Source organism: Azospirillum argentinense (assembly GCF_000632475.1).
GTDB lineage: Bacteria > Pseudomonadota > Alphaproteobacteria > Azospirillales > Azospirillaceae > Azospirillum > Azospirillum baldaniorum.
Window position 1 is genome coordinate 1630172 of sequence record NZ_CP007794.1, and the last position, 55932, is coordinate 1686103.

The window sequence follows — 55932 nt, forward strand, 5'->3', positions numbered from 1 at the left end:
TCGGCGGTGATGGACAAAGGAAGAAACTTTCGCTGCGATCCCCCACTCTACCCCCTTCCCCCACAGAATGGAGAAAGACGGTAAGGGCCTTCAGAATAGCCGCTTGCCTTCGCTGAACACACCATGCTTCGCAACGAACTCATCATAAGCGTTCAGCGCTGGGCGGTTTTCCTCCACCCAGCGCCGCTGCTCATCGATCAAATCACGGACTCCAGGGGCCACATCGGCCCCTGGCTGGGAAGCGCGGGGGAAGGACACCCCCTCGCCCATCATCACGCCACAGCCTTCTGCTTGCGCAGGATGGCCAGGATGTCGGAGGCGGCCTTCGGGATGTTGGTGCCGGGGCCGTAGATGGCGGCGGCGCCCGCCTTGTAGAGGTAGTCGTAGTCCTGGGGCGGGATCACGCCGCCGCAGACAACCAGGATGTCCCCGGCGCCTTGGCGGCGCAGTTCCTCGACCAGCTGCGGGACCAGCGTCTTGTGGCCCGCCGCCTGGGACGACACACCGATGACGTGCACGTCGTTCTCCACCGCCTGACGGGCGGCCTCCTCCGGGGTCTGGAACAGCGGCCCGATGTCCACGTCAAAGCCGATGTCGGCGAAGCTGGTGGCGATCACCTTGGCGCCGCGGTCGTGACCGTCCTGGCCCATCTTCACGACGAGGATGCGCGGGCGGCGGCCCTCCTCGGCGGCGAAGGCAGACACCTCCTCCTGAATCCTCTTGAAGCCCTCGTCGCCCTCGTAGGCGGCGCCATAGACGCCGGAGACGGAGCGGATGACCGCGACATGGCGGGTGAAGGCCTTCTCCAGCGCGTCGGAAATCTCGCCGACCGTGGCGCGGGCACGGGTGGCCTCGACGGCCAGAGCCAGCAGGTTGCCGGACTTTTCCGTGGCGGCCTTGGTCAGCGCCTCCAGGGTGGCGCGGCACTTGGCGTCGTCGCGATTGGCGCGCACGCTGTTCAGGCGGGCGATCTGGGACTCGCGGACCGCCGTGTTGTCGATGTCCAGCACGTCGACCATCTCGGGGTTCTCCGGACGGTACTTGTTGACGCCGACGATCACCTCCTCGGCGCGGTCGACGCGGGCCTGACGGCGGGCGGCGGCCTCCTCGATCAGCAGCTTGGGCATGCCGCTGTCCACCGCCTTGGTCATGCCGCCGAGATCCTCGACCTTGTTGATGAGATCGAGCGCGGCGTTGGCGAGGCTGTGGGTCAGGTTCTCGATGTAGTAGGAGCCGCCCAGCGGATCGACCACGTTGGTGACGCCCGACTCCTCGGCGATGATGAGCTGGGTGTTGCGGGCGATGCGGGCGGAGAATTTCGTCGGCAGGCCCAGCGCCTCGTCGAAGGCGTTGGTGTGCAGCGACTGGGTGCCGCCCAGCACCGCGGCCATCGCCTCGATGGTGGTGCGGATGACGTTGTTGTAGGGGTCCTGCTCGGTCAGGCTGACGCCGGAGGTCTGGCAGTGGGTGCGCAGCGCCAGCGAGCGGGCGTCCTTCGGGTCGAACTTCTGCTTCATCAGGGTCGACCACAGCAGGCGCGCGGCGCGCAGCTTGGCGATCTCCATGAAGAAGTTCATGCCGATGGAGAAGAAGAAGGACAGGCGCGGCGCGAACTTGTCGACCGGCAGCCCCTTGGACATGGCGGCGCGGACGTATTCGAGGCCGTCGGCGATGGTGAAGGCCAGCTCCTGCACGGCCGTCGCCCCGGCCTCCTGCATGTGGTAGCCGGAAATCGAGATCGAGTTGAACTTCGGCATGTTCAGCGCCGTGTACTCGATGATGTCCGCGATGATCCGCATCGAGGGTTCGGGCGGGTAGATGTAGGTGTTGCGGACCATGAACTCCTTGAGGATGTCGTTCTGGATGGTCCCGCTCAGCTTGTCTTGGGCGACCCCCTGCTCCTCCGCCGCGACGATGTAGCCGGCGAGGATCGGCAGCACCGCGCCGTTCATGGTCATCGACACCGACATCTTGTCGAGCGGGATGCCGTCGAAGAGGATCTTCATGTCCTCGACGCTGTCGATGGCGACGCCGGCCTTGCCCACGTCGCCGACCACGCGCGGGTGGTCGCTGTCATAGCCGCGGTGGGTGGCGAGGTCGAAGGCGACCGACAGGCCCATCTGTCCGGCCTTCAGGTTCGCCTTGTAGAAGGCGTTGGAGTCCTCGGCGGTCGAGAAGCCGGCGTACTGGCGGATGGTCCAGGGCTTCACCGCGTACATCGTGGCGCGCGGGCCGCGGGTGAAGGGCGGGAAGCCGGGCAGGCTGTCCAGTTCCAGCCCTTCCAGGTCGGCGGCGGTGTAGAGCGCCTTGACGTCCAGCCCCTCCGGAGTCTTCCAGACGAGATCTTCGAGCGTCCCGTTGGCGCCCAGGTCCTTGGTGGCCAGGGTCTGCCAGTCGGCCTGGGTCTTCTTCGGGAACTCGCTCATGGGACGTCTCCTCGACACGGCTTCTTGGTTCGAATGATTTGAAACGATCAATGAATGGGAGGGTCTTGCCCCCACCCCGGCCCTCCCCCGCTTCGCAAGGGAGGGAGACCAGTCCCCTCCCCTGCGAGAGCGGGGGAGGGTTAGGGTGGGGGCAAACGCCCCCCTTACCCTCAGCCCTGCGACCGGCGGGCGACGACCTTCCAGGCGGCCTGCATGATCGCGGCACCCAGCGCGGTCTTCAGGACCGTGGCGGCCAGGAACGGCGTCAGGCCCAGAGCGACGGCCTTCTCGCCGCCGAACAGGACGGCCATCCAGGCCACGCCCGGAACGAACAGCAGGGCGTGGCCGATCGCCAGGGCGCCGACGGCCTTGAGCGGGCTGCGGTCCCAGCCGCGCTCGGCCAGCCAGCCGGTGACGCCGGCGGCCAGGACGAAGCCCAGCAGGTAGCCGGCGGTCGGGCCGGCCATGTAGGCCGGGCCGGCGGCCGGACCGGCGAAGACCGGCAGGCCGGCGAGGCCTTCCAGCAGGTACAGCAGGACCGTCGCCGTGGCGAGGCGGCTGCCGTAGGCCATGCCGAGCAGGATGACGACCATGCTCTGCATCGTCATCGGCACCGGCCAGAACGGGACCTGGACCTTGGCCGAGGCGGCCAGGAGCAGGCTGCCCAGAACCGCCGCCGTGGCGGCGGTGAGCAGGCCGCCCCGCGGGGCGACCGTCTCGAGAAGCGAAGCGGCACGCTGCGAAAGCGTGTTTGCGAAAGCCATCGTCCTTACCTTTCCCTATATGTCGGAGCCCGCTTGGCTCACGCGAACTCCAGGATCTTCTGATCGACCGCCAGGCTGGAGCCGGGCGTCGCGTGCACCTTGGACACCGTGCCATCCTGCGCCGCGCGCAGGATGTTTTCCATCTTCATCGCCTCGACCACGGCCAGCACCTCGCCGGCCTTGACCTCCTGCCCCTCGGTCACGGCGACCGAGACGAGCAGGCCGGGCATCGGCGACAGCAGGAACTTCGACATGTCCGGCGGCGCCTTCACCGGCATCAGCGCGTCGAGCCGCGCCGCGTTCGGGGTCAGCACCTTGACCAGCGCCTGGCTGCCGGAGTGGGACAGGCGGTAGCCGACGCCGACGCGGTCCACCTGGACGCAGACATGGGCGCCGTTCACCGTGCCGCGGAACAGCGGCTCGCCCAGGTTCCAGTCGCTCCACACCACATGGTGCTTGCCCTCGAAATCGACGGTGTAGCCGATGCGCTGCGGGCTGCCGTCCGTCGGGTGGACATGGACCGGATGCTGCGCGCCGTCCATCACGACGACCCAGTCGTCGCGCACCCGGACCTTGTTGCCCGGCATCTTGCCGGAGATCTGGATGTCGCGGTCATTCAGGCAGCGGTGGATCACCGCGGCGACGGCGATCAGGATCGCCGGATCGTCCGGCGGCAGGTCGGAGGCATGGAAGCCGCTCGGGTATTCCTCGGCGATGAAGTTGGTGGTCAGCCGGCCGTCGACGAAGCGCTGGTTGGCCATCAGCGAGGCGAGGAACGGGATGTTGTGGCTGACGCCGCGGATGTAATACTGGTCCAGCGCCTCGCGCATGCGGGCGATGGCGGCGTCGCGCGTCGACCCCCAGCTGCACAGCTTGGCGATCATGGGGTCGTAGTACATGGAGATCTCGCCGCCCTCGTAGACGCCGGTGTCGACGCGGACATGCGGGTCCTCCGACGGCGGACGGTAGTGGGTCAGCCGGCCGGTCGAGGGCAGGAAGTTGCGGAACGGGTCTTCGGCGTAGACGCGGGACTCGATGGCCCAGCCGTGCAGGTGGATGTCTTCCTGGCGAAGCGTCAGCTTCTCGCCCGCCGCGACGCGGATCATCAGTTCGACGAGGTCGAGGCCGGTGACCAGCTCGGTGACCGGATGCTCCACCTGGAGGCGGGTGTTCATCTCCAGGAAGTAGAAGTTGCGCTCGGCGTCGACGATGAACTCGACCGTGCCGGCGGACTTGTAGTCCACGGCGCGGGCCAGGGCCACGGCCTGCTCGCCCATCGCCTTGCGGGTGGCGGCGTCGAGGAAGGGCGACGGCGCCTCCTCGATGACCTTCTGGTGGCGGCGCTGGATCGAGCATTCGCGCTCGCCCAGATAGAGCGCCGTGCCCTGCCCGTCCGCCAGCACCTGGATCTCGATGTGGCGCGGCTGCTGGATGTACTTCTCGACGAAGACGCGGTCGTCGGCGAAGGAGGAGCGCGCCTCGTTCTGGGCCGAGCGGAAGCCTTCGCGGGCCTCCTCGTCGTTCCAGGCCACGCGCATGCCCTTGCCGCCGCCGCCGGCCGACGCCTTGATCATCACCGGGTAGCCGATGTCGCGGGCGATGGTCACCGCCTCGCTGTCGTCGGCGATCACGCCCAGATAGCCGGGCACCGTGCTGACGCCCGCGGCCTTGGCCAGCTTCTTGGACTCGATCTTGTCGCCCATGGCCTGGATGGCGTGGGCGTCCGGGCCGATGAAGGCGATTCCGGCCGCGGCCAGCGCTTCCTGGAACTCGCGCTTTTCCGACAGGAAGCCGTAGCCGGGATGGACGGCCTGGGCGCCGGTCTTCTTGCAGGCGTCGACGATGCGGTCGATCAGCAGGTAGCTCTGCGCCGAGGGTGCGGCGCCGATGTGCACGGCCTCATCGGCCATCTCGACGTGCAGGGCGTTCTTGTCGGCGTCCGAATAGACGGCGACCGTCTTGATGCCCAGGCGGCGCGCCGTGCGGATGACGCGGCAGGCGATCTCGCCGCGGTTCGCGATCAGGATCTTTGAGAACAGGGTCGTCATGGGGCGGCGCGCCTTCAGAGCGGGATGTTGTCGTGCTTGCGCCAGGGGTTCTGGAGCTGCTTGTTCTTCAGCATGGACAGCGCCTTGATGACGCGCCGGCGGGTGCCGTGCGGCATGATGACGTCGTCGATGTAGCCGCGCGACGCCGCGACGAACGGGTTGGCGAACTTCTGCCGGTACTCTTCGGTGCGCGCCTCGATCTTCGCGGTGTCGCCGATGTCGCCGCGGAAGATGATCTCCACCGCGCCCTTCGGCCCCATCACCGCGATCTCCGCCGTCGGCCAGGCATAGTTGATATCGCCGCGCAGATGCTTGGACGCCATCACGTCGTAGGCGCCGCCGTAGGCCTTGCGGGTGATGACGGTGATCTTCGGCACGGTGGCCTCGGCGTAGGCGAACAGCAGCTTGGCGCCGTGCTTGATGATGCCGCCGTATTCCTGCGAGGTGCCGGGCATGAAGCCGGGGACGTCCACCAGGGTCAGGATCGGAATCTCGAAGGCGTCGCAGAAGCGCACGAAGCGCGCGGCCTTCTTGGAGCTGTCGATGTCCAGGCAGCCGGCCAGAACCATCGGCTGGTTGGCGACGATGCCGACCGTGCTGCCGTTCATGCGGCCGAAGCCGATGATGATGTTCTTGGCGTAATCGGGCTGAAGCTCGAAGAAGTCGCCCTCGTCGACCGTCTTGAGGATCAGCTCCTTCATGTCGTAGGGCTTGTTCGGGTTCTCCGGCACCAGCGTGTCGAGCGACAGGTCGTCGCGGTCGATCGGGTCGGTGCAGGGACGCTCCGGCGCCCGCTCTCGGTTGGAGGCCGGCAGGAAGTCGATGAAGCGGCGGAGCTGGAGCAGCGCCTCCACGTCGTTCTCGAAGGCCATGTCGGCGACGCCGGACTTGCTGGAATGGGTGATCGCCCCGCCCAGCTCCTCCGCCGTCACCACCTCGTGGGTGACCGTCTTCACCACGTCCGGGCCGGTCACGAACATGTAGGAGCTGTCCTTCACCATGAAGATGAAGTCGGTCATGGCCGGCGAATACACCGCGCCGCCGGCGCACGGCCCCATGATGAGGGAGATCTGCGGGATGACGCCCGAGGCGTTGACGTTGCGCTGGAACACCTCGGCGTAGCCGCCGAGCGAGGCCACGCCCTCCTGGATGCGGGCGCCGCCCGAATCATTCAGGCCGATGACCGGCGCGCCGACCTTCATCGCCTGATCCATGATCTTGCAGATCTTCTCGGCGTGGGCTTCCGACAGCGAGCCGCCGAAGACGGTGAAGTCCTGGCTGAAGACGAAGACGAGGCGCCCGTTCACCGTGCCGTGACCGGTGACCACGCCGTCGCCGGGTACCTTCTGGCCTTCCATGCCGAAGTCGTTGCAGCGGTGCTGCACGAACATGTCGAACTCCTCGAACGAGCCTTCGTCGAGGAAGAGTTCGATGCGCTCCCGCGCGGTCAGCTTGCCCTTGGCGTGCTGCCCGGCGACGCGCTTTTCGCCGCCGCCCAGCCGCGCACCGGAGCGCATGGCGTCCAACTTGGCCAGAATTTCTTGCATCAGGCGTTTCCCACTTTGGCGAGCGGCGGAGGACCTTGCGAACCTTGTGGCAGCGGTCCCCTCACCGGAACGCCTGGATTATTCACAAGATTTGCAACAGGGCAATTGGCCGGGCGGGAAAAATGTGCGAAGTTGCGAACATCTTTGCAAACGCAGCGCGCGGTTTGCCAAGATTGCAAATATGCACTTCGACATAATCTTTGGGTGATAGGCGGGTCCATGCAGAAGCTCTTCCTCGGCTACAAGCTCCGCCGCCTGCGCGAGCAGCGCGGACTGACCCAGGCGGCGCTGGCCAAGACGCTGGACCTGTCGCCGAGCTACCTGAACCAGATCGAGAACAACCAGCGCCCGCTGACCCTGCCGGTGCTGCTGAAGATTTCGGCCGTCTTCGAGGTGGACCTGTCCAACTTCGTCGAGGACGAGGACAGCCGTCTCGTCGCCGACCTGCGCGAGGCCCTGGCCGACCCTCTGTTCGCCGGGGCACCGCTGACCAACGCGGAGTTGCGCAGCGCCGTCGGCTCCAGCCCGGAGCTGGCCCGCCGCGTGCTGAGCCTGCACCAAGCCTACCAGAAACTGCACGAGCGGGTGCAGTCGCTGGCCGACAGCCTGTCCAACCAGGAACCGAGCGACGCCTTCGCCGGACCGCAATTCCCCTATGAGGAGGTCCGCGACTATTTCCACTACTGCAACAACTACATCGGTCCGCTGGACGAGGCGGCGGAAACGCTGTGGGACACCGAGAAGATCCACTCCGGCGCCCTGCTGAACGAGCTGGCCGCCTACCTGAAGCGGCGGCACGACGTGCGGGTCAAGATCGTCGCCGACGACGGCGAGACGGCCATGCGCAGCTACGACGGCAGCACCGGCACGCTGCGCCTGTCCGCCCTGCTGAACGGCCCCAGTCGTGCCTTCCACATGGCGCACCAGATCGCCCTGCTCGGCTTCGGCGACGTGATCGAGGAACGGGTCGCCCAGGCGAAATTCTCCAGCGAGGACGCGCGGTCGATCTGCCGGGTCGGGCTCGCCAACTATTTCGCGGGGGCTCTCGTCCTGCCCTACCGCGCCTTCGCCGCCCAGGCCCGCGCGCTGCGCCACGACGTCGAGCAGTTGCAGAGCCGCTTCGGCGCCAGCTTCGAGCAGGTCTGCCACCGGCTGTCCACCCTCCAGCGGCCGGGGGCGCGGGGGTTGCCCTTCTACTTCGTGCGGGTGGACATGGCCGGCAACATCACCAAACGCCATTCGGCCACGCGCTTCCACTTCGCGCGCTTCGGCGGCGCCTGCCCGCTGTGGAACGTGCACGAGGCCTTCGCCCAGCCCGGCAAGATCCTGGTGCAGTTCGCCACCATGCCCGACCGCACCACCTACATCGGCATCGCCCGCACGGTGACCAAGCGCGGCGGCGCCTATCTGAAGCCGTCGCGCCAGTTCGCCGTCGGGCTGGGCTGCGAGGCGACCCACGCCAACGAGATCGTCTACGCCGCCGGCATCGACACCTCCAACGAGGCCGCCGCCGTGCCCATCGGCGTGAACTGCCGCATCTGCGAGCGCACCGACTGCCAGCAGCGCGCCTTCCCGCCCATCGGCAGCCAACTGTCGGTGGACGAGCACCACCGCAGCTTCGTCCCCTACCTGTTCACCCAGGAGGGGCGGACCGTGGAAAAGGCCTGAACGGTTGGCGATTCCGCTACGGCCGCTCTATCATCCGCGGCCCAACCGATAGGATCACGACATGACGACGCCCACCGCCCGGCCCCTGCCCCAGAAGACCATCGGCGTCCTCGGCGGCATGAGCAACCAGGCCACCGCCGAATATTACCGCCTGCTGAACGAGGGGCTGAACGCCCGCTTCGGCGGCTGGGACAACGGCGAGATCGTCATCGTCAGCGTGAACTTCGGCAACATCGAGCATTTCGTGCGCCAGAACGAATGGGACGCCGCGCAGCGCTATCTGTCCGGCAAGGTCGACGCGCTGGAGCGCGCCGGGGCCGACGTGATCCTGTGCGTGTCGAACACCATGCACCGCGTGGTCGAGCCGATCATGGCGGAGCGCACCACCCCCTTCATCCACATCGCCGACCCGACCGGTGCGGCGATGCGGGCCGCCGGCCTGTCGCGGGTCGCGCTGCTCGGCACGATGGCGACGATGCTCTCCGAGGATCTGCGCCGCCGCTACGAGGAGCGCTTCGGGGTCGAGATCATGGTGCCGTCCGACGCCGACAAGGCGACGGTCGACCGCATCATCTTCGACGAGCTGGTGCGGCGCGACCTGCGCCCGGAGTCCAAGGCCCAATACCTGGAGATCATCGACCGGATGGCCGCCGACGGGGCTCAGGGGGTGATCCTCGGCTGCACCGAGATCTTCCTGCTGGTCGATCAGGCCGACCGGCCGGATGTCCCGATGTTCAACACGACGGCGCTCCACACCGACGCCGCGGTGGCCTTCGCGCTGGGCGAATAGGCCACCTCCGCCCCGCCAGGGACGCGGCGCCTCAGGACGGCGCCCGTCCGGCGGCGGGCGTCGCCTTCAGGCGGCGGATCATGGCGAGCGCCTCCGGCGGCGGCCGGCGCTCGACGCGCTGGTAGACACTCCCGTCGCGCGTCCGGTCGAGCAGACCGAAGTCGCACAGCTCCCGGCGCAGCAGGACATGGTCGCCGAACCGGTGGGCGGCGCGCAGGACGTCGTTCACCTCGCCCTCGCTCATCGCCCGGCCGGCGAAAATCCGCGACCACAGGACCCACAGGCACAGGTCCCGCTCGCTCCGCTTCGGCGGCCAGCGCAACAGCGCGCCGGCGGCGTCGAAGCAGCGGGCCACCTTCAGGACCTTGACCGGATCGGCCGACGACAGTGCCTCGACCGTTGCGTCAGGATGATCCTGCGCCGCGGTCTGAACCATCGTCTGCGCCATCGCCTGTTCCGCCGTCTGCGCCCGGAAATGCTGGAAGTTTCGGCATCCGACCGCCTTGGCCAGCATGTTGAGCCATTCGACATGGCCGGGCGGCTCGGCCCGGCCGGCGAGTTGCGCGCGCAACGAGCGCGCAAGCGCGGAAATATCGTCCGCGCTGTAGGGCAGCGGTGTTCTGGACATGGAGTCATCCTCACGACGCGCCAATCCGCGAAGGGATGCCGGTGGTCGCCGACTTCCGACGCGGCACGCGATGAGGTGTCGGTCGAGAGGGTGTCGTGGCAGGTTTAGCTCCCCTGAACGGGGCGGCGACGCCTTGGTGAACTGCCGACCAGACCTTTTTCTAACGCAAGACGGCGGTGGCGGCAACCGGCAAAACCCACGACGACCCCCACGACGTCCGACGGCGATGGGTCGCCCCGGCCAGGGTTCGATCATCGGTCGCTGCAACGATATTTCTTATGAACGAGTCAGGCGCTCCGGAGCATAGAATGCCATGACTGGGATCTGAGCCTCCTCCATCGTTCCGAGGAAAGCTCACGTTGCGAAAAAGGCATATCGCGTCCGGGAAGGCATCCCGTTCGCGCCTCCCCCGCCCGCTTGCTTCACGTTCGAGCGGCCCCCCTACCCCACCAGCAGCTTGGCCACGGCCATGGCGAGCTGCTGTTGCGTGTACGGCTTGGCGAGCCGCGGCACGTCGATCACGGTGCCGTCGGGGAGATCCGCGTAGCCGGTCACCAGCAGCACCGGCAGGTCGGGGCGGATCCTGCGCGCCTCGCACGCGAGTTCAGCCCCCGTCATGCCGGGCATCGCGTAGTCGGTGACGAGCAAGTCGATGTCCTGGTTCTCTCTCAGCACATCGAGCGCCAGCGGACCGGCGTTCGCCTCGAGAACGGTGTGGCCGAGATCGGTGAGCATGTCGACGGTGCTCATGGCGATCAACGCGTCGTCATCGACAACGAGGATCGTGGCCGAGGCCGCTTCCACGGCCGCCTCCACAGCAGGTTCCGTGGTCGGCTCCGCGGCTTCGGCCGGCGTGGCGGCCACCGGCAGCCACAGCTCCGCGAGGGTTCCTCGACCGGGCGCGCTGGACAGCCGAAACGCCCCGCCGGACTGCACCGCCAACCCATGCACCATCGAAAGCCCGAGCCCCGTCCCCTTGCCCACGCCCTTGGTCGAGAAGAACGGCTCGACGGCCCGCGCGAGCGTGTCCGCATCCATGCCCGCGCCGGTGTCCTGAACGCTCAGGCGCAGAAAGGGCCCGGATGCGCGCTCGCCCGCTGCGGTTCCGGCTGTTTCGGTGACGTCGAAGGTAATCGTGCCGCCGTCCGGCATGGCGTCGCGGGCGTTGACCGCCAGGTTTAGGATCGCCAGTTCGAGTTGGTTGGGATCGACCAGGGCCGGCGGCAGTGCGGCGGGCACCTTCAGGCGAACCACGATGCGCGGGCCTACCGAGCGTTCCAGCAAATTCCTCATGTCGTCCAGAAGAGCGCTCAAGGCAACCGGCTGCGTCTGCAGATCCTGCCGTCGGGCGAAGGCGAGAAGCCGCTGGGTCAGCGTCGCCCCGCGCTGTGCCCCCTGCATGGCGCCGCTGATCAGCCGTTTGGCCTTGGGGTCGGTGGCCAAATGCTTGCGCAGCAGATCGAGGTTCCCGAGCACCGCCATCAGCAGGTTGTTGAAGTCATGGGCGACACCGCCGGTCAACTGGCCCACGGCCTCCATCTTCTGCGCCTGATGGAGCTGTTCCTCGGCGGTGTGGAGCGCCGCCGTGGCCGCTTCCTCGGCCGTGATGTCACGGCCGACGCCGTGCAGGTGGCAGCCGTCCGGATCGGGCGAGAGCACCCAGGAGATCCAGCGCCACGAGCCGTCCGCCGCAAGAATCCGGCACTTGATCCGCATGGGACGGCGGCGGTCGCGAAGTTCGTCCAACGCCGCCCGCACCAGCCCGGCATCGTCCGGGTGAACGATCTCGCTGTAGGGCCGAGCGAGCAGGGCCGCATGCTCATGACCCAGCAGGCGCGACCAGGACGGGCTGATCCGCAGCAAGCGGCCGTCGTAATCGGCATAGACGAGAAGGTCCTCGCTGAGTTCCCACAAGTGGTCACGCTCGCGGGTGCGCTCGGCGATCCGCTCTTCCAGGGTGGCGTTGAACCGCTTCAGCGCGTCTTCGATCCGCTTGCGCTCGGTGACGTCCTTGAACACGATGGCGACACGCCGGTCGTCGTCACCGCCCACCTTGAAGACGTAAAAGTCGAACCAGGCGCGCAACGGCTTCGCGTACAACTCCGCACGGGTGGCCTTGCCGGCGCGCGCGGCGCGGCCGAAGACCGCGTACCAGTGGGGCTCGAAGGACGGATCGATCTCCTGTAGCCGCCGCCCGACGACATCCTACCTCATCAAGCGGGCCGCGGAGGGATTCGCCTCCAGGAACCGGATGTCGACCGGCCGGCCGGCTTCGTCAAAGAGGACATCGCCGAGCAGAAACCCCTCGTCCATCGCCTCGAACAGCAAGCGGTACTTGGTTTCGCTCGCGCGGATGGCCGCGGTCCTCTCGACGATCTTCTTCTCAAGCTCTTCGTTGGCATGGGCAAGGGCGGCGTTGGTGACCTCCAACTCCTCCAAGGCGACCTGCAACTCTTCGGCCGTGCTGGCGTCCCGGAAGTGCCGGTCGCGCACCGTCGTCTCGAACTCACTCAACAGCGTCCGGGAGATCGCCTCGCGTTGCTCGGCCTCCGCCCGCAAACGGGCCACCTCACGGTCGCGGTCGATCAGAAGCGCCTGGAGGCGGTCGCTCTCCTGGGCCCAGCGCATGGCCTCCTCGCGGGCATCCTCGGCCGTGGTGAGCGCCTGTTCCAGTTCATCGTCATACCGGGTGGATGGCCGAATGGACGGCCGTATGTTCCCCTGTGCGCTTCCCCCGGCTTGCGGATCTCGACTCATGTTTCCTGGCTCCCGATCCGAACGCTCAGGCTGCCCTCTGGCCGATGGTGCCCCAAGGATGGCGGGTCCAAAGGCAGGCCGATGCGTCGGTACGTTGCTGTCCCGCATGGTTCCTGGCTTTAACAGTCAATCGCCGCGGCTTTCACCATGGCCTTTGGTCAGCGTGAGGACGCCGGAGCGTTGGGGTGCGCAGCCTTGCCGGGCGAAAGCCCATGGAGATGTCGAAGACCGTGGGAAACAGCGGGCCTTGGCGGGCGGCGAGATGGGTGTGAAGGGCCAACGGAACCGGATACTCCCGCTTCCTCGGCGATGGCCGGCTGTGTCTCACAAACAACGCCTCAAAGACTTTCGGCGCACTGCCACACGCTACTGCTGTTCCGCCGCCAACTTCATGGCGGCAATCCACATCGTGGCAACCGTGGCCTATTGGTTATAAGTCCAGATCCCAAGCAACGGCGGTCCTGGAAATCGGCGCGATCCGGTCTGCGTCTTCGCGGAGCCTCAATGCGTCTGCCGGCACTGGCCGATCATACCAGACGCAACTTATTCGGGAAAAGAAATGGTGGCCACCCGCCAAATCGGCCAGGGCGAAAGAAGGTTGGCGGCAGCTCCACTGTGACTTTGTGCGCCTGGGGCCTGATACCCTGCATTTCATGTGAAGTTCATCACATGTTTTTCGGCTCGAATTCCGCGACGCTTCACACATAAGAGTGCAACGTGTCGCGCGGCGGGCAGCCATGTCATCAAAGAAGCTCAGGAACGTCTATGTCGCCGGAAAGCGCACCAGCCTGCGGCTGGAGGCCGCTTTCTGGGAAGGGCTGGAAGAGATCGCGCAGAGGGAAAGCGTCACATTGGGTGAGCTGTGCAACCGCCTCGCCGAGCGGGTGGAGGCCGTGGACGCCAGCAACCTGTCCAGCGCCGTACGGATCTACGTGCTGGAATACTTCATGGCGGCCACGCCAAAGCAGGAAGAGGCTCGCTACGGGCTGGCCATAGCGGCCGAGTGACGGAGCCGGCGGCGCAGACGCTCAGGTTGTATCCTCCCCTGGGTGGGGTGGATCCTGGCCGCGGCCTCGCCGTTGCCGAAGGCTTCCGCCGCATGGACGGCCCCGTGCCCTACTTGGGGTCCTCAACCGTGATGCGTCCCTCGATGACCGGATTGCCCGTTCCGTTGGCGCGGAGGAGCACCGCCTCGCCGGACGCCGGAAAGACGCCGGTCAAAGCGGTCACGACCACTTGGTGGGTGACCAGGACGACCGGCGCGCCATCGGCCGGCAACCCGGCCAGAAACCGGCGCAGCGACACGATCTGAGTCTCCTGCTCCTCCCGCCGGTCGAAGAAGGAATTGAGCACCGGAAGCTCCTGCACCGGCCCGACCTCCAAAAGCCGGGCGGTCTCCAGGCAGCGGCACCACTGGCTCGAATAGACGGCGGCCGGCGGACTGTTCATTGTCCGCAACAGATCACCTGCCCGCTGCGCCTGTTCCCGACCGTTTGCGTCCAGATTGCGCTGGGTCGCGCAATCGCGGAGCCGGAAGTTTGGCGGGTCGCCGACTCCGGGCGCTTCGGCGTGCCTCATGAGGACGATCAATCCTTTCGGATCAACCGCAACCGAGGGCGCCGCCCGCCTTGCCGAGACGGAGAAAACGATCAGGATGGCAGCGATTGCGACAGCCAGAGACCTGCGGCGGACAAGCTTCGGCATCGGACCACGGCGGTTGGTGATGGGACGACACCGATATTGATCACGCCGGTGGAAGTCCAAGCCCACCTTGGGGCGCGGGCCTCAGCACCCGACCAATTGCCCCACCCCATCCCCATCCACCCCCACCGTGACGGTCCGGTCGTGATGCGCCGACAAGCTCGCGCGGTGCCCGATGCTGACCACCGTCGTGCCGGGCAGGCGTTCGGCCAGCAAGCCATACAGCCGCGCCTCCGTCGCCGGATCGCAGGCGGACGTCGCCTCGTCCAGGAACAGCCAGCCGGGCCGGTGCAGCAGAGCGCGGGCAAAGGCGACGCGCTGCTGCTCGCCGCCGGACAGGCGCTGCGCCCAGTGGTCCTCCTCGTCCAGACGCTCGGCGAAGGCGCTCATCCCCACGGCGTCCAGGGCGGCGCGCACCGCTTCGCCCTCGAACGCCTCCGGCGCCGCGGGATAGGTGACGGCGGCGCGCAGGCTGCCGATGGGCATGTAGGGCTTCTGCGGCAGATGCATGGCGTCCGCCCCGACAGGCAAGCCGATGCGCCCGCGCCCGAACGGCCAGATGCCGGCCAGCGCGCGGAACAGCGTGCTCTTGCCTGAGCCGGACGGGCCGGTGACCAGCACGCGCTCCCCCGGCTGAACCCTCAGGTCGACACGCAGCAGCGGCGCCCCGCCCTTCGGCAGGGACAGTTCCACGCCCTCCACCCGCAAGGCGCCGTCCGGCCCGGCAGCGCGGCCGATCTGTGGGGAGGTCCGCGCCGCCTGTCGGACCTCCCCCACCGCCTGCCGGAAACCGACGAGGCGGCTGGTCGTGGCGTGCCAGTCGGTCAGGCTCACATAAGCGTCGATGAACCAGGACAGGGCGCCCTGCACCTGCCCGAAGGCCTGCGCGGTCTGCATCAGCGCGCCCAGCGGCACCGCCCCGGAGAAATAGCGCGGCGCGGCGACCAGCAGCGGGAAGATGATCGCCACCTGCTCATAGGCGGAGGTGAACCACACCAGCCGCTTCTGCGTGCGCATGATCGCCCACCAGTTGTCCACCACGCGGGCGAAGCGGCTGGCGAAGCCGCGCCGCTCCTGCGCCTCGCCGCCCTGCAGGGCGACGCTCTCCGCGTTCTCGCGCAGGCGGACGAGCGCGAAGCGGAAGTCGGCCTCGTATTTCTGCTGGTCGAAGCTCAGCCGGGCGAGCGGGCGCCCGATCCGGTGGGTCAGCCACGTCCCCACCACCGCATAGGCCAGCGCCACCCACACCATGTAGCCGGGGATCGCCAGCTCCACGCCGAACAGGGCGACGCTCAACGTCCCGGACAGGCTCCACAGCATCGCCAGGAAGGACACCAGCGTGACGAGGTTCGTCAGGAGGCCCAGCGACAGGCTCAGCGTCAGCTGGACGAAGCCACGCAGATCCTCGGCGATGCGCTGGTCCGGGTTGTCGGCCGGGGTGCCGGCGAGCTGGAGCCGGTAATAGGTCTGCCCCTCCATCCAGTCGCCCAAGCAGCGGTCGGTCAGCCAGCGCCGCCAGCGGATCTGCAGCATCTGGTTCAGGTAAAGCCGGTACACGGCGACCGCGATGTAGACCAGCGCCAACCCGCCGAACAGGAGGAGCTGATCGACGAAGGCGCCCTGATCCTTTTCCTGAAGCGCGTTGAAGATGGCGCCGTTGACCTCGGTCAGCTCGACCGTGATGAAGACCACACCCAGATTCAGCGCGACGATGGCGGCCAGCAGCCCCCGCGCCGCCCAGCGTTCCTCCGACGACCAATAGGGACGGGTCAGGGTCCAGACGTCCCGCAGGAAGCGGGACAGCGCGGCGGCGCGTTTCGGCATGGCCTCGGTCGGCATGGCGGGCTGGTCCGGCAAGGAGGGAACCGTCCCTGCCGAATAGCACCGCGCCGCATGAAAAGCCTATGAATTCGCTGTCACCGTCCGGCCGGAGACACCCTACCGGTCGCCGCGCAGAACGTCGCGGCTGGCCAGCACGGCGCCGCCCATGATCAGCGCGCAGGCCGCCCAGACGGTCCAGCCCCCCGCCGCCTGCCCGAACAGGATCAGCAGCAGCGTGGAGGTCAGCGGGGTGGCGTAGGACAGCACGCCCAGCGCCCGGATGTCGCCGCGCTTCACCCCGTGGTCCCACACGAAGAAGGCCGCGCCGACCGGCCCGATCCCCATGGCGAGCACCGCCAGCCACTCGCCGCCGGACGGCGCCACGGTGGTTTCGAACAGCAGGTGCGACAGCCCGGCCAGCACCGCCGTGGCGAGGCAGAAGCCGCCGACCGCCTCGGTCGGGACGTCGCCGAAGCGGCGCGACAGCACCGAATAGGACGCCCAGAGCACCGCCGCCGCCATCGCCGACAGATAGCCCGGCGTGTCCCCGGCGTCGAGCGACAGGCCGCGCGCGCCGCCGGTCACGATCAGCACCGTCCCGGCCAGCCCGCACAGCGCGCCCAGCACATGGCCGCGCTTCAGCCGCTCCCCCGGCAGCAGGGCGGAGAACAGGACGATCAGCAGCGGCCAGAGATAGTTCAGCAGATTGACCTCGACCGCCGCACCGGGAGCGAGGCGGAAGGCCAGGAAATAGAAGAAATGGTAGCCGAACAGCCCGGCGACGCCGAGCAACCAGACCCGCCAGGGCTGGCGCAGCACGCCGATCACGTCCTTGCCCCGCGCGGCCCCCGCCACCGTCCCGACGATGAAGGCGACGCCGAAGGACATCGCCACGAGCTGGAACGGCGGAATGGTCCCCGACAGCGCCGTCAGCAGCGCCAGCGTGGACCACATCAGGATGGCCAGACCGCCGATGGCGGTGGCGCGGCGGACCGCGGCCGGGTCGGACGCCGCGGCGGACGGATGGTTCCGGGGCAGAAGGTTTTCGGTCGGAAGGCTATCGGTCGACATGGCGAACGCTTAGCGCAAAGAAGGACGGCAGGCAATTGGACTGTCCGACACCGAACCTGTGCGTGTATCCTGCCGTCCGGCGGGCCGCAGGCCGCCCCTCCGCCCGCATCGTCTCCTCTCCCTATTACGGCCCCCCTCTTGCCCACCGAAGCCCTTCTCGCCGTCCTGGCCGGCGCCCTCCTCCATGCCGGCTGGAACACCGCGCTGAAGGCCGGCGGCGGCAGCGCGTCCGACGCGGTCCTGGTGGTCGCCGGGTCCGCCTTCATCGCCCTGCTGATGCTTCCCGTCGTTCCGGCGCCGTCGCTCGCCAGCGCGCCCTACCTCGGCGTGACGGCGGTGCTGCACGTCGCCTATTTCCGGCTGCTCGCCGCCGCCTATCGCGAGGGGGCGATGAGCCACGCCTATCCCTTGATGCGCGGCACGCCGCCGCTGCTCGTGGCGCTGTGCAGCGGCGTGCTGCTGGGCGAGGGCCTGTCCGCCGTCGCCTGGGCGGGGACGGTGCTGGTTTGCGGCGGCATCCTCGGGCTGACCCTGCTGGGGCGGCGCTCGGGTCCGTCGGGATCGTGGCGGGGCACCGCCTGCGCGCTGGCCAACGCCCTGGTGATCGCCGCCTACACGCTGGTGGACGGCATCGGCGTGCGGCTGTCCGGTTCGGCGGCCGGCTACACGCTGTGGGGATTCCTGCTGTTGAGCGTGCCCATGGTGGGCGGGGCTCTGCTGCGCGACGCCCGGGGGTTCCTGAGCCACGCCCGCCGGCGCTGGATGGTCGCGCTGGCCGGCGGGGCGGCCAGCATCGCCTCCTACGGGCTCGCGCTCTGGGCGATGACCCTGGCGCCGATCGCCGTGGTGGCGGCGCTGCGCGAAACCTCGATCCTGTTCGCGATGGCGCTGGCCGCCCTGGTCCTTAGGGAGCGGATCGGCCCGGTGCGGCTGGCCTCCGGAGTGGTCATCGTGCTCGGCGCCGCGTCGCTGCGCCTTGCCTGACGGCCCTGCGCCCTACTGACGGATGGCGAGGAAGTTCTGGTACGCGAAGATTTCGTCGAACTCCGAATAGCCGGACAGCCGGTACAGCCCATCCTTGACGATCTTGCAAACGGCGAAGCCGTCCAGCCGACTCCAGAAATCGCGCAGGAAGGTCCGGGAATCGAGGTTGCAACCGCCGAACTCGAACTGGATGAAGTCGATGGCGCGCCGGCCCAACAGGCCGCGCGCCCCGTCCAGAACAGCGATCTCGTGGCCCTCCACGTCGATCTTGAGGAAATGGACGCGGTCGATGCCGGTCTCCGCGCAGAACCCGTCCAGAGTCGCCAGACGAACGGTCTCGCCGCTTTCACCCTCCTGAAATTCCCGGATCGCGCGGTCGTGGAGGGACGCCAGGGTCGAACCGGGCCGGTCGCCGTGCAGGGTGGCCGAGCCCGTCCGGTCGGACAGGCCGAGGTTGACGGGGCGGCAACGGCCGGGGTAGCGCGCGGCCGTCTCCTGCAGCGCGCGGAACGCCGTCGGCGACGGCTCGAAGGACCAGACGGTTGCGGCGGGAAAGCGGTCGAGCGCCGCCGCCGTGTAGACACCGACGTTGGCGCCGACGTCGAAGATCACGGCTTCGGCATCGACGACGCCGCGCCGGTTCAGTTCGCCCTGGATGTAGCGGAGGACTCCGGCCTCGCCCGAGGTCTGGATGTCGGCGTCGTTGAGCAGACCCATCCCCTTCAGGGCCTGCCGGTGGATCGCGCGGAAGAAATCCTGCTGGCCGGCCTTTCCCTGATGCTCCGCGACGTAGTCGGCGAGGGCGCGGAACAGCTCTTCAGGGGTCATGGCGGCGTGGTCTCCGGCAGCGGCGGACCGGCAGTGTAGCCGCCGCCGCTCCGCCGCGCCTCAGAAAAGCCCGTTCAGCAGGGACCCGCGCCCGCTGTAGCCGCTGCTTCCCCCGGTGAGGATGCCCAGCGCCCCGGAGCTGGTCGTCGTGTCACCGGTCAGCAGGGAGGTCAGACGCTGAAGCTGCGGCGTCTGCTGGAGCGGGTTGTCGCCCTTGGCCGGCTGCTTGGCGATGGTGTCGTAGTCCTTGCTGTAGTCGCCCATGCGGAGCTGGAGGCCGTAGTTCTTTTCCTCCTTGGCCGCCACGCCCTTGTCGCGGGAGACGCGCAGCGTGTAGTCGCCACGGTCGAGCGACAGGGTGCCCGCCTCGAACTTCTTGTAGGCGTCGTAGGTGGAGCCGGCCTCGCTGTTGCTGTCGGCGACGATCTTGCCCTGCTTGTCCATCAGCTGGACGCGCACGCCGGTGTCGCCGACGCGGCCGAGGGCGACCTCGCCGGGCGTCGCCAGATTGAATTTGTAGAAGTCAGCCGGATCGTTGGCGGCCAGCGTGCTCAGCACGTTGAGGCGGCTGGTGTCCTTGATCAGCGTGCCGACGTTGGTGGCGAAGGGCGCGGCGTTCAGGGCCGACTTGCGGACGGTCTGTTCGTACTCCTGGACGTTGCCGCTGGGCTTGGCGTCGGTCGCCTGCTTGGCCTGCTCCTGGACGCGCTTCATCGCCGCGTCGATGGACGTCTGGATGCTCTGCGCCAAGCCGCTGATGTCGCTCATTCCAACCATGGCACGCCCCTCCGACCGGCATTCTTCGCGTTTGTCGGACGGCCCCTTGCAGGCGGCGGGCCAGAAGGCTTTCCATGATTTTCAAAGGGTTGAGCCGGGGCTCCCGCCGAAGGGGCCGGCAAGATCCGCACCCCGTCCGGCAGGAATTGCCGGGGTCACGCTTCGACCAGCGCGAATTTGTCGACATCCACAAGCCCGCGGTCGGTGATCTTGAGATGCGGGATCACCGGCAGCGGCAGGAAGGCCAGTTGCAGGAAGGGCTCGGCCAACGGGCAGCCCATCCCCTTCACCGAGGCGCGCAGGCTGCGCAGATGACGCTCCACCGTCTCGAAGGGCTCCAGGCTCATCAGCCCGGCCAGCGGCAGGGCCAGTTCGCCGACCACCTGACCGTTGCGCACCGCGACGAAGCCGCCCTGAAGCTCGATCAGGCGGTTGACGGCGATGGCCATGTCCTCGTCCGACGCGCCGACCACGCAGATGTTGTGGCTGTCGTGCCCGACCGAGGAAGCCAGCGCGCCCTCGCGAAGGTGGAAGCCACTGGCGAAGCCGCGCCCGACATTCTGGTTAGTGCCGTGGCGGGCGAAGACGCAGATCTTCAGGATGTCGCGGTCGGGATCGGCCACCAGCTTGCCGTCCCTGGCCGGCACCTCCAGCCGCAGATGGGCGGTGATGATCTTGCCGGGCAGGACCCCGATCACCGATTGCACGGAGCCGCGCGCCGGCACCGAGAAATCCTCCGCCGTCACCGGGTGGAGCTTGATGGAGCGCAGGCCCACCGGGCTGACCGCCGGGCGCCCGGCGAAGGTCTGCGGGGTCACCACCCGCCCGTTGCGGATCACCCGGTTGACCGCGCAGTCCTCCAGATCGTCCAGCAGGACGAGGTCGGCGCGCTGCCCCGGCGCGATCAGGCCGCGGTCGAACAGGCCGAAGCCGCGCGCCGCCGACCATGTGGCGGCACGGTAGACATGGGCCAGCGGGGCGCCGAGCCGGATCGCGCTGCGGATCAGGTGATCCATATGCCCCTCCTCGGCGATGTCGAGGGGGTTGCGGTCGTCGGTGCAGAAGCCCAGGAAGGGCGAGGTTTCCGGCTGGATCACCGGGGCCAGCGCGTGCACGTCCTTCGACACCGACCCGTCGCGGATCAGCACCTGCATGCCCTTGCGCAGCTTCTCCATCGCCTCGGGCGCGCTGGTCGTCTCATGGCAGTTGCGGATGCCGCAGGAGAGATAGGCGTTCAGCTCCCGCCCGCTGAGCAGCGGGGCGTGGCCGTCGATGTGGCGCCCGTCGAAGGCGGCCAGCTTGTCGAGAACCCCGTCCACCTTATGGAAGACGCCGGGGAAGTTCATGAACTCCGCCAGCCCCAGCACCTTCGGGTGGTCCTTGTGGCGCAGCAGGTCCGCCGCCTCCAGCCGCGCGCCGGAGGTCTCCAGCTCCGTCGCCGGCACGCAGGAGGAGAGCTGAACCCGCAGGTCCAGCGCCGTTCCCTCGGCGCAGTCCAGGAAGTAGCGGAGCCCCTTCTCGCCCAGCACGTTGCAGATCTCGTGCGGGTCGCAGATGGCCGTGGTGGTGCCGCGCGGCAGGACGCAGCGGTCGAACTCCATCGGCGTGACGCAGGTGGATTCGCAGTGGACGTGGGTGTCGATGAAGCCCGGCACGACGGTCAAACCGGACCCGTCGATCTCCTCCACCCCGTCGTAGGACTCGTAGGTGCCGATGATCCGGTCGCCGCACAGGGCGATGTCGCCCGCGGCGGTCTCGCCGGTGACGACGTTGAGGAAACGGGTGTTCTTGATGACCAGATCGGCCTTCGTCTCGCCCAGGGCCTGGCCGATGCGCGTCTTCAGTTCGTCCCGGGTGACCGCCATCGCTCCGCCTCGTCCTGCCCGTTCCAAGTCTTCTTTAGGTAAATGGCCGGACGGCGCCCTTCAATCGGATATTCCATAACGTCGACTGCGCGGTCAGTCGCCCGGACGACCCGCCAGTTCGATCACCGGTGCGGTGCCACGGTAGTCCGGGTAGTTCCAGTAGGTGCGCGGCTCCAGCCGGTAAGCCGGCAGGCCGCCGCCCAACGTGTAGACCGGCCCGCTTCCGCCATAGCCGACGTCGTAGTTGCCCGCCTCGGGCGAGCCATTGTCTCCGCAAGCCGTCAGCGCCAGAAGAAGAACGGCAATGAACAATTGCGTGAGCGTTCCGATGATGGCTGCGATGGGTTTCATGATCCACCCGCCCGCTCCGACGCATTGCACCCTCATGAAAACAAACACGCCGTGACTTTGGCTATTCCTGAAAAAATTGGTTCGTGCCAAAAACAATATGCGTTTCGTCCAGTTCTGGCCAAAAGGCGGCGCGGCAACGTGTCATGGAACGATTTAACACTTCGGAAACCAATGGGTGCCTCATTATCGTCAGACGCAGAGGCGGCCCAAGACCGCCGCAATGGGGACGTCCAGCATGTTGAAAGCGCTTAAGAATCTAAAGATCGGACCGAAGGTCTATCTTCTCGTGGGGCTGCAGGCGGCGGTGGCCGCGGTGACCGGCCTGATGGGGCTGGCCGCCATGCAGGATCTGGCCGGCAAGTCCACGGCCATCGAACGGGCGTCGGACCGCCAAGTGCTGGGTGAGCAGCTCAACGGCCTCGTCCTGGCCGTCGTCATGGACTCGCGCGGCGTCTACATGGCCCGCGACCGGGCCGAGGTGGACAAGTTCGGCAAGCCCCTGCTGGACAGCCTGAACACCCTCGGCGAGCGGCTCGGCACCCTGAAGCGCCTCACCCCGGCGGAGGGGCAGGCAACGCTGGCCCCGGTGGCGACGAAGGCAGAGGAGTTCATCCGCTTCCGCACGGAGCTGGTGCGCATCGCCCGCGAGAAGGGGACGGCGGAAGCCCGCACCTACGGCGACAACGACGCCAACCGCGGCAACCGCCAAGCCCTCAACGCCGCGATCCAGACGCTCAGCGCCGACCAGGACGGCATGATCGACCGCCTGCATGACGAGTTGGAGTCGGCACGCCGGCATTGGACGACCCTGATGCTCGCCATCGGCGTCGGCGGCGTGCTGTTCGGCATCCTGCTGGCCGTGCTGGTCGCCCGCGACATGATCGCGCGCCCCATCGCCCGCATGACCGCCGCGATGAAGACCATCGCCGCCGGCAACACCACAGCCGAGGTGCCCGGCACCGGCCAGGGCGACGAGGTCGGCGACATGGCGGAGGCCGTGCTGGTCTTCCGCGACGGGCTGCGGCGCGCCAACGATCTGGCCGAGCAGGAGCGCCGCGAGATCGACGTGCGCCGCCAGCGCCAGGAGCGGCTGGAGACCCTGACACACGGCTTCACCCAGAAGATCGAGGGGCTGTGCCGCACCCTGAACGGGGAGGCCGACAGCATCCGCAGCAGCGCCGAATCGCTCACCCATTCCGCCGCCGACGCCTCGCGCCGCAGCTCGACCGTCGCCGCGGCGGCGGAGCAGGCCACCGGCAACGTCCAGACCGTGGCGGCGGCGACCGAGGAGCTGTCCACCTCCATCGGCTCGATCAGCCAGCGCCTCGGCGAGGCCGCCCGCATCGCCAGCGAGGCGGAGCGCGAGGCCCAGCGCACCAACAGCACCATCCAGGGCCTCGCCCAGGCGGCGGAGAAGATCGGCGCGGTGGTCAACCTCATCACCGAGATCGCCAGCCAAACCAACCTGCTGGCGCTCAACGCCACCATCGAGGCCGCCCGCGCCGGCGAGGCGGGCAAGGGCTTCGCCGTGGTGGCCCAGGAGGTGAAGAGCCTCGCCAACCAAACCGCCCGCGCCACCGAGGAGATCTCGGCCCAGATCGTCGCCATCCAGAACGAGACCCAGCAGGCGGTCGGCGCGATCAGCGGCATCGTCGGCACCATCGAGCGGATCAGCGACATCAGCACCAACGTTGCCGCCGCGGTGGAACAGCAGGGCTCCGCCACCCAGGAAATCGCCCGCAACGTGCAGGAGGCCGCGATCGGCACGCAGGAGGTCTCCTCGACCATCTCCGGCGTGTCGCAGTCGGCCGACCACACCAGCGAGGCCGCCGGAGGCCTGCTGAGCGCCGCCAAGGGCCTGTCGGTCCACGCGCGCACCCTGCAGAGCGACGTGGACGACTTCACCCGCCAGATGAAGGCGGTCTGATCCTCCCCCTCCTCCCCGGACTTTATGCCGGGGAGGAGGCTTTTCCCGACGCATCCTTTCCACTGATGCGCCCCGTACGTTCGAAGCTTACCCGCCAGATACCCCATTTGATGTAGATCAATGCCGCGCCCGCATCGAAACTGGTGCAATGCCGGCGAGCGTTTCGCGCCCAAATACCCCTACAATCGATAGGGATTACGCCGCGCCGTGGGTTTCCCGCCTCGGGTTCCCCAGGACGCGCCGTGGCGTGCTGCGCATCCGGCGTCCGGCAACCGGGCGGCCAGCGGATCAATGCGAAAGGGTCTTTGGGGGAAATCATGCCCGACGGACATGTGGATCTCGACGCCGAGCACATCGGCGATCTCGACGAGTATGAGGGTGCGCTGGCCGGCCTGTCCCGCCGGGAATTCCTGACCTACTGCACGGGCGTGGCCGCCACGCTGGGCCTGTCCCCCGCCTTCGGCGTGAAGATCGCCAACGCCGCCGTGGCCGCGCCGCGCCCGACGGTGATCTGGCTGTCGGGACAGGCCTGCACCGGCTGCACCGAATCGCTGCTGCGCACCCACCACCCGTCGCTCGAGACGCTGATCCTCGACACCATCTCGCTCGATTACAACGAGACGCTGATGACCGGCTCCGGCCACCAGGCCGAGAACTGGAAGCAGCAGGCGATGAAGGACAATTGGGGCAAGTACCTGATGGTCACCGACGGCTCCATCCCGACGAAGGACGGGGGCGTCTACTGCAAGGTCGCCGGCAAGACCTACAAGGACGCCGTGCTGGAATGCGCCAAGGGTGCGGCCGCGGTCATCTCCATGGGCTCCTGCTCCTCCTGGGGCGGCTGGCCGTCGACCGGCGTCAACCCGACGGGCGCCGTCGGCCTGAACGAGATCATCAAGGACAAGCCGGTCGTCTCCGTCCCCGGCTGCCCGCCGAACCCGTACAATTTCCTGTCGCTGGTCCTGCATTTCGTCGCCTTCGGCAAGCTGCCGGAGCTGGACGACAAGATGCGCCCGAAATTCGCCTACGGCCGCCTGATCCATGAGAACTGCGAGCGCCGCCCGCATTTCGACGCCGGGCGCTTCGCCATGGAGTTCGGCGACTACGGCCACCGCCAGGGCTACTGTCTCTACAAGCTCGGCTGCAAGGGGCCGGAGACCTACGCGAACTGTCCGTCCGTCGGCTTCAACGACGTCGGCCAGGGCACCTGGCCGGTGGGCACCGGCCATCCCTGCTTCGGCTGCACCGAGAAGGGCGTCGGCTTCACCAAGAGCATCCATGAGCTGGCCTCGCTGAAGTCGGTGGCGCCGCCCAACAGCTACCCGGCGGTCGCCGTGGACAAGGGCGAGGGCATGTCGGCCGGGGCCGCGGCGGTGGTCGCCGGCATCGCCGGCGCGGCGGTCGGCGCCGGCGCCGTCATCTCCAGCCGGCTCGGCAAGCAGGACGCGAAGACCGAATCCTCCTCCACCGCCGCCGAGTGAGGTGACGCCATGTCGAAAAACATGATGTCGAAAAGCAAGACATCGGTCTCACGGCGCGGCTTCCTGCGGAACGCGGTCAAGGGCAGCGCGGCCGCCGCCGCGGCCTGCACCACCGTGGTCGCCGCCCCGCCGGAGGCCAACGCGCTGGTCCGCCCGCCCAAGCCGCTGCCGCCCGACGCCGTCGGCCTGCTCTACGACAGCACGCTGTGCATCGGCTGCAAGGCCTGCGTGACCGCCTGCAAGGAGGTCAACCACATGCCGCCCGACGTCGGCCCGGCCCAGCAGGGCTGGAACGCGGGGGGCGGCGACAAGCCGATCTACGACAGCCCGGTGGAGCTGTCGGCCAGGACGCTGAACGTCATCAAGGCCTACAGCCACGGCACCGGCGCCACCAAGGACGCGGCGGAGAACGGCTTCGCCTTCATCAAGCGGCAGTGCCTGCACTGCGCCGATCCGTCCTGCGTGTCGGTCTGCCCGGTGTCGGCGATGACCAAGGACGCCAAGACCGGCATCGTCAACCACGACCCGAGCGCCTGCATCGGCTGCCGCTACTGCGTGCTGTCCTGCCCGTTCGGCGTGCCGAAGTACGACTACAACGACGCCTTCGGCGAGATCAAAAAGTGCCAGCTCTGCAAGCAGCAACTCGCCAAGAACGAGCTTCCGGGCTGCGCCGACGTCTGCCCCACCGGGGCGACCCTGTTCGGCCGCACGGAGGACCTCAAGGCGGAGGCCAAGCGCCGCACCGCGCTGAAGGTGGGCGAATACGCGCACTTCCCGCGCGGCGACATCGCCGGCAAGGTCGGCGGGCCGCGCGACGGCCATGAGAAGCTCGTCGAGGCGGCCTACCAGACGCACATCTACGGCGAGAAGGAGCTGGGCGGCACCCAGTGCCTCGCGGTGTCCGCCGTGCCGTTCGACAAGCTGAACCTGCCCACCAACGTGCCGGAGAACGGCTACCCGACCCTGTCGGAAGGCATCCAGCACACGCTCTACGCGGGCATGATCGCCCCCGCCACGGTGTTCGCCGGTCTCGCCTATCTGGCGCACCGCAACACCAAGAACCACACCGACGAGTGAGGGGGGCCAAGCCATGTCATCGCACGCTCATGAACATCAGCCACTCGGCGGCCGGGTCCTCACCCTTCCCTTCCTGATCTGCGCCGTGCTGGTCGCCATCGCCGGCGTCATCCTGTTCCAGCGCTACACGCAGGGTCTGGGGGCGGCGTCGAACCTGAACGACGGCTATCCCTGGGGTATCTGGGTCGCCATCGACGTGGTGATCGGCTCGGCCTTCGGCTGCGCCGGCTACGTCATCGCGCTGCTCTGCTACATCCTGAACCGCGGGGAGTATCACCCGCTGGTTCGCCCGGCGGTGCTGGCCAGCCTGTTCGGCTACGGCCTCGCCGGTCTGGCGGTGCTGGTCGACCTCGGCCGCTACTGGAACTTCTACCACATGATGCTGCCGTGGTACGCGCAGCCCAACTCGGTGATGCTGGAGGTCGGCCTGTGCGTGGCGACCTACACGCTGGTGCTGGTGGTGGAGTTCGCCCCGGCCTTCCTGGAGCGCTTCGGCATCGAGGGGCTGCGCGCCAAGCTGAACCGGGTGCTGTGGGTTTTCATCGCGCTGGGCGTGCTGCTGCCGACGATGCACCAGTCGTCGCTCGGCACCATGATGGTCATCGTCGGGCACAAGCTGTCGCCGCTGTGGCAGTCGCAGATGCTGCCGGTCTTCTTCCTGCTGACCGCCATCCTGATGGGCTTCGCCATCGTGGTGTGGGAATCGGTCATGGCCTCGCTGAACTTCCGCCGTCCGATGGAAACGCCGGTGCTGTCGAAGCTGGCGGGTCTGATGCTGGTCGTCGCCTCGCTGTTCGTCGTTCTGCGCTTCGTCGACCTGATCGTGCGTGGTCAGATCGGCCAGATCTTCGGCGGACCGCAGTCCGGCTGGTTCGTGGTGGAAATGGTCCTGATGATCTCCGGCCTCGCGCTGCTGATCCCCAAGGCCAACCGCAACCGGTCGCGGGCGCTGTTCCTGTCGGCCTCGCTCCTGCTGGCGGCGGGCATCCTCTACCGCCTGAACGTCTATCTCATCGGCTTCACGCCGGCGGTCGGTCCTTGGCACTACTTCCCCTCGGTCAAGGAAATCATGGTCACCGTCGGCGTCTTCGCGCTGGAGATCGCGCTGTATCTCCTCTTCGTGAAGAAGCTGCCCGTCATGCACGCCGTCCATCCCGAGCACGGCTGAGTTTAGGAGAGTTTCATTATGGCTCAGCGAGTTGTTGTAGATCCGGTCACCCGCATCGAGGGTCACCTGCGGGTCGATTGTGAAGTGGACGGCGGCAAGGTCACCAACGCCTGGGCGTCGGGCCAGATGTGGCGCGGCATCGAGCTGATCCTCCAGGGCAAGGACCCGCGCGACGCCTGGGTCTTCGCCCAGCGCATCTGCGGCGTCTGCACCACGGTGCACGCCATCACCTCCGTCCGCGCGGTGGAGAACGCGCTGAAACTGGAGGTGCCGCTCAACGCCCAGTACATCCGCAACATGATCCAGGGCGCCCACAACGTCCACGATCACATCGTCCATTTCTACCACCTGTCCGCGCTCGACTTCGTGGACATCGTCTCGGCGCTGAAGGCCGACCCGGCGGCGACCGCCAAGCTGGCCCAGTCGATCTCCGGCTGGCCGAAGAACAGCACGCAGGAATTCGCCACCGCGCAGAAGAAGCTGCAGGCCTTCATCAATTCCGGCCAGCTCGGCATCTTCGGCTCGGGCTACTGGGGCCATCCGGCGATGAAGCTGACGCCGGAAGCCAACCTGATGGCGGCGTCCCACTACCTCCAGGCGCTCGACTACCAGCGGCGCATGAACAAGGTGGTGGCGATCCTCGGCTCCAAGACCCCGCACATCCAGAACATGGCGGTCGGCGGCGTCACCAACCCGATCAACATGGACAGCCAGTCCACCCTGACCCTCGAAAAGCTGATGTACATCAAGCAGCTGATCGACGAGGTTGGTGACTTCATCACCCAGGTCTACATCCCCGACGTGGCGGCCATCGGCGCCTTCTACGCCGACTGGACGCAGTATGGCCGCGGCGTGGTGAACTACCTGTCCATCCCGGACATGCCGCTGGACACCAAGGGCACCACCTTCGCCCTGCCCGCCGGCTACATCGATGGCGGCGACCTCACCAAGTTCACCCCGATCAAGGACTTCCACGACCCCTACTTCGAGAAGGGCGTGAAGGAGAGCGTAAAGCATTCCTGGTACCAGGGCGGCAAGGGTCCCCTGCACCCCTATGACGGCGAGACGATCCCGAACTTCACCGACTGGCAGGACGACGGCAAGTACAGCTGGATCAAGTCGCCGACCTTCTACGACAAGCGCGCCCAGGTCGGCCCGCTGGCCAACGTGCTGGGCATGTACGCCTCGGGCCACCAGCGCACGCAGTTCTGGGTCAACGCGGTGCTCGACGCGGTGTCGGGCCATCTCGGCAGCAAGGTGGGCGTCGACGCGCTGCACTCCACCATCGGCCGCCACGCCGCCCGCGCGGTGCGCTGCGTGGTCCTGCATGAGGAGTTGCAGAATCAGTGGACGCTGCTGATGGAGAACATCGCGAAGGGCGACACCAAGACCTTCAACAAGCCGGTGTTCCCGAAGGGCGAGATCCGCGGATTCGGCTTCCACGAGGCGCCGCGCGGCATGCTCTCGCACTGGGTCGTGATCGAGAACGGCAAGATCAAGAACTACCAGGCGGTCGTGCCGACCACCTGGAACGCCGGCCCGCGCGACGAGGACGGGAACATCTCGGCCTACGAGGCGGCCCTGATCGACAACCCGGTAGCGGTCGCCGACCAGCCGCTGGAGATCATCCGCACGCTGCACAGCTTCGACCCGTGCCTGGCCTGCGCCGTGCACCTGACCGACACGGAAACGAAGTCGCACTATCAGGTGAAGGTCGTCTGACCGCCACCGCCTGACCGGCCGAAAGCCCCTCCTCCCCGCGGAGGAGGGGCTTTTCGCGTCCCCCACGCCGGTCGATTGATCCAGTTCACGGCGCCCGGCGCCGGACCCGTTTCATCCTGCTGTTTCAAAATCCCTTCTGTTTCAAAATCGTCGAACGGAGCGCGTGTCCATGTCCATCCTCGTCCTCGGCCTCGGCAACATCCTCCTGATGGACGAAGGGGTGGGCGTGCGCGCCATGGAGGCGTTCGACGCCGCCTGGAGCGTGCCCGATCACGTCAGCGTGGTGGACGGCGGCACTTGCGGCATGGACATGCTGGACCTGATCGCCAGCCACAAGCATCTGATCGCCGTGGACGCGGTGAAGACCGGCGCGCCGCCGGCCAGCCTGACCGTGCTGCGCGGTGACGAGGTTCCGGCCTATTTCAAGGGCAAGCTGTCGCCCCACCAGCTCGGCCTCAGCGATCTTCTGGCATCGCTGCGCCTGCAGGACGAGGCGCCGGCGAGCGTGACCGTGGTCGGCTGCGTGCCGATGGCGCTGGGCACCGGCCTGATGATGTCGCCGGAGATCGAGGCGGTGATCCCGCGGATGGTGACGATGATCGTCGAGGAACTGGCCCGCCTCGGCGTGATCGCCACGCCCCGAAACTGAGCGTGGCGATCACGATCAATCCTCAGCGGTCGGCGCGGATCGGGCCGAACTCCACCGGGACCCAGGCGTAGCCCTTGCCTTCGGTCCGGACATGGCCGATGCCGGGGAAGGGCAGATGGGCGCCGGCCACCCACAGCTTCTGCGCCGCAGCGTCGGCGAAGAGCTTCTTGCGGGACGCGACGGCCTGCTCCTTGTCGGTGTCGAACTCGATGACGACCTCCGGGCGGGCGAACTGCACGGAGTGGCTGTGCACGACGTCGCCCCACATCAGGATGCTGCGCTCCCCCGACGTGAACAGGTAACCGCTGTGCCCCGGCGTGTGGCCATAGGCCGCCACCGACTCAACGCCCGGCACGAGGTTATCGCCGGGCTGGTAGGGCTTCAGCTTGCCGGCCGCCGCGTAGGGCGCCACCGCCGCGCGGGCCATGGAGAAGAAAGGCTGGCTGTCCGCCGGGGCCTTGGCCGCCACCTCCTCGCTCAGCCAGAAATCGGCGTCGGCCTTGGCGACATGGACCGTGGCGTTGGGAAACAGCATGGCGCCGTCCGGACGCAGCAGGCCATTGGCGTGGTCCGGGTGCAGGTGGGTCAGCAGCACCGTGTCGACCTGTTCCGGGTTGTAGCCGGCGGCGCGGATGTTGTCGGCGATGAAGCCCAGCGCCGGACCGAAGGCCTTGGCCGTTCCAGTGTCCACCAGGACGAGGTTCGTGCCGGTGTGCACCAGATAGGCGTTCACCGCCGTCTGGACGCTCGGCGTGTCGGCCAGGAACATGCGGGCGAGCAGGCCCTGGATGTCGTCGGCGCTGGCGCCGCTGAGGATCTTGCGGTCGAGGTCGATAAAGCCGTCATAGAGCGCGGTGACCTCGAAGTCTCCGATGGCCATGCGGTAGAAGCCCGGCGCCTGAGTCCGCTGCTGTCCCGGAACCTCCGCCAACGCCGGCGCCGCGGGGGCCAGGACGGCACCGGCAGGAAAAGCGATGGCCAAGGCGAGCAGGGCGTTGCGCAGGGAGGCGAAAGTCGGCGGTGTCATCGGCGTGGTTCCCCTTCAGGACGGTCGGCACCCAGCATGGCCGTCCTGAACGCGCCGGGGAAGCGTCCCGGGAGGAACGCGCCAATCGATTGGAATAATTCTGAAATTTCGCGATTGGCACACACGCGCAAACGGCTCGGCGGGGTGTCCCGCCGAGCCATGGCGCCGAATCGGGCCGCTCAGCGGTCGCTGCGGATCGGGCCGAACTCCACGGGAACCCAGGCATAGCCGTCCCCTTCGGTGCGGACATGGCCGATGCCAGGGAAGGGCAGATGGGCGCCACCCACCCACAGCTTCTGCGCCGCCGCCTCGGCCAGCAATCGTCGGCGCGAGGCGATGGTCTCGTCCTTGTCGACGTCGAACTCGATGACGACCTCCGGACGGGCGAACTGAAGGGCGTGGCTGTGCACGGTGTCGCCCCACAGCAGGATGCTCTGCTCCTTCGAGCGGAACAGGTAGCCGCTGTGTCCCGGCGTGTGGCCATAGGCCGCCACCGACTCCACGCCGGGCAGGAGGCTGTCGCCGGGCTGGTAGGGCTTCAGCTTGCCCGCCGCCTCGTAGGGCGCCACCGCGGCGCGGGCCATGGCGAAGAAGGGCTTGAGCGGCGCCGGGGCCTTGGCCACCGCCTCCCCGCCCAGCCAGAAATCGAACTCGGCCTTGGCGACCCGGACCTCGGCGTTGGGGAACAGGATGGAGCCGTCCGGGCGCAGCAGGCCGTTGGCGTGGTCCGGATGCAGATGAGTCATCAGGACGGTATCGATCTGCTCCGGGCTGTAGCCGGCGGCGCGGATGTTGTCGGCGATGAAGCCGAGAGTCGGCCCCAGCGACTTGGCCGCCCCAGCGTCCACCAGGACCAGATTCGTGCCGGTGTGCACCAGATAGGCGTTCACCGCCGTCTGGATTTCGGGCCGCTCCGCCAGGAACATGCGGTCGAGCAGGCCGATGATGTCCTCGGATTTGGCGCCGACGAAATACTTGCGGTCGCGGTCGATGAAGCCGTCGAACAGCGCGGTGATCTCGAAATCGCCGATGGCCATGCGGTAGAAGCCCGGCGCCTGGGTCCGCTGCTGGCTTGGCACCTCCGCCAGCGCCGGCGCCGCGGGGGCCAGGACGGCGGGAGCGGAAACGGCCAAGGCAAGCAAGGCTTTGCGCAGGCTGGTGAAGGTCGGCGGCATCATCGGCAACACACGACTCCTGATTGGGCGATGGCTGGTAATGGCAACCAAATATACGGGCCGCAGCCTGGGGAGGACATCAGAAAAACAAACGCATTTTTGTAAAATTTTCGGGAAAACCCACAAAAAAGCCCGGCGAACCGTTTCGCCGGGCCTTCCCTTGGATCGGGCGTCTTGTCGCCCGCCCCTATCGTCCGTCAGGCGATCAGCCCAGCGCGAGCAGCACCACGCCGGCCAGACCGACCACGGCACCCGTGCCGCGCAGCGCCAGGGCGCCCTTGCGACCCTCGACCAGACGGCGCAGCGACAGGGCGGCGCCGATCCCCGCACCGTGCAGCAGCGCGGTGGACAGGGCGAAGCCCAGGCCGTAGAGCAGCGGCTGCGCCGCCTCCGGCATCTCGGCGCCGTGGGCGTGGCCGTGGAACACGGCGAACAGGGCGACCACGCCGGCGGAGGCCAGCAGCGGCAGGCGGGACTGCAGGGCGATCAGGGCGCCCAGGGCGACCACGGACAGGACGATGCCAAGCTCGACCTGCGGCAGGCCGATGCCGGCCAGACCCAGCAGGCCGCCGCCGATCATCGCGCCGACGAAGGCCGCCGGCAGCGCCCACAGCGCCTTGCCGCCGCGCTGCGCGGCCCACAGGCCGACGGCGACCATCGCCAGCAGGTGATCCCAGCCGCCGACCGGATGCAGGAAACCATGGACGAGCCCGGCGTCGTGGGCGCCGAAGGTGTGGGCGAGCGCCGCGTTGGGCAGAGCGGCCAGAAGTGCCGCCGCGGTGGCCGACGCGAGAGCGAAACGTTTCATCCGTGAAAACCCCTGCTGTATCGTTGAGCGGCGCACGACCGACCCCTACCCCATCGCGCGCGAAGCGGTCGCCACTGTAGCAGAACCGTTCCGATTGGAAATGGCGGAGCGCTATGAAACTACGCCGGACCGCATGTTTGACGCATATCAATGTGCGGTTTCACCCCCCGGTCAAGATGACGCAGTTGTACTGATCGTTTCACGCTGGCTGCAAGTCACGCCGACCGTGTCACGACGACCGGCTTCCCCGCGTGAGGGCGCACGCATGTGTCTCGGCATTCCGATGCAGGTCCTGGAGACCGACGGCTTCACCGCGCGCTGCACCGGCCGGGGCGAGGAACGGCGCGTCAACGTCATGCTGATCGAGGACGTGCCGGAAGGCGGCTGGGTCCTGGTCCATCTCGACCGCGCCGTCCGCCCGCTGGAGGCTGAGGAGGTGGAGCCGCTGAACCGCGCGCTCGACGCCATCCTGCTGGCGGCGAAGGGGGAGAACGTGGACCACCTGTTCGCCGACCTGATCGAAAAGGCCACCGCATGACCTCCGTCGGTCCCGAGGCGGGCTTCGCCGCCGACGCGCGTCCCGCCTGCGGGTCCTGCGGCACGGTCTACGACCCCGCGGCGGGCGATCCGGGACGGGACGTGCCGCCGGGAACGCCCTTCGGCGGCCTGCCGGACTATTGGCGCTGCCCAGGTTGCGGCGGCCCGCAGCATGGCTTCACCGTCGCGGCCCCGCCGGGCGCCGATCCCATGGATTTGCGGGTCGCCGCCCTGACCGCCAGCTACCGCCTGATCGCGGAGCGCGACATGGCCGGCGTTCCCATCTGCAACGCCGCGCTGTCGGTGGAGGCGCTGGGCTTCCGCCCCCATGGGCCGGGCTGGATCGGCTGCGTCATCGCCCCCTGGTTCCTCAACGCCGTGCTGATCCCGCGCGATCCCGCCCTGTGGGAGGACCGGCGCGACGGCGACAAGCTGGAGGTTGGCCTGCCCTCCGGCGCCTACCGCTTCACCGCGGCACGGGTGGGCGTTCTGGGGACGCTGGCGGTGATCCCGCTCGCCTCGGCCATGAACGTGTTCGCCGACCAGCAGGACGCTCGCGGCGGCGCCGTTCTGGCGCTCGATCATCTGATGCGGAACCCGCAGCCGGCGCCACGGCCCGAGCCGCCGCCGGCAAGCGACGCGGACGCCACGAAGCCCGCCCTGTCCCGCCGCTCCCTGTTCGGAGGTGGACGGCGATGAGCGGGACGGGCGCCGGACTGGAGGGCAGCGTGTCGGTGCGGCTGGAAACCGCAGCCGGACGGGTGCGCGCCGTGTCGGTGCAGGTCCGCCGCCCCGCCGCCGCCCGCGCCCTGTGCGGACGCACGCCCGACGAGGCGATGCGCCTCGTGCCGCTGCTGTTCAGCCTGTGCGGCACCGCCCAGTCGCTGGCCGCGCTTGAGGCTTTGGAGGATGCGCTCGGTCTCGACGCCCGCCCGCACGCCACCGCCCGCGTCCTGCTGGCCGAGGCGGAAACCGCGACGAACCACGCGTGGCAGGTTCTGATGGACTGGCCGACCCGGCTGGGAGAGGCGCCACAACCCAGGGAACTGGCGGGCCTGCGTGCCGCGGCGGCGGCGATCCATCCCGCGCTCTACCCGGCCTGCGACGGGCTGCGTCCCGGCGGCGGTCTCCTGCGGCCCGACCGCGCCGCCCTGACCGCCGCCGTTGCCGCCCTGCGCGAGGGTGTGGAGCGCGCTGTCTTCGCCGCCCCGGTTCCTACCGACGCGGCGGACCTGGAGCGCTGGGCCGAGGCGGGTGGAACCTACGCGGCGCGGCTGATGCGCCGCGTCCTGGCGCCGGGCATGGCCGGCTTCGGAGCCTGCGGCGTGCCGGCGCTGGAACCGCATCCGGCCCGCTGGTTCGGTGAACGGCTGTCCGCCGACGCGGCGTTTTCCGAACATCCCCGGCAGGACGGCGCCCCGGCCCACACCGGGGCGATGGCCCGCCAGAGCACGCACCCGCTGATCGCCGCGCTGCTGTCGCGGCACGGCTCCGGTATCGCCGCCCATGCCGCCGCCCGGCTCGTGGAACTGGCGGGGTTGGCGGAACGTCTGACGAACTGGGCCGACCGCCTGGAGGAAGCCGAACCGGCTCCGGATACCGGCAACGCGCGCGGCGGTGAGGGAAGCGGCGCCGTCGAGACCGCCCGCGGGCGCCTCGCCCACTGGCTGCGGCTTCAGGATGGCCGCATCACCGATTGCCGCATCGTCGCGCCGACCGAATGGAACTTCGCCGCGGACGGGCCGCTGGCCCAGGGCTTGGCCGGCGCCGTGGCCGACGGCGCGCTGGCCGGGCGCACGGCCCTGCTGGTGGGGGCGCTCGACCCCTGCGTGGCCCCGGCGATCACAATTCAGGACGAGGACTGACCCATGCACGAACTGGCGCTCAGCCAGGGCATCATCGATGTGATCCGCGATCAGGCGGCGGCCCAGGGATTCGCAAAGGTGAAAATGGTGCGTCTGGTCATCGGCACCCTGTCCCACGTCGAACCGCAGGCCATCGCCTTCGGCTTCGACGCGGTCAGCCGCGGCACCATCGCGGAGGGCGCCGTGCTGGACATCGAACGCCCGCCCGGTCAGGCCTTCTGCCTGTCCTGCGAGAAGCCGGTCCCGCTGCCCGAGCGGTCGGCCTCCTGCCCCGAATGCGACGGACACCAGCTCATGGTGACCGGCGGCGAGGAAATGCGCGTCAAGGAACTGGAGGTGGAGTGATGTGCACGGTCTGCGGCTGCGCCGAAGGCGAAACGAAAATCGAGGCCGGCCACGCGCACGGCCATCATCATCACCACCATGGCCATGACCATCCTCACGATCACGACCATGACCACCACCATCATCACGACCACAGCCACGAGCATGTCGGCCCGGACGGCAAGGTCTACCGGCACACCCACGGCGACGACCATGGGCATGATCATGGGCATGACCACGGGACCATCGACCTCGGCCGCGGTCCGGCGGGCACGGAGGTGCCGGGCATGTCGCAGACCCGTCTGATCGCCATCGAACAGGACATCCTCGCCAAGAACGACAGCTTCGCCGCGGTGAACCGCCAGCTGTTCGCGGCGAAGGGCGTGTTCGTGCTGAACCTGATGTCCAGCCCCGGTTCGGGCAAGACGACCCTGTTGACCCGCACGTTGACCGACCTGAAGGGCCGGTTCCCGATGGCGGTGATCGAGGGCGACCAGCAGACCTCCTTCGATGCCGACCGCATCCGCGCCACCGGCACGCCGGCCATCCAGGTCAACACCGGCAGGGGTTGCCACCTCGACGCCCAGATGGTCACCCAGGCGGTGGGGCGCCTGCCGGTGGAGACGGGCAGCGTCCTGTTCATCGAGAATGTCGGCAACCTCGTCTGCCCGGCCGGCTTCGACCTCGGCGAGGCGCACAAGGTCGTCGTGCTCTCGGTGACGGAGGGGGAGGACAAGCCCCTGAAGTACCCGGCGATGTTCGCCGGCGCCGACCTGCTGCTGGTCAACAAGATCGATCTGCTGCCGCACCTGACCTTCGACGTGGCGCGCATGATCGCCTACGCCCGGCAACTCAAGCCCGACCTGCGCGTGATCGAGGTATCCGCGACCACCGGTCAGGGGCTTGAGGACTGGTACGGCTGGATCGCGGAGGGGCTTGCCAAGGCGGTCGCCGCGCGGTGAAACGGCTTCGCCTCCGGGTTCGCGGGCAGGTGCAGGGGGTCGGCTTCCGGCCCTTCCTGCATGGGCTGGCGCACCGCCTCGCCCTGACCGGCTGGGTGCTGAACGACGGGGCCGGGGTGCTGGCGGAGGTGCAGGGCGATGCTCTGGAGCGCTTTTTGGCGGCGCTCGCGGAGGACGCCCCGCCGCTGGCGCGGATCGACGCGATCGAAACGGACGCGATTCCCGCTCAACCCGATGAGACGGGCTTCGCCATCCTGGCCTCGCAGCGCGGAGCGGTGACCACCGGGATCGCCCCTGACGCCGCCGTCTGCCCGGCCTGTCTGGCCGAACTGTTCGACCCGGCGGACCGGCGCTACCGCTATCCTTTCCTCAACTGCACCCATTGCGGGCCGCGCTTCACCATCACGCGCGCCCTGCCCTACGACCGGCCGCAGACCGCCATGGCGGGCTTTCCCCTCTGCCCGGACTGCGCCGCCGAATACGCCGACCCCGCCGACCGCCGCTTCCACGCCCAGCCGACCGCCTGCCCATCCTGCGGCCCCCGCCTGTCCCACTCCATCGCGGAGGTGCTGGCCGCGCTGCGTGGCGGCCGGATCGTCGCCATCAAGGGGCTGGGCGGCTTCCACCTCGCCTGCGACGCGTTCGACGCGGCGGCGGTGGAGCGGCTGCGCGCCCGCAAGCAGCGCAACGGCAAGCCCTTCGCCTTGATGGTCGCCAACGTTGCGTCCGCGGAGCGGTTCGTGGAGATGGAAGCGGCGGAGCGGGCGTTGCTGGAGGGGGTGGCGCGGCCGGTGGTGCTGTTGCGGCGGCGTGAAGCCCCCACCCTTCCCGCTTCGCGGGCCCCTTCCCTCCCCGCTTCGCGAGGAGAGGGACTCGAATCCCCTCCCCTGCGAAGCGGGGGAGGGTTAGGGAGGGGCAAGCGTCATCCTCTTCGACGCTTCCCGACGCTATCGCCCCCGGCCTCGCCTGGCTGGGCGTCATGCTGCCCTACACGCCGATCCACCATCTGTTGTTCCACGAGGCCACAGGGCGCCCCGACGGCACGGCGTGGCTGGAGCGACCGCAGGATCTCGCCCTGGTCATGACCTCCGCCAACCCCGGCGGCGAACCGCTTGCCATCGGCAACGACGAGGCGCGGCGTCGCCTGGAGGGCATCGCCGACCTGATCGTCGACCATGACCGCGACATCCTGATCCGCGCCGACGACAGCGTGATGCGGGTGGTGGCTGGCGCGCCGGCTTTCCTGCGGCGGGGGCGCGGCCATGTGCCGACGCCCATCCGCCTGCCCCGCTCCGGACCGCCGGTGCTGGCGGTCGGCGGGCACCAGAAGGCCACCGTCTGCCTGACCCGCGGCGACGAAGCCTTCCTCAGTCAGCACATCGGCGACCTCGACAACGCCGCAACCCTGGAGTTCCTGGAGGAGAGCGTCGCCCACCTGCGCCGCATCCTGGCGGTGGAGCCGGTGGCCGTCGCCCACGACCTCCACCCCGATTTCCAGAGCACCCGCTTCGCCGAATCGCTCGGCCTGCCCACGCTGCCGGTGCAGCATCACCACGCCCACATCGCCGCGGTGCTGGCCGAACAGGGCGAGGGCGGTCCGGCGCTCGGACTGGCGCTGGACGGGTTCGGGCTGGGGCCGGACGGCGGGTCCTGGGGCGGAGAGATGCTGCTGGTGGAGGGGGTGGGCTTCACCCGCCTCGGCCATCTGGCGCCGTTGGCCCAGCCGGGCGGCGACGTGGCGGCGCGCCAGCCCTGGCGCATGGCGGCGGCGGCGCTGGCCCGCATGGGGCGCGGCGCGGAGATCGCCGGGCGCTTCGCCGCCTGCGGCCCGGCGGACGGCGTGCGGCGGATGATCGAGGCCGGCATCAACGCACCGCCGACCAGTTCCTGCGGGCGCTGGTTCGACGCCGCCTGCGGCATTCTGGGAGTCCGTGCCGTCGCCGGCTTCGAGGGAGAGGCGCCGATGGCCCTGGAATCGCTGGTGCGCCGCCCCACGGTGCTGGAGGGCGGCTGGCGGATCGACGGCGGCGTGCTGGACCTCACGCCCCTTCTGGAAAGTTTGTTGCAGATCAATGCGCAGGAAGGGGCGGAGCGGTTCCATGGAACCCTGGCCGCAGCGCTGGTCGCGTGGGCCATGCCTGAACTGGCGGCGCGCGGTCTCGACCGCGTCGCCCTGTCCGGCGGCTGCCTGATGAACGCCGTCCTGGCGGAGGCGCTGAGCGCCGGCTTCGCGGCGCGCGGCGTCACCGCGCTGCTGCCGCGCCGGGCGCCGGCCAACGACGGCGGGCTCAGCCTGGGACAGGCCTGGGTCGCCGTGCAGAGTTTGCTTCAGGAAGGACTGCCCCCATGTGCCTCGCCGTTCCCGCCCGCGTGATCGAGCTTCTGGACGACGACCGCGCCACCGTCAGCCTCGGCGGGGTGAAGGTCGCCTGCTCCCTGGCGCTGGTCGAAGGGGTGGCGGTGGGCGACTACGTGATCGTCCATGTCGGCTACGCCCTGTCCAAGCTCGACCCGGAGGAGGCGGAACGCACGCTCGCCCTGCTCGCCGAAACCGGCACTGGCACCGGCGCCTTGCCGCCCGCCGCCTGATTTTATGGACCCCGCCATGACCGACCGCCGCCTCTTCACCCGCAAGCTCGACCTCGCCCGCGGCGCCGTGGACATGAGCCACGGCTCGGGCGGCAAGGCCATGGCCCAACTGGTGCGGGAGTTGTTCGCCGCAGCCTTCGCCAACCCGCTGCTCGACCAGGGCAACGATCAGGCGGCCTTCGACCCGCCCGCCGGGCGCATGGTGGTGACGACCGACGGCTTCGTCGTCTCGCCCCTGTTCTTTCCTGGCGGCGACATCGGGTCGCTGGCCGTGCACGGCACGGTGAACGACGTTGCCATGGCCGGGGCGGTGCCGCTCTATCTGACCGCCGGCTTCATCCTGGAGGAAGGATTTCCGCTGGCCGACCTGAAGCGGCTGGTGGAGAGCATGGCCCACGCCGCGCGCGAGGCCGGCGTGTCCATCGTGACCGGCGACACCAAGGTGGTGGAGCGGGGCAAGGGCGACGGCGTCTTCATCACCACCACCGGCATCGGCGTGGTGCCCCCCGGCGTCGCCCCGTCCGGCGAGCGGGCGCGGCCCGGCGACGCGATCCTGGTCAGCGGCACCATGGGTGACCACGGCGTCGCCATCATGTCCACCCGCGAGAATCTGAGCTTCGAGACCGACATCCGGTCGGACAGCGCGGCGCTGCACGGTCTGGTCGCCGACATGGTCGCGGCGGTGCCGGACGTCCATGTGCTGCGTGACCCGACCCGCGGCGGTCTGGCGACGACCTTGAACGAGATCGCCCACCAGTCAGGAGTCGGCATGCTGCTGCGCGAGGCCGCCATCCCGTTGAAGGCGGAGGTCGCGGCGGCCTGCGAACTGCTCGGGCTCGATCCGCTGTACGTCGCCAACGAGGGCAAGCTGATCGCCATCTGCGCGGCGGAGGACGCCGAGCCCCTGTTGGCGGCCATGCGCGCCCACCCGTTGGGCGCCGAGGCCGCCATCATTGGGGCTGTGGTCGAGGACTCGCACCGCTTCGTGCAGATGGAGACGCGCTTCGGCGGCAAGCGCATCGTCGATTGGCTGTCCGGCGAGCAGCTTCCCCGCATCTGCTGAGCCTTCGCTTCCACCGAAAGAGGCACCCCGCCAGCCCCGCCGCCGCCACCCGGCGTACCGCAATGGAACTGCGGCGGATCGGCCCAGCCGGGGGACCTCGGACGCGCCTCACGCGTTGCCTCCCCCGGAAGGCGGTCGTGTTTCCGCCAGCCGAATTGTGAGTACGGGGGATCGATGGGTATTCCGCAGTCCATCCAGTTGGGTGCTGCACCGCTGGAGCCGGCGACGCTCGCCGGCACGGCGTCCGCCGCAGAGCTGGTCGCGCGCTTGCCGGCCACGGCACCGCTGCATCGCAACCGGGTGAAACGGGCCTTCGACCTCGTGGGGGCGGTCGGGCTGATTCTGTTCTTCGGACCGCTGATGCTGATCGTCGGGCTTCTGATCACGCTGGACGGCGGCCCTGCGGTGTTCGGCCACCGGCGCATCGGGACGGAGGGCCGCGACTTCACCTGCTTGAAATTCCGCTCCATGGTGGTCAACGCGCCGGAGGTCTTCGAGAAGCTGATCGAATCCGACCCGGAGGCCCGCGCCGAGTGGGAGGCCACGCGCAAGCTGCGCAACGATCCCCGCATCACCTGGATCGGCCGTTTCCTGCGCCGCACCAGCCTGGACGAGTTGCCGCAGCTCTTCAACGTCCTGACCGGCGACATGAGCCTGGTCGGCCCGCGCCCCATCGTGCAGGAGGAGGTGGCGCGCTATCACGTCTGCTTCCCCTTCTACACGCGCTGCCGCCCCGGCCTGACCGGGCTGTGGCAGGTCAGCGGCCGCAACGACGTGGACTATGGCCGGCGCGTCCAGCTCGACACCGCCTATCTGCTGGGCTGGAGCCTGTGGGGCGACATCCGCATCCTGCTGCGCACGGTCGGCGTGATGCTCAGCGGAAAAGGTGCCTATTAAGGCGTAGAATCCCCGCGCCGGCGCTCTCCCCCGCCCGGAGAGTGGCGGCGCGACGGGTGGAGACATACATCCTATCCAGCGCGAGGCGACGGGTCCCGCGGCACCAGGGGGCAGGATTTGAGATTGCCCGGTCAACGTGCTAGGTTGCGAATGGACGACCGGCGGGACCGGCCGGAAGGCCATGTTCCGCTGTACAAACGCACATATGCACCGGCCTTGGGCGTCCGGCAGGCAAAACCCCTGGTACAATAAGGCTTGCAGTCGCGTTGATGGCTTTGATTCCGCCGGCCGGGCCGGTCAGTCAAGAGGGGCGCAGGATGGCGAAACTGCTGGCGGCGCTGTTGCTGCTGATGGTGGCGATGGGACCCGCCTGCGCGGTTGTGCCCGCCTCCCGCGCGGACACCAGCATCGCGCTGGACCATTACCGGCAGGAATTCGCGAAGGCCAAGGGCACCTCCAGCCTCCCCTCCCCGGCGGACCGCAACTATCTCCTCTTCTCCGACGTCCTGCGCCGCGTGCTGGCCGAACATGTGAAGCCGGGCACGCCGCAGGTTCTGGTCGAAAAGGCCGTCGCCGGCCTCCAGAAGAAGAAGAAGGAGGAGCCGGGGGCGACCGACCGGGCGCTGACCGAGGCGGCTCTGGACGCGATGCTGACCTCCCTCGACCCTTACTCGGCCTTTCTCGACTCGGAGCATTTCCGCTACATGCGGGAGCAGACCCAGGGCGAGTTCGGCGGGCTGGGCATCGAGGTGACGATGGACGAGGACAGCGGCCTGATCCGCGTCGTGTCCCCCATCGACGGCTCCCCCGCCGCCCGCGCCGGACTGCGCACCGGCGACCTGATCGCCCGTATCGACGAGGCGCAGGTCAAGGGCATGAATCTGCGCGACGCGGTGGCGCGGATGCGCGGCCCGGTCGGCACCTCGGTCGCCCTGACCATGCGCCGCAACGGCAGCGGCAGCGGGAACAGCGGCAACAGCGGTCCCGACGCGCCGTTTCGCGTGTCGCTGACCCGCGCCATCGTGAAGATCCAGCCCGTGCGCTACCGGCTGGAGGGCGACGTCGCCTACATCCGCATAGCCGCCTTCAACCAGCAGACCTCCCACGCCCTGGACGATGCGGTGGAGGAGATGCGCCGGCAGGCCCATGGCCGGCTGGCCGGAGCGGTGCTGGATCTGCGCAACAACCCCGGCGGCCTGCTCGATCAGGCGGTGAACGTCGCCGACCGCTTCCTGGAAGCGGTGGACATCGTGTCGGTGCGCGGCCGTGACCCGGACGAGAACCGCCGCTACACCGGCACGCCGGGCGACCTGCTGGCCGGGCTGCCCATCGTCCTGCTGATCAACAGCGGATCAGCCTCGGCGTCGGAGATCGTCGCGGGCGCCCTTCAGGACCACAGCCGGGCGCTGCTGTTCGGCACGCGCAGCTACGGCAAGGGCTCGGTGCAGACCATCTCGTCGCTGTCCGGCGACATCGGCATCCGCCTGACCACGGCCCGCTACTTCCGCCCGTCGGGCGGGCTGGTCGACTGCTTCGGCGTGTCGCCGAACCTGGAGATCAAGCCGGCCAACGACAACAGCGAGGAAACGCATCCCGACCCGGCGACCTGCGACCCGCACGCCACTCCGCCGCCACCGCCGCGCGCTTGGCAGATTGAGGATCTGTGCCCGGACGTGGCCGCCGCCCCGTCGAAGCCCGACGCCGACCGCCCACTGGACTGCGCCGTCGCCGCCATCCGCACCCGCCTGATGGGCACATTGATCGGGCGGCCGTAAGCCCCGCCCCTTTCAACCCCGCCCCATTCAACGATGCCCAACAAAAAAACCCGCCGCTCCAATGGAACGGCGGGCTTTTTCTTTGTGCCCCACGCACCGTTTCAGACCCTATGGGCGGATCGTGACGGTGATGGGAATGGTGCTGCTTCCGCGACCGGACGTGTGGGGATGGGTCCGCCCCGCCCCCTCACACCCGGCTGTTCGACGTCAGACCACTTCGACGCGCTGCGCTTCCGGACCCTTGACGCCCTGGCGGACGGTGACCCGCACCTGCTCGCCGTCGGCGAGCACGTCCAGGCCCGAACGCTCCAGAGCGCGGATGTGGACGAAGATGTCCTTGCCGCCGGTGGACGGGGCGATGAAGCCGAAGCCCTTCGACACGTTGAACCACTTCACGGTGCCGTCGACCGTCTCCTCGGCGCCGCCGGCGCCACCGCCGTAGCTGCCGCCACCGCCGTAGCCGCCGCCGTAGCTGTCGCTGCGCGGAGCGCGCGCCGCCGGGCGCGGGGACTCGCTGGCGGTCGAGGTGTCGACGTCGTGGATGGTGGCGACCTGCGGGCCCTTCGGGCCGCGGGACAGGTCACAGGTGATGGTGGCACCCTCGGGCAGGCTGTCGTGTCCGCAGAACTGCAGAACCGTGGAATGCAGGAAGGCATCCGGCGAGCCGTCTTCGGGCGTGACGAAGCCGAAGCCCTTGGTCGCGTTGAACCACTTGACGGTGGCGCGGATGTTGCGCTGGGTGATCTCGGGAGCGCGGAAGCTGTTGCGCTGCGGACGGTCGAACATACGTGGTCTCATCTGTCGTGATAGGCCATGCCCCAACCGGCGGAACATGGCCCCCCGAAGATGATCCGTTCCGCAGCGCTTTTCAATTGAGATCGCGCGAGCCGGAAAGAAAGATTCGGCCAAAAAGCGGCCAAAGGCCGCCCGGCGGTCACCGGGCGACCAAAAATATCGCAATTGCTGCGAGAATCGGCGGATTGCCGGTCAAGTTTGGACGGTCAGGCCGCACCGCAGCACTTCTTGTACTTCTTGCCGCTGCCGCAGGGGCAGGGATCGTTCCGGCCGACCTTGGGGCCGCTGCGCGGGCGGGCGCCCAGCGTGCCGTCCACATAGTACCAGCGGCCGTCCCGCTTGGTGAAGCGGCTGGTCTCGTGATGCTTCTGCGGCTTGCCGTTCATGGTGAAGTGGGCGACGAACTCGACCACGCCGTCCTCGTCCTCCGCCCGTCCGGCCTCGGTGGCACGGACTTCCAGGCCGGTCCACTGGCTGTTGGCGGCCCAGGTCTCGATCTCCTTGCGGTCGAAGTCTTCTCGGGTCTCCGGCAGCAGCGTCTCCTGCAGATAGTCGATCTTCCCGCAGGCAAAGGCCGAATAGCGCGACCGCATCAGCGCTTCGGCGGTCGGCGCCGGCGCGCTGCCGTCCAGATAGGGGCCGCAGCAGGCATCCAGGGGCTTGCCGGAGCGGCAGGGGCATTCGGTGGTGGCGGTGGTGGTCATGACTTCCGGCCTCTCGATTTGAGGGCGCCATGCATAGCGCAGCCGGCGCGCCCCGCCAAGCGTCAAGGCCTTCGATTGGTTGCGTGAATTGGCCGCCGCGAATTCCCCTGAACCGGACCGGCATTCGCGCTAACCTGTACAAAACAGGGGCGCCCGGCCCGGAGCGATGGAACCGGTGATGACCAGAAGCGGAGCCGACCTTCCCACGCGGCGCATCGCCGCCGACACCGTGCTGATCCGCCAGGGCGAGGCCGGGGACTGCGCCTGGCTGATCCAGTCGGGCGAGTTGGAGGTTCTGCTGGACGGCCCGGACGGGACGCGCCGCCTGGGCACCGTCGGCGCCAACGCCATCGTCGGGGAGATGGCGCTGCTGGACGACGGGCTGCGCAGCGCCACGGTGCGCGCCCTGACGCCCGTCGAGGCCGTGGAACTGTCGCGCGACACCTTCCGCGCGCTGCGCGGCCGCTGCCCGCCGCTGACCTCCTACCTGCTGGAGAGCCTCGTCGCCGCGATCCGCCGCAGCTACGGCCTGTCCCAGCCCGAGCGGCAGGAGGGCGGCGCCGCCATCCGCTCCTCCGATTCCTTCGCCACGGTGGCCGACCGCCGCATGTTCCGCCACGGCCACAGCTTCTTCCGCCAGGGGGACGAGGGAACGGCGGCCTACCTGATCCAGTCCGGCTCGGTCGGCGTTCAGCGCGACGGCGCCGACCTCGGCGTGCTGGGTCCGGGGCGCATCTTCGGGGAATTGGCCCTCCTCGCCAACCGGCCGCGCGCCGCCACCATCGTTGCGCTGGAGGCCACGGTCTGCGAAATCATCCGCAAGGACCAGTTCGCCAAAGCCATCGAGACGATGCCGCCCATCCTGCGCTCGCTGACGCGCATCTACATTTAGCAGCTGTCCGGCGGACGCCTCCTGCCCCACCACGCCGAACCCGCAAGAACCGACTCTCCATGACTCCCAAGACCACCAAAGCCGTCCGCGTCAAGGTTCCCCGCCCGCAGCCCGATCTGTCCTTCGAGATCGCCTTGGGCCAGGGGCGGCTGGTCTGCGGCATCGACGAGGTGGGGCGCGGCCCGCTCGCCGGCCCCGTGGTCACCGCCGCCGTGGTGCTGCCGGCGGGCGGCCTGCCCGACGCGCTGGCCCGCGCCATCAACGACAGCAAGGCGCTGAGCCCGCGCGCCCGCGAGGCGCTGGAGCCGGAGATCCGCGCCCACGCCCTGGCCGTCGCGCTGGCCGAGGCGTCCGCGGCGGAGATCGACAAACTCAACATCCACAAGGCCACTCTGCTGGCCATGAAACGCGCCTACGAGGCGCTGCCCGGCGAGCCTCCCGCCGTCGCGCTGATCGACGGCAAGTTCAAGCCCGCCCTGTCCTGCCTGATGGAGGCCATCGTCAAGGGCGACGGGCGCAGCCAGTCGATTGCCGCGGCCTCCATCGTCGCCAAGGTGGCGCGCGACCGCGAGATGATGCGGCTGGCGGAGCTTCACCCGCAGTACGGCTGGGACCGCAACGCCGGCTACCCGACGCCGGAGCATCTGGAGGCGTTGCGCCGCCACGGCGTGACGCCCCACCACCGAGTCACTTTTGCACCAGTCCGCGCCCAAATCGAACGGGCCGGCTGACCGCCGCGATTCCGGCGCAAGAAATCAGTTGACGGCGACTCGGCGGCGAATCATTGTCCCAACGACTGATTCGCTGTTTTGGTTTCGTCAATGCTCCCCCTGAACAAAATTCTCGTGGGCGATTGCATCGCCCTCATGAATGAAATGCCGGCTGAATCGGTGGACCTTGTCTTTGCCGATCCGCCTTATAACCTCCAATTGGGGGGCGAACTCTTGCGCCCGAACCATTCCCGTGTCGACGGAGTGGAAGAGGACTGGGACAAGTTCGAGGATTTCGAGACCTACGACCGCTTCACGCGGGACTGGCTCGCCGCGGCCCGCCGCATCCTGAAGCCCGAGGGATCGTTGTGGGTGATCGGCAGCTACCACAACATCTTCCGTGTCGGCGCCACGCTGCAGAATCTGGGCTTCTGGATTCTGAACGACATCGTGTGGCGCAAGACCAACCCGATGCCGAACTTCCGCGGCACGCGCTTCGCCAACGCGCATGAGACCATGATCTGGGCCTCGCGCGAGAAGGACGCCCGCTACCGCTTCAACTACGACGCCATGAAGGCGCTGAACGACGATCTGCAGATGCGCAGCGACTGGCTGCTGCCGATCTGCAACGGCGCGGAGCGCCTGCGCGATGAGGACGGCCGCAAGGCCCATCCGACGCAGAAGCCGGAATCGCTTCTCTACCGCGTCATCCTGTCCTCCTCCCGCCCCGGCGACACGGTTCTGGACCCCTTCTTCGGCACCGGCACCACGGGTGCGGTGGCGAAGCGGCTGGGCCGCAACTGGATCGGGCTGGAGCGCGACCCGACCTACGCCAAGGCGGCCACCGCCCGCATCGAGGCCGTGGAGGAGGCGCCCGACGCCGCCGTCCTGGACACGCCGCCGAAGCGGTCGGCCCCGCGCATCCCCTTCGGCTGGGTGGTGGAGCGCGGCCTGCTGCGCCCCGGCACGTCGCTGTTCGACCTGCGCCGCCGCGTGGTCGCCCGCGTGCGCGCCGACGGCACGCTGATCGGGGCCGGCCCGCGCGGCGAGCATCGCGGGTCCATCCATCAGGTGGGCGCCGCCATGGCCGGGCTCCCGGCCTGCAACGGCTGGACCTTCTGGCACTATGAGGACGGCGGCGACCTCCGCCCCATCGACGTGCTGCGCGAGCGCATCCGCTCCGAAGCCCCCGTCTGATCTCCACCGCCGGACTTGAGGCGGGGCGGCCCTCCGTGCCGCCCCGTTCCCGCAAGTTCGGCATTGAAGCCCTTCATCGATTGCCGCCCGCATGCCTTGGCAGGACGGGGACGGCGTGATAGGCGTGTGCGCCATGAACAAGCTCTTCGCCACTGTCACGGCTCCGGCGCCCCGTTCGGCCCCGGCGGCGCTTTCCACCCGTTGCTTCGTGCGCGATCTGGTCATGGATGCGCTGATCGGCGTCTATGCCCACGAACGCATCAAGCCGCAGCGCATCCGCCTGAGCCTCGACCTGGACGTCGTCGCCCCCGGCGTCACCGGCGAGGACATGGCGGCGGTGGTAAAAGGGCTGGTCAGCCAGGGTCACGTCACCCTGATCGAAACGCTGGCGGAGCGGATCGCCGAGCGATGCTTGTCCGACGAGCGGATCGCCAGCGTCAAGGTGCGGGTGGAGAAGCTGGACGTGTTTCCGGACGCCGCCAGCGTCGGCGTCGAGATCGAACGCGCCCGGGCCTGAATCACCAAGCGGGCTCCTTCTGCACCGCCGCCACCCGGCCGGCCGAGGCCGCAGGCGGCGCCGTGGGTGACGCGGTCAGCGGCAGATGGATGGTGAAGCGGCAGCCGCCCCCCGGCTGCGACGCCACGGCGATGCGCCCGCCGAGAATCCCCATAACGATGTTGTGGACGATGTGCAGGCCGAGCCCGCTGCCGCCTTCGGCGCGGCGCGTGGTGAAGAAGGGCTCGAAGATGCGCTCGATCTGGTCCGGCGGAACGCCGCGGCCATCGTCGATGACGTCCAGCACGACGCCCGCCAGCACGACGCCCGCCGCGCCGGCGGAGGGCGAACCGTCGGCGCGCACGGCGATGGCGATGGTGCCCGCCGCGTCGGGCTGGAAGGCGTGCAGCAGCGCGTTGATGACCAGATTCGACACGACCTGCGACAGGGCGCCCGGGTAGCTGTCCATGACCAGCCCGTCTGGACAATCCAGCGTCACCCGATGCCCGGTGCCCTTCAGGCGTGGGGCCAGACTGCTCAGAACGCTGTCCAGATAGCCGCGCAGTTCGAAGGCCCGGCGCGCCTCCGACGTCTGGTCCACGGCCACCTGCTTGACGCTCTGCACCAGCGTGCAGGCGCGCTCCAGATTGCCCAGGATGATGGAAGCCCCCTCATCGACCCGGTTCACGAACTCGTCCAGGTCGCGACGGCGAAGATGCCCATCCGCCACGTCGACCTTGAACTGCCGCACCTGTTCGGACAGGTGACTGGCGGCGGTCACGCCGATTCCCACGGGCGTGCTGATCTCATGCGCCACCCCGGCCAGCAGCGCCCCCAGCGACGCCAGCTTCTCCGCCTGGAGAAGGCTGCTTTGGGTCTGCCGAAGATCGTGCAGCGCGCGTTCCGCCTCCTCCTTCGCGAGGACCATCGCCTTTTCGGCGTATTTGCGTGCGGAAATGTCGCGCAGAGCCACGAACATCGCTTCCACGCCGTCGTGATCCATCGCCGTCGCCGACAGCACGCCCCAGAAGGGCCGCTTTTCCGCGGTTCGCAGCCGCGCCTCGACCTCCGGCAGCCGCCCGCGCCGGCGCAGGCCATCGGCGAACCCCTCCCAGTCGCCGGTCGTCTCCAGAAAATCCGGCAGCGCGCGCTCCAGCAGGGCGGCGCCGGTGGTCTCCAGCAGGTCGGCGGTGGAGGCGTTGGCGACCAGGATGCGCCCGTCGCCGCGCCGCGCGATGACGATGGGAAAGGGCGAGGAGCGCAGGATGGCGCTCAGCCGCCCCTCGCTCGCCCGCAACGCGGCGGTCTGGCGGTGCAGCGCGTTCATCGCCCCGGCGACCCGCTCCACCGCTGCGCCGATGCGGTCGAACTCCTCCAGCGAGGCGCGCGGCAGGACCACCGTTTGCGGGGTCTCGCGCAGGGCGTGCAGCGTGTCGCCGAGGCGCAGGACCGGAGCCAGCACCTGGCGGCGCAGCAACACCGTCACGCCGCCCAGCAGCAGGATGACCGCCGCTCCTCCCGCCAGCCCGACCCACAACCCGCGCCGGCCATCGGCGACCATGCGGTCCATCGTGCCGACCATGCTAGCGACGCCGTCGCTCGACAGGCTGGCGGCCAGCGCCTCCAACTGCCGATGGGCAAGGTCACCGTCCGCCCGAACCTGGGCCAGCACGGACAGGCGGCCCCGCTGCAGATCGGTCACCGCGCGCGCCGATGCGAAGCGGTCCAGGACGATGGCGAGGCGGTTGGGCTGAACCGCCGGTCCCGTCCTCATGGTGGAGAGGCTGTCCAGCAGGGTTTGCTGGTTGCGCAGCAGCCCCATGATCTCGCTGTCCACCAGCGTGAGCCGCTCCGCCGCATCGCTGGCCACAGCCTGCCCGTAGAGCCGGCGCAGGTGGTACAGGTTGCTGAGAAAGGCATAGTCCTGGACCGCCTTGTCCGGCTCCGCCAGCAGTGCCGTGGCGTCGGCCAGCGCGTCGTCCACCCCGGCCATCTGCTCGCCGATGCCGATGGACAGCGCGTCGAGCAGGTCGGCGTGGTGGTTGCCGCGCCGCAAGGCGCTCAGCGCCTGATCAAGCGGGTCACGAGCGCTGGCGCCCGCCCCCTCCCGGGTCAGGCGGCCGGCAAGCGCCTCCACCTCGTCAAGGGCGGCGGCGCGGCGGGAGCGGTCGCGGCCGTTCAGGATCACTTCGGCCAACCGGCCCAATTCGGCGACCGTCAGGGCGTCGCGGTGCTGGGCGCCGGCGCGCGGCACGGTGACGGTGCGCGCCTCCTCCGCAAGGCCGAGGATGCCGAGAAAAGCCGATCCGACCACCACCGTCAGCGTCCCCAGCGCCAGGACAATGGCGACGGCCAGCGTCGTCGCCACGGTCTGCAGACGGGGCCTCCGCCCGGAGCGGTTGTCCGCTCCGGCTTTCGCGGCGCCGGAGGGGGGAGCCGCGCCGTGGGCGACGCCCCTCCCGGAAACCGCCGCGCCGGCCGCCGCCACGATGTCCGCTACCGCGATGTCGCCCGGCTCCACCGGCATCCGATCGTCCATTCCACCGTTCCCGCGCACCAGCCGCGGCGCAGCGCCCAACCGAGAACATCTCAGGCGATGCACCGCTCAGATGTTTTGCACGCAAGAGTAAGGTAGCCCGATCCGGCTCGATTCCTCCAGACGATTTTCCAAAATTCGAAGACGCTGCGCCCCGTTGCTCAGAAATTAGCCGCTGCGATAATCGAGCGCGGGGCCGGAAGAGCGGCGATTTCCTGGATGAGCTTTTGCCGGAGCGCTTCGACGAAACTGTTGCGGTCCATCGCCGTCTTTACGAAGCAGTTCATGCCGCCGACTACATTCTCCTGGTAATACTCTTCCAGCCAGGGAAACTCGTCGAGGATGGCCAGGGCGTTGATGGTGATTCCCTGCCGCTCGACCCGGTCGCGGACTCCCGCGGGGTCGGGGCCGCTGTTGGAAAAGCCGTTCGACACGATGTCGATGACCTTGCGGGCGGCGTCGAAGCCGTTGCCGGAGAACAGCTTCGCCGATTCCCCGATGGCACTGCCCAGCGCCGTGGAGTCGCCCTGGAAACCGCGCGGCGCCTTGTCGATCCGGGTCGCGAAAGCGTCCACCTCCTCCGCGTTGGTCAGGGCCGTCCAGGGCACCAGGACACGCAGGCTGTGCGGGCCGGAGAAGACCACCAGCGTCGCCGCAACGCCACCCGCGGTCACCGCATCACGGACGTCCGGATCGCGGAAGGCCGCGGCGTGGCCCTGCAACTGGAACTCCAGATCGCCATCGGTGATCGAAGCCGATCCGTCCACCGCCAGAACCAGTTCCAAGGCGACGCGACGCCCGGCGGGCGCCGGCCCCTTCTTCGCCTTGCCCTCCGCCCGCTGAGGCGGCTCCGCCCGCAGGGGCCCGGCAAGCCACGCACCGGCCAGGAAGGCCGGCAGGGCCAGGATCGTCCGCCGCCTCATCTCGCTCCATCCATCTTCCGTTTACGCGTGAGCCAGGGCGTGACGCACCACCTTCATCATGACGGAGGGAAGAGCCTGCCCGCCCAGCCGGTCCACCGGAACCCACAGCCCCTCGGCCGTCCGCCAGCCGTCGCCGGCCGTGGCCGCGACAACTTCAAGTTCGAGGTGAAAATGGCTGAAAGTATGGCGGACCACGCCCGGCAGGCGCCGCCAGGAGCGATCCAGCGGCGCCGCCGCCGCGATCTCGGCCTCGGTCGGCGCGTGGCCGGCCCAGGGGGTTGAGGGCACCTCGGTCATGCCGCCCAGCAACCCCTCCTCCGCCCGGCGGCGCAGCAGAACGGCCCCCTCCGGGTTCAGCAGCCAGAAGGCGACGCCGCGCCGGGTCGGCTTGTCCGCCTTGGCGGCCTTGCGGGGAAGCTGCTCCTGGATGCCCGCGGCAAGGGCGGCGCACCAGTCGGACCAGGGACAGAGCATGCATTTCGGTTTGCGCGGCGTGCAGACCGTGGCGCCGAGGTCCATCATGGCCTGGGCGTAGTCGCCGGGCCGCTCGTCCGGCGTCAGCAGGGCAGCCAGCGCGCGCAGCTTGGGCTTCACGCCGGGAAGCGGCTCCTCGACGGCGAAGACGCGGGAGATCACCCGCTCCACGTTGCCGTCCACCACTGTCGCCTTGTGGCCGAAGGCGATGGCGGTGATCGCCGCCGCGGTGTAGGCGCCGATGCCCGGCAACTCCAGCAGAGCCACTTCCTTGTCGGGAAAGCGCCCCGCCCGCTCAGTCGCCACCACCTGCGCGCATTTGTGCAGGTTGCGCGCCCGCGCGTAGTAGCCGAGCCCTGCCCAGGCCACCAGAACATCGTCCAGCGGCGCCGCCGCGAGATCGCGCACCGTCGGCCAGCGTTCGGTGAAGGCGCGGAAGTAGGGTGCCGCGGCGGGCACCGTGGTCTGCTGCAACATGATCTCCGACAGCCAGACCCGGTAGGGATCGGCGACCTCCCCCGGCTTGGCGCGCCAGGGCAGGTCGCGGCGGTTGTGATCGTACCAGGAGAGCAGCCGTGGGGCGGCGTCGCTGGGGGCGCTTTTTGGGGCGGTGTGGGGAGGCGTCGTCATGGCGGCAAGACATAGGGCGAACCGGGACGCCGATAAAGGCCTGCCGAGAAAGGGGCACCCGCGGGCACGCTGGCGAAGTCCGGTCCGCTTGCGCTAGGGTGCGCGGACGATCACCAGAAAGCCCCGACCAGGAAGCCTTGACATGAACGGACCGCGGCGTATCGGCCAGACCGTCCCCGAGGTGGCCGGCAAGGCGCTGGGCAAACGCGGGCTGGCCTTCGGCTCGCTCATCAACGACTGGCCGTCCATCGTCGGCCACCAGTTGAGCCTGCGCACCGCCCCCGACAAGCTGAGCTTTCCCCGCGGCAAGCGGGAGGACGCCGTCCTGCACATCCGCGCCATGGGCGCCATCGCGCTGGAGCTTCAGCATCTGGAACCCCAGATCGTGGAGCGGATCAACAGCTTCTTCGGCTACCGCGCGGTGGCGAAGATCAAGCTGATCCACGCCGCCCCGCTGACCATACAGAAGCCCACGGTGCGCCCGCGCGACCTGACCATGGACGAGGAGTTGTCGGTGATGACCACCACCGCGACGGTGGAGGACGAGGAATTGCGGGCCACGCTGGAGCGTTTCGGGCGGTCGCTGCTGGCCCGCCCGCGTCCGGCACCGCGCCGCCGCTAGCATCATGCGATCCCCTTCGGGCGGGAGCCGGCTCGGGCTGGGCCATACTCTTGCCGCAAAAGGGGAGTTTCGATTATACCATCAACATCTGGTAGGGATGAGGCCAAAGTGAACCGCAACCTTTTGGGCATTGTTGCTCTGATCGCGGTCGGCATGACGCTGATCATTGGGCTCGCCGTTGCCGGCTCCCGGCCGTCGAACGGGCAGACTCTGCCGGTGCAGCCGCCCGTGCAGACGGCGCAGGCTCCGGCGCCCTCGACCGCCGACCTGCTGGCGGACCGGGTGCTCGGCAACCCCAACGCTCCGGTGACGATCCTCGACTATTCGTCGATGACCTGCCCGCACTGCGCCGCCTTCCACACCGAGACGCTGCCGAAGATCAAGGAAGCCTACATCGACACCGGCAAGGCGAAGCTGATCTTCCGCGACTTCCCCTTCGATCAGGCGGCGCTGCGCGCCTCCATGCTGGCCCGCTGCGCCCCGGCGGAGCGCTACTACCCGCTGCTCGACGTGCTGTTCAAGAGCCAGGGCCAGTGGAGCCGCGCCGCCGACCCGGTCAAGGCGCTGGCCCAATACGGCAAGCTCGCCGGCATGAGCGAGCAGGTCATCAACGCCTGCATGGCCAACCAGGCGCTGGCCGACGGCATCCTGCAGAGCCGGCTGGTCGGCCAGGACAAGTACAAGGTGGAGGCCACCCCGACCTTCGTCCTCAACGAGGGCGCGGCCACCATCAGCGGCGCGCAGTCCTTCGAGACCTTCGCCGCCGCCATCGACAAGCTGGTGAAGTAAGGACCGGGCAGAAGGCTTCGATCCCGTGCACTTCACGCGCCTCCGCCTGTCCGGCTTCAAGTCGTTCGTCGACGCCACCGATCTGGTGATCGAGCCGGGCATGACCGGCATCGTCGGCCCCAACGGCTGTGGCAAGTCGAATCTGGTGGAGGCGCTGCGCTGGGTGATGGGGGAAACCTCCGCCAAGCGCATGCGCGGCGACGACATGGACGACGTCATCTTCGGCGGCACGGCCAATCGTCCGGCGCGCAATCTGGGCGAGGTCGCCCTCCTCATCGACAACCGCACGCGCACCGCCCCCGCCGGCTTCAACGAGCACGACGAGCTGGAGGTGACGCGGCGGATCGAGCGCGGCAACGGCTCCGATTACCGCATCAACGGCAAGCTGGTGCGCGCCCGCGACGTCCAGCTCCTCTTCGCCGACAACGCCTCGGGCGCCGCCTCCCCGGCGCTGGTCAGCCAGGGCAAGGTCGGCCAGATCATCAACGCCAAGCCGCAGGACCGCCGCGTGCTGCTGGAGGAGGCGGCGGGCATCACCGGCCTGCACTCCCGCCGGCACGAGGCGGAGCTGCGGCTGCGGGCGGCCGAAGCCAACCTCATGCGCCTCGACGACGTGATCGGGGCCATGGACACCCAGCTTCAAAGCCTGAAGAAGCAGGCCCGGCAGGCTGCCCGCTACCGCAACCTGTCGGAACAGATCCGCAAGGCGGAGGCGGTGCTCTGGCACCTGCGCTGGATCGCCCATGAAGGCGAGCTGGCCCGCGCCCGCGGCGCCTTCGCCAAGGCCGAGGGCGCGGTGCGGGAATTGATGCTGGCGGTCACCCAATTGACCACCCGCCGCACCGATGACGCCGCCGGGTTGCCGGAAAAGCGTCAGGCCGAAGCGGCCGCCGCCGCCGCCCTGCAACGGCTGGTCATCGCCAAGGAACAGCTCGACGCCGAGGAGAAGCGGGTCGCCGAGCAGCAGCGCGCCCTGCTCTCCCGCCTTCAGCAGATCGCCGGCGACCTCGGCCGCGAGGAGGCTCTGGCCGCCGACGCCAGCGACGCCCTGGCCCGGCTGGAGGCCGAGCGCGACCGGCTCCTCGAAGCCCAGGCCGACGAGGAGATGCTGGAGGAGGCCGCGCGCGACGCGCTGGCCGACGCGCGGGAGGCGGTGGACGCGCTCGACCGCGAGCTGACCCGCCTGACCGAGCAGACCGCCGCCGGCGAGGCCCGCCGCGCCGCCACCCAGCGGCAGGTCGCTGATTTTGAAACACGCGCTGCCGGGCTCGCCAAACGCCTCGCCGAGCAGCAGGCGCAGCGCGACGCGCTGGAGCGCGAGATCGCCGCCCGTGCCGACGTGGCCGAGTCCGAACTGGCCGTCGAGCTGGCCGAACAGCGGCTGGAGGACGCCCGCGAGACCGCCGAGCGGGCCGAGCGGGCCAAGACCGACGCCGAACCCGCCCAGGCCCGCGCCCGCGAAGCCCTGCAAACCGCCGAGTCCGCCCGCGCCAAGCTGAAGGCGGAGGAGAAGGCGCTGGCCGAGCTGCTGTCCGCCGGAGCGGGGGACCTCTTCCCGCCGCTGGTCGACGCGGTGACCGTCGCCCCCGGCTATGAGGGCGCGTTGGCGGCGGCGCTGGGCGATGCGCTGACCGCCCCGCTGGACGAGGCCGCCCCGGTCCACTGGCATCCCCTGCCGCCCTACACCGACGCCGCTCCCCTGCCTTCAGGGGCGGAGCCGCTGGCCGCCCGCGTCCAGGGACCGGCGGCGGCCGCCCGCGCCCTGTCGCACATCGGCGTGGTCGCCGACGACGCGGCGGGTGCGGCCCTGGCCGCCGGCCTCGCCCCCGGCCAGACCCTGGTCAGCCGCGACGGGGGAGCGTGGCGCTGGGACGGGTTGACCGTTCAGGCCGGCGCCCCGACCGCCGCCGCCGTCCGCCTGAAGCAGCGCAACCGCCTGAACGAGCTGCGCGGCGAGTTGGACCTCGCCGACGAGCGGCTGGAGGTGGCCCGCGACGCCCTGGACGAGGCCAAGCGCGCCGTCGAGGAGGCCGCACAGGCCGACCGCCGCGCCCGCGACGCGGTGCGTGACGCCTTCGCCGGGGTGACCGCA

General features: G+C 69.0%; 49 protein-coding genes and 3 pseudogenes (2 of these 52 only partly in view). 28 read left to right on the forward strand and 24 right to left on the reverse strand.

Annotation, left to right across the window (positions count from 1 at the left end; translation table 11 throughout):
- The 6 genes from ABAZ39_RS21435 to ABAZ39_RS21460 all read right to left on the reverse strand — a co-directional run.
- Positions 1–17 carry the 5' end (the start) of a DUF2161 domain-containing phosphodiesterase gene (locus ABAZ39_RS21435; protein WP_040134801.1) on the reverse strand. Its footprint begins 676 nt before the window's first position, so 17 of the gene's 693 nt are visible here — the first part of the coding sequence; the start codon lies at positions 15–17; its stop codon lies beyond the left edge, outside the window.
- A 73-nt stretch (positions 18–90) separates the two neighbouring features.
- The gene (locus ABAZ39_RS36245; protein ID WP_160174847.1) at positions 91–201 is read right to left on the reverse strand and encodes a type II toxin-antitoxin system CcdA family antitoxin; all 111 of its coding nucleotides are present in this window, start codon (positions 199–201) and stop codon (positions 91–93) included.
- Positions 202–272: 71 nt separating this feature from the next.
- Positions 273–2426: a methylmalonyl-CoA mutase gene (gene scpA / locus ABAZ39_RS21445; RefSeq protein ID WP_040134806.1), complete on the reverse strand. Its 2154-nt coding sequence runs from the start codon at positions 2424–2426 to the stop codon at positions 273–275.
- A 170-nt stretch (positions 2427–2596) separates the two neighbouring features.
- The gene (locus ABAZ39_RS21450; protein WP_081863196.1) at positions 2597–3190 is read right to left on the reverse strand and encodes a biotin transporter BioY; all 594 of its coding nucleotides are present in this window, start codon (positions 3188–3190) and stop codon (positions 2597–2599) included.
- Between the two features lie 38 nt (positions 3191–3228).
- Entirely contained in the window at positions 3229–5229 is a 2001-nt protein-coding gene (locus tag ABAZ39_RS21455; protein WP_040135793.1) for an acetyl-CoA carboxylase biotin carboxylase subunit, read from the reverse strand.
- Between the two features lie 23 nt (positions 5230–5252).
- On the reverse strand, positions 5253–6785 hold the full coding sequence (locus ABAZ39_RS21460) for an acyl-CoA carboxylase subunit beta (protein WP_040134808.1): 1533 nt from the start codon (positions 6783–6785) through the stop codon (positions 5253–5255).
- Positions 6786–7004: 219 nt separating this feature from the next.
- On the opposite strand from ABAZ39_RS21460, the gene ABAZ39_RS21465 reads away from it, so the two are divergent.
- Complete coding sequence (locus tag ABAZ39_RS21465; protein WP_040134811.1) at positions 7005–8453, forward strand: helix-turn-helix domain-containing protein; 1449 nt, start codon at positions 7005–7007, stop codon at positions 8451–8453.
- A gap of 61 nt (positions 8454–8514) precedes the next feature.
- On the forward strand, positions 8515–9243 hold the full coding sequence (locus ABAZ39_RS21470) for an aspartate/glutamate racemase family protein (protein WP_040134813.1): 729 nt from the start codon (positions 8515–8517) through the stop codon (positions 9241–9243).
- 31 nt (positions 9244–9274) lie between these two features.
- On the opposite strand, the gene ABAZ39_RS21475 is transcribed toward ABAZ39_RS21470, so the two are convergent.
- From ABAZ39_RS21475 to ABAZ39_RS21485, 3 genes are all read right to left on the reverse strand, one after another.
- Entirely contained in the window at positions 9275–9871 is a 597-nt protein-coding gene (locus ABAZ39_RS21475) for a DUF2087 domain-containing protein (protein WP_040134815.1), read from the reverse strand.
- Positions 9872–10312: 441 nt separating this feature from the next.
- The gene (locus ABAZ39_RS21480; RefSeq protein WP_051658331.1) at positions 10313–11956 is read right to left on the reverse strand and encodes a hybrid sensor histidine kinase/response regulator; all 1644 of its coding nucleotides are present in this window, start codon (positions 11954–11956) and stop codon (positions 10313–10315) included.
- Positions 11957–12076: 120 nt separating this feature from the next.
- The gene (locus ABAZ39_RS21485; protein WP_040134818.1) at positions 12077–12628 is read right to left on the reverse strand and encodes a PAS domain-containing protein; all 552 of its coding nucleotides are present in this window, start codon (positions 12626–12628) and stop codon (positions 12077–12079) included.
- Between the two features lie 334 nt (positions 12629–12962).
- On the opposite strand from ABAZ39_RS21485, the pseudogene ABAZ39_RS35765 reads away from it, so the two are divergent.
- Both ABAZ39_RS35765 and ABAZ39_RS21490 read left to right on the forward strand, forming a co-directional pair.
- Positions 12963–13064: pseudogene (locus ABAZ39_RS35765) on the forward strand (IS5/IS1182 family transposase); the annotation flags it as partial.
- A 301-nt stretch (positions 13065–13365) separates the two neighbouring features.
- Positions 13366–13635: a ribbon-helix-helix domain-containing protein gene (locus tag ABAZ39_RS21490; RefSeq protein WP_051658332.1), complete on the forward strand. Its 270-nt coding sequence runs from the start codon at positions 13366–13368 to the stop codon at positions 13633–13635.
- Between the two features lie 109 nt (positions 13636–13744).
- Here the strand turns inward: ABAZ39_RS21490 and ABAZ39_RS21495 are convergent, their stop codons facing one another.
- From ABAZ39_RS21495 to yddG, 3 genes are all read right to left on the reverse strand, one after another.
- Complete coding sequence (locus ABAZ39_RS21495; RefSeq protein WP_040134820.1) at positions 13745–14332, reverse strand: histidine phosphatase family protein; 588 nt, start codon at positions 14330–14332, stop codon at positions 13745–13747.
- Positions 14333–14413: 81 nt separating this feature from the next.
- Entirely contained in the window at positions 14414–16186 is a 1773-nt protein-coding gene (locus ABAZ39_RS21500; protein ID WP_308217010.1) for an ABC transporter ATP-binding protein/permease, read from the reverse strand.
- Positions 16187–16267: 81 nt separating this feature from the next.
- Positions 16268–17221 (reverse strand): aromatic amino acid exporter YddG, encoded by a 954-nt coding sequence (gene yddG / locus ABAZ39_RS21505; RefSeq protein ID WP_144243605.1) that lies wholly within the window; start codon positions 17219–17221, stop codon positions 16268–16270.
- Between the two features lie 138 nt (positions 17222–17359).
- Here yddG and ABAZ39_RS21510 point away from each other — a divergent pair, with 138 nt between their 5' ends.
- Complete coding sequence (locus tag ABAZ39_RS21510; RefSeq protein ID WP_040134822.1) at positions 17360–18205, forward strand: EamA family transporter; 846 nt, start codon at positions 17360–17362, stop codon at positions 18203–18205.
- Positions 18206–18217: 12 nt separating this feature from the next.
- Here the strand turns inward: ABAZ39_RS21510 and ABAZ39_RS33255 are convergent, their stop codons facing one another.
- From ABAZ39_RS33255 to ABAZ39_RS21530, 4 genes are all read right to left on the reverse strand, one after another.
- On the reverse strand, positions 18218–19033 hold the full coding sequence (locus tag ABAZ39_RS33255; protein ID WP_051658333.1) for an FkbM family methyltransferase: 816 nt from the start codon (positions 19031–19033) through the stop codon (positions 18218–18220).
- A gap of 60 nt (positions 19034–19093) precedes the next feature.
- Positions 19094–19810: a hypothetical protein gene (locus tag ABAZ39_RS21520; protein ID WP_040134824.1), complete on the reverse strand. Its 717-nt coding sequence runs from the start codon at positions 19808–19810 to the stop codon at positions 19094–19096.
- Between the two features lie 155 nt (positions 19811–19965).
- Positions 19966–21675 carry an adenine deaminase gene (gene ade, locus ABAZ39_RS21525; RefSeq protein WP_040134826.1) on the reverse strand — a complete coding sequence of 570 codons (1710 nt, stop codon included), beginning with the start codon at positions 21673–21675 and terminating at the stop codon, positions 19966–19968.
- 93 nt (positions 21676–21768) lie between these two features.
- On the reverse strand, positions 21769–22026 hold the full coding sequence (locus ABAZ39_RS21530; protein WP_040134828.1) for a hypothetical protein: 258 nt from the start codon (positions 22024–22026) through the stop codon (positions 21769–21771).
- Between the two features lie 235 nt (positions 22027–22261).
- Between ABAZ39_RS21530 and ABAZ39_RS21535 the strand changes: the two genes are divergently transcribed.
- The 6 genes from ABAZ39_RS21535 (at position 22262) to ABAZ39_RS21560 (ending at position 30050) form a co-directional block, all read left to right on the forward strand.
- Positions 22262–23953, forward strand: a complete 1692-nt coding sequence (locus tag ABAZ39_RS21535) for a methyl-accepting chemotaxis protein (RefSeq protein ID WP_040135807.1) — start codon at positions 22262–22264, stop codon at positions 23951–23953.
- Between the two features lie 317 nt (positions 23954–24270).
- Positions 24271–25434 carry a hydrogenase small subunit gene (locus ABAZ39_RS21540; protein WP_040134830.1) on the forward strand — a complete coding sequence of 388 codons (1164 nt, stop codon included), beginning with the start codon at positions 24271–24273 and terminating at the stop codon, positions 25432–25434.
- 9 nt (positions 25435–25443) lie between these two features.
- A complete protein-coding gene (gene hybA / locus ABAZ39_RS21545) occupies positions 25444–26511 on the forward strand; it encodes a hydrogenase 2 operon protein HybA (protein ID WP_081863200.1) in 1068 nt (355 codons plus the stop codon).
- 13 nt (positions 26512–26524) lie between these two features.
- Positions 26525–27679: a Ni/Fe-hydrogenase cytochrome b subunit gene (gene hybB / locus ABAZ39_RS21550; RefSeq protein WP_040134831.1), complete on the forward strand. Its 1155-nt coding sequence runs from the start codon at positions 26525–26527 to the stop codon at positions 27677–27679.
- 18 nt (positions 27680–27697) lie between these two features.
- On the forward strand, positions 27698–29401 hold the full coding sequence (locus ABAZ39_RS21555; protein WP_040134833.1) for a nickel-dependent hydrogenase large subunit: 1704 nt from the start codon (positions 27698–27700) through the stop codon (positions 29399–29401).
- Positions 29402–29570: 169 nt separating this feature from the next.
- Entirely contained in the window at positions 29571–30050 is a 480-nt protein-coding gene (locus ABAZ39_RS21560) for a HyaD/HybD family hydrogenase maturation endopeptidase (protein WP_040134835.1), read from the forward strand.
- Between the two features lie 22 nt (positions 30051–30072).
- Here the strand turns inward: ABAZ39_RS21560 and ABAZ39_RS21565 are convergent, their stop codons facing one another.
- The 3 genes from ABAZ39_RS21565 to ABAZ39_RS21575 all read right to left on the reverse strand — a co-directional run bounded on the left by ABAZ39_RS21565 (position 30073) and on the right by ABAZ39_RS21575 (position 33060).
- Positions 30073–31077 (reverse strand): MBL fold metallo-hydrolase, encoded by a 1005-nt coding sequence (locus ABAZ39_RS21565; RefSeq protein WP_051658335.1) that lies wholly within the window; start codon positions 31075–31077, stop codon positions 30073–30075.
- 179 nt (positions 31078–31256) lie between these two features.
- Positions 31257–32255 (reverse strand): MBL fold metallo-hydrolase, encoded by a 999-nt coding sequence (locus ABAZ39_RS21570; protein WP_198129076.1) that lies wholly within the window; start codon positions 32253–32255, stop codon positions 31257–31259.
- A 202-nt stretch (positions 32256–32457) separates the two neighbouring features.
- Positions 32458–33060, reverse strand: coding sequence for a HupE/UreJ family protein (locus tag ABAZ39_RS21575; RefSeq protein ID WP_040134837.1), 603 nt, complete (start codon positions 33058–33060; stop codon positions 32458–32460).
- Positions 33061–33325: 265 nt separating this feature from the next.
- On the opposite strand from ABAZ39_RS21575, the gene ABAZ39_RS21580 reads away from it, so the two are divergent.
- From ABAZ39_RS21580 to ABAZ39_RS21625, 10 genes and pseudogenes are all read left to right on the forward strand, one after another.
- Complete coding sequence (locus ABAZ39_RS21580) at positions 33326–33598, forward strand: HypC/HybG/HupF family hydrogenase formation chaperone (RefSeq protein ID WP_040134840.1); 273 nt, start codon at positions 33326–33328, stop codon at positions 33596–33598.
- Positions 33595–34296 carry a [NiFe]-hydrogenase assembly chaperone HybE gene (gene hybE, locus ABAZ39_RS33260; RefSeq protein WP_051658336.1) on the forward strand — a complete coding sequence of 234 codons (702 nt, stop codon included), beginning with the start codon at positions 33595–33597 and terminating at the stop codon, positions 34294–34296. The genes ABAZ39_RS21580 and hybE overlap by 4 nt, the downstream gene beginning before the upstream one ends.
- On the forward strand, positions 34293–35462 hold the full coding sequence (locus ABAZ39_RS21590; RefSeq protein ID WP_040134841.1) for a nickel-dependent hydrogenase large subunit: 1170 nt from the start codon (positions 34293–34295) through the stop codon (positions 35460–35462). The genes hybE and ABAZ39_RS21590 overlap by 4 nt, the downstream gene beginning before the upstream one ends.
- A gap of 3 nt (positions 35463–35465) precedes the next feature.
- Positions 35466–35807, forward strand: coding sequence for a hydrogenase maturation nickel metallochaperone HypA (gene hypA / locus ABAZ39_RS21595; protein WP_040134843.1), 342 nt, complete (start codon positions 35466–35468; stop codon positions 35805–35807).
- On the forward strand, positions 35807–36748 hold the full coding sequence (gene hypB, locus ABAZ39_RS21600; RefSeq protein ID WP_040134845.1) for a hydrogenase nickel incorporation protein HypB: 942 nt from the start codon (positions 35807–35809) through the stop codon (positions 36746–36748). Before hypA ends, hypB begins: the two co-directional genes overlap by 1 nt.
- Positions 36745–39122 (forward strand): annotated as a pseudogene (locus tag ABAZ39_RS37835) (carbamoyltransferase HypF). The gene hypB and the pseudogene ABAZ39_RS37835 overlap by 4 nt, the downstream one beginning before the upstream one ends.
- Positions 39095–39337, forward strand: coding sequence for a HypC/HybG/HupF family hydrogenase formation chaperone (locus tag ABAZ39_RS21610; protein ID WP_040134847.1), 243 nt, complete (start codon positions 39095–39097; stop codon positions 39335–39337). Before ABAZ39_RS37835 ends, ABAZ39_RS21610 begins: the two are co-directional and overlap by 28 nt.
- A gap of 16 nt (positions 39338–39353) precedes the next feature.
- Complete coding sequence (gene hypE, locus ABAZ39_RS21615; RefSeq protein WP_040134849.1) at positions 39354–40400, forward strand: hydrogenase expression/formation protein HypE; 1047 nt, start codon at positions 39354–39356, stop codon at positions 40398–40400.
- 174 nt (positions 40401–40574) lie between these two features.
- The gene (locus ABAZ39_RS21620; protein ID WP_051658337.1) at positions 40575–41297 is read left to right on the forward strand and encodes a sugar transferase; all 723 of its coding nucleotides are present in this window, start codon (positions 40575–40577) and stop codon (positions 41295–41297) included.
- Positions 41298–41614: 317 nt separating this feature from the next.
- Positions 41615–43072, forward strand: coding sequence for a S41 family peptidase (locus tag ABAZ39_RS21625; protein WP_040134851.1), 1458 nt, complete (start codon positions 41615–41617; stop codon positions 43070–43072).
- Between the two features lie 207 nt (positions 43073–43279).
- Here the strand turns inward: ABAZ39_RS21625 and ABAZ39_RS21630 are convergent, their stop codons facing one another.
- Positions 43280–43858 carry a cold-shock protein gene (locus ABAZ39_RS21630; protein ID WP_040134852.1) on the reverse strand — a complete coding sequence of 193 codons (579 nt, stop codon included), beginning with the start codon at positions 43856–43858 and terminating at the stop codon, positions 43280–43282.
- A gap of 215 nt (positions 43859–44073) precedes the next feature.
- A complete protein-coding gene (locus ABAZ39_RS21635) occupies positions 44074–44571 on the reverse strand; it encodes a YchJ family protein (protein ID WP_040134853.1) in 498 nt (165 codons plus the stop codon).
- A 178-nt stretch (positions 44572–44749) separates the two neighbouring features.
- Between ABAZ39_RS21635 and ABAZ39_RS21640 the strand changes: the two genes are divergently transcribed.
- The 4 genes from ABAZ39_RS21640 (at position 44750) to ABAZ39_RS21655 (ending at position 47887) form a co-directional block, all read left to right on the forward strand.
- Entirely contained in the window at positions 44750–45463 is a 714-nt protein-coding gene (locus ABAZ39_RS21640; RefSeq protein ID WP_040135822.1) for a cyclic nucleotide-binding domain-containing protein, read from the forward strand.
- Between the two features lie 59 nt (positions 45464–45522).
- Positions 45523–46194: a ribonuclease HII gene (gene rnhB / locus ABAZ39_RS21645; protein WP_040134855.1), complete on the forward strand. Its 672-nt coding sequence runs from the start codon at positions 45523–45525 to the stop codon at positions 46192–46194.
- Positions 46195–46284: 90 nt separating this feature from the next.
- Positions 46285–47370 (forward strand): site-specific DNA-methyltransferase, encoded by a 1086-nt coding sequence (locus tag ABAZ39_RS21650; protein ID WP_040134857.1) that lies wholly within the window; start codon positions 46285–46287, stop codon positions 47368–47370.
- A 133-nt stretch (positions 47371–47503) separates the two neighbouring features.
- Positions 47504–47887 carry a dihydroneopterin aldolase gene (locus tag ABAZ39_RS21655; protein WP_040134860.1) on the forward strand — a complete coding sequence of 128 codons (384 nt, stop codon included), beginning with the start codon at positions 47504–47506 and terminating at the stop codon, positions 47885–47887.
- A gap of 1 nt (position 47888) precedes the next feature.
- Here ABAZ39_RS21655 and ABAZ39_RS34580 read toward each other — a convergent pair whose 3' ends face one another.
- The 3 genes from ABAZ39_RS34580 to mutY all read right to left on the reverse strand — a co-directional run bounded on the left by ABAZ39_RS34580 (position 47889) and on the right by mutY (position 52429).
- Complete coding sequence (locus ABAZ39_RS34580) at positions 47889–50405, reverse strand: PAS domain-containing sensor histidine kinase (protein WP_051658338.1); 2517 nt, start codon at positions 50403–50405, stop codon at positions 47889–47891.
- Between the two features lie 158 nt (positions 50406–50563).
- Positions 50564–51325: a DUF1194 domain-containing protein gene (locus tag ABAZ39_RS21665; protein WP_040134862.1), complete on the reverse strand. Its 762-nt coding sequence runs from the start codon at positions 51323–51325 to the stop codon at positions 50564–50566.
- A 21-nt stretch (positions 51326–51346) separates the two neighbouring features.
- Positions 51347–52429, reverse strand: a complete 1083-nt coding sequence (gene mutY / locus ABAZ39_RS21670) for an A/G-specific adenine glycosylase (protein ID WP_040134864.1) — start codon at positions 52427–52429, stop codon at positions 51347–51349.
- 142 nt (positions 52430–52571) lie between these two features.
- Between mutY and ABAZ39_RS21675 the strand changes: the two genes are divergently transcribed.
- The 3 genes and pseudogenes from ABAZ39_RS21675 to ABAZ39_RS21685 all read left to right on the forward strand — a co-directional run.
- On the forward strand, positions 52572–53051 hold the full coding sequence (locus ABAZ39_RS21675) for a DUF721 domain-containing protein (protein ID WP_014198352.1): 480 nt from the start codon (positions 52572–52574) through the stop codon (positions 53049–53051).
- A gap of 108 nt (positions 53052–53159) precedes the next feature.
- Positions 53160–53840, forward strand: coding sequence for a DsbA family protein (locus ABAZ39_RS21680; RefSeq protein WP_247881680.1), 681 nt, complete (start codon positions 53160–53162; stop codon positions 53838–53840).
- 25 nt (positions 53841–53865) lie between these two features.
- Positions 53866–55932 (forward strand): annotated as a pseudogene (locus ABAZ39_RS21685) (chromosome segregation SMC family protein); it runs 1396 nt beyond the window's last position.

What these genes read in the sequence shown, in the direction of transcription:
- ABAZ39_RS21485 (WP_040134818.1), bottom strand. Translation starts at nt 12,628, where the DNA reads ATGAGTCGAGATCCGCAAGCCGGGGGAAGCGCACAGGGGAACATACGG.
- hypE (WP_040134849.1), top strand. Translation starts at nt 39,354, where the DNA reads ATGACCGACCGCCGCCTCTTCACCCGCAAGCTCGACCTCGCCCGCGGC.
- ABAZ39_RS21580 (WP_040134840.1), top strand. Translation starts at nt 33,326, where the DNA reads ATGTGTCTCGGCATTCCGATGCAGGTCCTGGAGACCGACGGCTTCACC.
- ABAZ39_RS21460 (WP_040134808.1), bottom strand. Translation starts at nt 6,785, where the DNA reads ATGCAAGAAATTCTGGCCAAGTTGGACGCCATGCGCTCCGGTGCGCGG.
- ABAZ39_RS21565 (WP_051658335.1), bottom strand. Translation starts at nt 31,077, where the DNA reads ATGACACCGCCGACTTTCGCCTCCCTGCGCAACGCCCTGCTCGCCTTG.
- ABAZ39_RS21570 (WP_198129076.1), bottom strand. Translation starts at nt 32,255, where the DNA reads ATGATGCCGCCGACCTTCACCAGCCTGCGCAAAGCCTTGCTTGCCTTG.
- ABAZ39_RS21530 (WP_040134828.1), bottom strand. Translation starts at nt 22,026, where the DNA reads ATGAAACCCATCGCAGCCATCATCGGAACGCTCACGCAATTGTTCATT.
- ABAZ39_RS21620 (WP_051658337.1), top strand. Translation starts at nt 40,575, where the DNA reads ATGGGTATTCCGCAGTCCATCCAGTTGGGTGCTGCACCGCTGGAGCCG.
- ABAZ39_RS21555 (WP_040134833.1), top strand. Translation starts at nt 27,698, where the DNA reads ATGGCTCAGCGAGTTGTTGTAGATCCGGTCACCCGCATCGAGGGTCAC.
- hybE (WP_051658336.1), top strand. Translation starts at nt 33,595, where the DNA reads ATGACCTCCGTCGGTCCCGAGGCGGGCTTCGCCGCCGACGCGCGTCCC.
- ABAZ39_RS21665 (WP_040134862.1), bottom strand. Translation starts at nt 51,325, where the DNA reads ATGAGGCGGCGGACGATCCTGGCCCTGCCGGCCTTCCTGGCCGGTGCG.
- ABAZ39_RS21575 (WP_040134837.1), bottom strand. Translation starts at nt 33,060, where the DNA reads ATGAAACGTTTCGCTCTCGCGTCGGCCACCGCGGCGGCACTTCTGGCC.
- rnhB (WP_040134855.1), top strand. Translation starts at nt 45,523, where the DNA reads ATGACTCCCAAGACCACCAAAGCCGTCCGCGTCAAGGTTCCCCGCCCG.
- ABAZ39_RS21635 (WP_040134853.1), bottom strand. Translation starts at nt 44,571, where the DNA reads ATGACCACCACCGCCACCACCGAATGCCCCTGCCGCTCCGGCAAGCCC.
- yddG (WP_144243605.1), bottom strand. Translation starts at nt 17,221, where the DNA reads ATGTCGACCGATAGCCTTCCGACCGAAAACCTTCTGCCCCGGAACCAT.
- ABAZ39_RS21590 (WP_040134841.1), top strand. Translation starts at nt 34,293, where the DNA reads ATGAGCGGGACGGGCGCCGGACTGGAGGGCAGCGTGTCGGTGCGGCTG.
- ABAZ39_RS21640 (WP_040135822.1), top strand. Translation starts at nt 44,750, where the DNA reads ATGACCAGAAGCGGAGCCGACCTTCCCACGCGGCGCATCGCCGCCGAC.
- ABAZ39_RS21560 (WP_040134835.1), top strand. Translation starts at nt 29,571, where the DNA reads ATGTCCATCCTCGTCCTCGGCCTCGGCAACATCCTCCTGATGGACGAA.
- hybA (WP_081863200.1), top strand. Translation starts at nt 25,444, where the DNA reads ATGTCGAAAAACATGATGTCGAAAAGCAAGACATCGGTCTCACGGCGC.
- ABAZ39_RS21535 (WP_040135807.1), top strand. Translation starts at nt 22,262, where the DNA reads ATGTTGAAAGCGCTTAAGAATCTAAAGATCGGACCGAAGGTCTATCTT.
- hypB (WP_040134845.1), top strand. Translation starts at nt 35,807, where the DNA reads ATGTGCACGGTCTGCGGCTGCGCCGAAGGCGAAACGAAAATCGAGGCC.
- ABAZ39_RS21520 (WP_040134824.1), bottom strand. Translation starts at nt 19,810, where the DNA reads ATGGTTGGAATGAGCGACATCAGCGGCTTGGCGCAGAGCATCCAGACG.
- ABAZ39_RS21675 (WP_014198352.1), top strand. Translation starts at nt 52,572, where the DNA reads ATGAACGGACCGCGGCGTATCGGCCAGACCGTCCCCGAGGTGGCCGGC.
- ABAZ39_RS21495 (WP_040134820.1), bottom strand. Translation starts at nt 14,332, where the DNA reads ATGCCGAAGCTTGTCCGCCGCAGGTCTCTGGCTGTCGCAATCGCTGCC.
- ABAZ39_RS21490 (WP_051658332.1), top strand. Translation starts at nt 13,366, where the DNA reads ATGTCATCAAAGAAGCTCAGGAACGTCTATGTCGCCGGAAAGCGCACC.
- ABAZ39_RS21610 (WP_040134847.1), top strand. Translation starts at nt 39,095, where the DNA reads ATGTGCCTCGCCGTTCCCGCCCGCGTGATCGAGCTTCTGGACGACGAC.
- ABAZ39_RS21625 (WP_040134851.1), top strand. Translation starts at nt 41,615, where the DNA reads ATGGCGAAACTGCTGGCGGCGCTGTTGCTGCTGATGGTGGCGATGGGA.
- ABAZ39_RS21475 (WP_040134815.1), bottom strand. Translation starts at nt 9,871, where the DNA reads ATGTCCAGAACACCGCTGCCCTACAGCGCGGACGATATTTCCGCGCTT.
- ABAZ39_RS21630 (WP_040134852.1), bottom strand. Translation starts at nt 43,858, where the DNA reads ATGTTCGACCGTCCGCAGCGCAACAGCTTCCGCGCTCCCGAGATCACC.
- scpA (WP_040134806.1), bottom strand. Translation starts at nt 2,426, where the DNA reads ATGAGCGAGTTCCCGAAGAAGACCCAGGCCGACTGGCAGACCCTGGCC.
- ABAZ39_RS21650 (WP_040134857.1), top strand. Translation starts at nt 46,285, where the DNA reads ATGCTCCCCCTGAACAAAATTCTCGTGGGCGATTGCATCGCCCTCATG.
- ABAZ39_RS21540 (WP_040134830.1), top strand. Translation starts at nt 24,271, where the DNA reads ATGCCCGACGGACATGTGGATCTCGACGCCGAGCACATCGGCGATCTC.
- hypA (WP_040134843.1), top strand. Translation starts at nt 35,466, where the DNA reads ATGCACGAACTGGCGCTCAGCCAGGGCATCATCGATGTGATCCGCGAT.
- ABAZ39_RS21470 (WP_040134813.1), top strand. Translation starts at nt 8,515, where the DNA reads ATGACGACGCCCACCGCCCGGCCCCTGCCCCAGAAGACCATCGGCGTC.
- ABAZ39_RS21465 (WP_040134811.1), top strand. Translation starts at nt 7,005, where the DNA reads ATGCAGAAGCTCTTCCTCGGCTACAAGCTCCGCCGCCTGCGCGAGCAG.
- ABAZ39_RS21655 (WP_040134860.1), top strand. Translation starts at nt 47,504, where the DNA reads ATGAACAAGCTCTTCGCCACTGTCACGGCTCCGGCGCCCCGTTCGGCC.
- hybB (WP_040134831.1), top strand. Translation starts at nt 26,525, where the DNA reads ATGTCATCGCACGCTCATGAACATCAGCCACTCGGCGGCCGGGTCCTC.
- ABAZ39_RS33255 (WP_051658333.1), bottom strand. Translation starts at nt 19,033, where the DNA reads ATGACCCCTGAAGAGCTGTTCCGCGCCCTCGCCGACTACGTCGCGGAG.
- ABAZ39_RS21450 (WP_081863196.1), bottom strand. Translation starts at nt 3,190, where the DNA reads ATGGCTTTCGCAAACACGCTTTCGCAGCGTGCCGCTTCGCTTCTCGAG.
- ade (WP_040134826.1), bottom strand. Translation starts at nt 21,675, where the DNA reads ATGGCGGTCACCCGGGACGAACTGAAGACGCGCATCGGCCAGGCCCTG.
- mutY (WP_040134864.1), bottom strand. Translation starts at nt 52,429, where the DNA reads ATGACGACGCCTCCCCACACCGCCCCAAAAAGCGCCCCCAGCGACGCC.
- ABAZ39_RS34580 (WP_051658338.1), bottom strand. Translation starts at nt 50,405, where the DNA reads ATGGACGATCGGATGCCGGTGGAGCCGGGCGACATCGCGGTAGCGGAC.